Annotated in this window: 53 protein-coding genes and 1 tRNA gene (1 of these 54 running past the window's edge); 23 read left to right on the forward strand and 31 right to left on the reverse strand. The window is 36.1% G+C overall.

Annotation, left to right across the window (positions count from 1 at the left end; genetic code table 11):
• Positions 1-59: 59 nt before the first annotated feature.
• Complete coding sequence (locus ACN4EE_RS05735; protein WP_431705504.1) at positions 60-533, forward strand: TspO/MBR family protein; 474 nt, start codon at positions 60-62, stop codon at positions 531-533.
• Between the two features lie 13 nt (positions 534-546).
• Here ACN4EE_RS05735 and ACN4EE_RS05740 read toward each other — a convergent pair.
• Positions 547-619 (reverse strand) — tRNA-Arg (locus ACN4EE_RS05740).
• 137 nt (positions 620-756) lie between these two features.
• Here ACN4EE_RS05740 and ACN4EE_RS05745 point away from each other — a divergent pair.
• On the forward strand, positions 757-1,161 hold the full coding sequence (locus tag ACN4EE_RS05745; RefSeq protein ID WP_431705451.1) for a DUF1824 family protein: 405 nt from the start codon (positions 757-759) through the stop codon (positions 1,159-1,161).
• Positions 1,162-1,448: 287 nt separating this feature from the next.
• On the opposite strand, the gene ACN4EE_RS05750 is transcribed toward ACN4EE_RS05745, so the two are convergent.
• Entirely contained in the window at positions 1,449-2,096 is a 648-nt protein-coding gene (locus ACN4EE_RS05750) for a Uma2 family endonuclease (protein ID WP_431705452.1), read from the reverse strand.
• Between the two features lie 126 nt (positions 2,097-2,222).
• Positions 2,223-3,128, reverse strand: coding sequence for a S1 RNA-binding domain-containing protein (locus tag ACN4EE_RS05755; protein WP_431705453.1), 906 nt, complete (start codon positions 3,126-3,128; stop codon positions 2,223-2,225).
• Positions 3,129-3,469: 341 nt separating this feature from the next.
• Here ACN4EE_RS05755 and ACN4EE_RS05760 point away from each other — a divergent pair, with 341 nt between their 5' ends.
• Together ACN4EE_RS05760 and ACN4EE_RS05765 are read left to right on the forward strand one after the other, a co-directional pair.
• Complete coding sequence (locus ACN4EE_RS05760) at positions 3,470-5,029, forward strand: CheR family methyltransferase (RefSeq protein WP_431705454.1); 1,560 nt, start codon at positions 3,470-3,472, stop codon at positions 5,027-5,029.
• Between the two features lie 230 nt (positions 5,030-5,259).
• Positions 5,260-7,647, forward strand: coding sequence for a dynamin family protein (locus ACN4EE_RS05765; protein WP_431705456.1), 2,388 nt, complete (start codon positions 5,260-5,262; stop codon positions 7,645-7,647).
• A gap of 293 nt (positions 7,648-7,940) precedes the next feature.
• On the opposite strand, the gene ACN4EE_RS05770 is transcribed toward ACN4EE_RS05765, so the two are convergent.
• From ACN4EE_RS05770 to gltB, 7 genes are all read right to left on the reverse strand, one after another.
• The gene (locus ACN4EE_RS05770) at positions 7,941-8,903 is read right to left on the reverse strand and encodes an AvaI/BsoBI family type II restriction endonuclease (protein WP_431705457.1); all 963 of its coding nucleotides are present in this window, start codon (positions 8,901-8,903) and stop codon (positions 7,941-7,943) included.
• Positions 8,904-8,909: 6 nt separating this feature from the next.
• On the reverse strand, positions 8,910-10,343 hold the full coding sequence (locus ACN4EE_RS05775; protein WP_431705458.1) for a site-specific DNA-methyltransferase: 1,434 nt from the start codon (positions 10,341-10,343) through the stop codon (positions 8,910-8,912).
• A 17-nt stretch (positions 10,344-10,360) separates the two neighbouring features.
• Complete coding sequence (locus tag ACN4EE_RS05780; protein WP_431705459.1) at positions 10,361-10,600, reverse strand: DUF6887 family protein; 240 nt, start codon at positions 10,598-10,600, stop codon at positions 10,361-10,363.
• A 7-nt stretch (positions 10,601-10,607) separates the two neighbouring features.
• Positions 10,608-10,871, reverse strand: a complete 264-nt coding sequence (locus ACN4EE_RS05785) for a type II toxin-antitoxin system RelE family toxin (RefSeq protein WP_431705460.1) — start codon at positions 10,869-10,871, stop codon at positions 10,608-10,610.
• Positions 10,852-11,082, reverse strand: coding sequence for a hypothetical protein (locus tag ACN4EE_RS05790; protein ID WP_431705461.1), 231 nt, complete (start codon positions 11,080-11,082; stop codon positions 10,852-10,854). The genes ACN4EE_RS05785 and ACN4EE_RS05790 overlap by 20 nt, the downstream gene beginning before the upstream one ends.
• A 120-nt stretch (positions 11,083-11,202) precedes the next feature.
• Positions 11,203-12,435, reverse strand: a complete 1,233-nt coding sequence (locus ACN4EE_RS05795) for a hypothetical protein (protein WP_431705462.1) — start codon at positions 12,433-12,435, stop codon at positions 11,203-11,205.
• Between the two features lie 107 nt (positions 12,436-12,542).
• Positions 12,543-17,204, reverse strand: coding sequence for a glutamate synthase large subunit (gene gltB / locus ACN4EE_RS05800; protein WP_431705463.1), 4,662 nt, complete (start codon positions 17,202-17,204; stop codon positions 12,543-12,545).
• 240 nt (positions 17,205-17,444) lie between these two features.
• Here gltB and ACN4EE_RS05805 point away from each other — a divergent pair, with 240 nt between their 5' ends.
• Both ACN4EE_RS05805 and ACN4EE_RS05810 read left to right on the forward strand, forming a co-directional pair.
• Complete coding sequence (locus tag ACN4EE_RS05805) at positions 17,445-17,789, forward strand: hypothetical protein (RefSeq protein ID WP_431705464.1); 345 nt, start codon at positions 17,445-17,447, stop codon at positions 17,787-17,789.
• Positions 17,786-17,986, forward strand: coding sequence for a hypothetical protein (locus ACN4EE_RS05810; RefSeq protein ID WP_431705465.1), 201 nt, complete (start codon positions 17,786-17,788; stop codon positions 17,984-17,986). The genes ACN4EE_RS05805 and ACN4EE_RS05810 overlap by 4 nt, the downstream gene beginning before the upstream one ends.
• An 81-nt stretch (positions 17,987-18,067) precedes the next feature.
• On the opposite strand, the gene ACN4EE_RS05815 is transcribed toward ACN4EE_RS05810, so the two are convergent.
• The 5 genes from ACN4EE_RS05815 to ACN4EE_RS05835 all read right to left on the reverse strand — a co-directional run bounded on the left by ACN4EE_RS05815 (position 18,068) and on the right by ACN4EE_RS05835 (position 23,941).
• Complete coding sequence (locus ACN4EE_RS05815) at positions 18,068-18,481, reverse strand: ribonuclease III domain-containing protein (RefSeq protein ID WP_431705466.1); 414 nt, start codon at positions 18,479-18,481, stop codon at positions 18,068-18,070.
• Positions 18,471-18,698: a hypothetical protein gene (locus ACN4EE_RS05820; protein WP_431705467.1), complete on the reverse strand. Its 228-nt coding sequence runs from the start codon at positions 18,696-18,698 to the stop codon at positions 18,471-18,473. Before ACN4EE_RS05820 ends, ACN4EE_RS05815 begins: the two co-directional genes overlap by 11 nt.
• 133 nt (positions 18,699-18,831) lie before the next feature.
• Positions 18,832-20,406 (reverse strand): serine/threonine protein kinase, encoded by a 1,575-nt coding sequence (locus tag ACN4EE_RS05825; RefSeq protein WP_431705468.1) that lies wholly within the window; start codon positions 20,404-20,406, stop codon positions 18,832-18,834.
• Between the two features lie 59 nt (positions 20,407-20,465).
• Entirely contained in the window at positions 20,466-20,909 is a 444-nt protein-coding gene (locus ACN4EE_RS05830) for a hypothetical protein (protein ID WP_431705469.1), read from the reverse strand.
• 323 nt (positions 20,910-21,232) lie between these two features.
• Complete coding sequence (locus tag ACN4EE_RS05835; RefSeq protein WP_431705470.1) at positions 21,233-23,941, reverse strand: bifunctional acetate--CoA ligase family protein/GNAT family N-acetyltransferase; 2,709 nt, start codon at positions 23,939-23,941, stop codon at positions 21,233-21,235.
• 226 nt (positions 23,942-24,167) lie between these two features.
• Between ACN4EE_RS05835 and ACN4EE_RS05840 the strand changes: the two genes are divergently transcribed.
• A complete protein-coding gene (locus ACN4EE_RS05840; protein ID WP_431705471.1) occupies positions 24,168-24,899 on the forward strand; it encodes a biliverdin-producing heme oxygenase in 732 nt (243 codons plus the stop codon).
• A 176-nt stretch (positions 24,900-25,075) separates the two neighbouring features.
• On the opposite strand, the gene ACN4EE_RS05845 is transcribed toward ACN4EE_RS05840, so the two are convergent.
• Entirely contained in the window at positions 25,076-28,603 is a 3,528-nt protein-coding gene (locus ACN4EE_RS05845) for a hypothetical protein (RefSeq protein ID WP_431705472.1), read from the reverse strand.
• A 359-nt stretch (positions 28,604-28,962) separates the two neighbouring features.
• Here ACN4EE_RS05845 and ACN4EE_RS05850 point away from each other — a divergent pair, with 359 nt between their 5' ends.
• From ACN4EE_RS05850 to ACN4EE_RS05860, 3 genes are all read left to right on the forward strand, one after another.
• On the forward strand, positions 28,963-29,448 hold the full coding sequence (locus ACN4EE_RS05850) for a hypothetical protein (RefSeq protein ID WP_431705473.1): 486 nt from the start codon (positions 28,963-28,965) through the stop codon (positions 29,446-29,448).
• Positions 29,449-29,568: 120 nt separating this feature from the next.
• Positions 29,569-30,555, forward strand: coding sequence for a bluetail domain-containing putative surface protein (locus tag ACN4EE_RS05855; protein ID WP_431705474.1), 987 nt, complete (start codon positions 29,569-29,571; stop codon positions 30,553-30,555).
• A gap of 128 nt (positions 30,556-30,683) precedes the next feature.
• Positions 30,684-31,829, forward strand: a complete 1,146-nt coding sequence (locus ACN4EE_RS05860; RefSeq protein ID WP_431705475.1) for a calcium-binding protein — start codon at positions 30,684-30,686, stop codon at positions 31,827-31,829.
• Between the two features lie 217 nt (positions 31,830-32,046).
• Here ACN4EE_RS05860 and ACN4EE_RS05865 read toward each other — a convergent pair whose 3' ends face one another.
• Together ACN4EE_RS05865 and ACN4EE_RS05870 are read right to left on the reverse strand one after the other, a co-directional pair.
• A complete protein-coding gene (locus tag ACN4EE_RS05865; protein WP_431705476.1) occupies positions 32,047-32,427 on the reverse strand; it encodes a type II toxin-antitoxin system VapC family toxin in 381 nt (126 codons plus the stop codon).
• A complete protein-coding gene (locus ACN4EE_RS05870; protein WP_431705477.1) occupies positions 32,424-32,699 on the reverse strand; it encodes a type II toxin-antitoxin system Phd/YefM family antitoxin in 276 nt (91 codons plus the stop codon). The genes ACN4EE_RS05865 and ACN4EE_RS05870 overlap by 4 nt, the downstream gene beginning before the upstream one ends.
• A 195-nt stretch (positions 32,700-32,894) precedes the next feature.
• Here ACN4EE_RS05870 and ACN4EE_RS05875 point away from each other — a divergent pair, with 195 nt between their 5' ends.
• The 4 genes from ACN4EE_RS05875 (at position 32,895) to ACN4EE_RS05890 (ending at position 34,536) form a co-directional block, all read left to right on the forward strand.
• Complete coding sequence (locus ACN4EE_RS05875; protein ID WP_431705478.1) at positions 32,895-33,290, forward strand: hypothetical protein; 396 nt, start codon at positions 32,895-32,897, stop codon at positions 33,288-33,290.
• 180 nt (positions 33,291-33,470) lie between these two features.
• Positions 33,471-33,632 (forward strand): hypothetical protein, encoded by a 162-nt coding sequence (locus ACN4EE_RS05880; protein WP_431705479.1) that lies wholly within the window; start codon positions 33,471-33,473, stop codon positions 33,630-33,632.
• 212 nt (positions 33,633-33,844) lie between these two features.
• Positions 33,845-34,105 (forward strand): hypothetical protein, encoded by a 261-nt coding sequence (locus ACN4EE_RS05885; RefSeq protein WP_431705480.1) that lies wholly within the window; start codon positions 33,845-33,847, stop codon positions 34,103-34,105.
• 2 nt (positions 34,106-34,107) lie between these two features.
• Positions 34,108-34,536 (forward strand): type II toxin-antitoxin system VapC family toxin, encoded by a 429-nt coding sequence (locus ACN4EE_RS05890; protein WP_431705481.1) that lies wholly within the window; start codon positions 34,108-34,110, stop codon positions 34,534-34,536.
• A gap of 294 nt (positions 34,537-34,830) precedes the next feature.
• Here ACN4EE_RS05890 and ACN4EE_RS05895 read toward each other — a convergent pair whose 3' ends face one another.
• The 3 genes from ACN4EE_RS05895 to ACN4EE_RS05905 form a co-directional block, all read right to left on the reverse strand.
• Positions 34,831-35,121, reverse strand: a complete 291-nt coding sequence (locus ACN4EE_RS05895) for a type II toxin-antitoxin system RelE/ParE family toxin (protein WP_431705482.1) — start codon at positions 35,119-35,121, stop codon at positions 34,831-34,833.
• The gene (locus ACN4EE_RS05900; protein WP_431705483.1) at positions 35,121-35,351 is read right to left on the reverse strand and encodes an addiction module protein; all 231 of its coding nucleotides are present in this window, start codon (positions 35,349-35,351) and stop codon (positions 35,121-35,123) included. The genes ACN4EE_RS05895 and ACN4EE_RS05900 overlap by 1 nt, the downstream gene beginning before the upstream one ends.
• Positions 35,352-35,476: 125 nt before the next feature.
• Positions 35,477-35,620: a hypothetical protein gene (locus ACN4EE_RS05905; RefSeq protein ID WP_431705484.1), complete on the reverse strand. Its 144-nt coding sequence runs from the start codon at positions 35,618-35,620 to the stop codon at positions 35,477-35,479.
• 174 nt (positions 35,621-35,794) lie between these two features.
• On the opposite strand from ACN4EE_RS05905, the gene ACN4EE_RS05910 reads away from it, so the two are divergent.
• A complete protein-coding gene (locus ACN4EE_RS05910) occupies positions 35,795-36,112 on the forward strand; it encodes a hypothetical protein (RefSeq protein ID WP_431705485.1) in 318 nt (105 codons plus the stop codon).
• A 10-nt stretch (positions 36,113-36,122) separates the two neighbouring features.
• Here ACN4EE_RS05910 and ACN4EE_RS05915 read toward each other — a convergent pair whose 3' ends face one another.
• The 4 genes from ACN4EE_RS05915 to ACN4EE_RS05930 are packed head-to-tail and all read right to left on the reverse strand — an operon-like array spanning position 36,123 to position 36,921.
• Positions 36,123-36,281 carry a hypothetical protein gene (locus ACN4EE_RS05915; RefSeq protein ID WP_431705486.1) on the reverse strand — a complete coding sequence of 53 codons (159 nt, stop codon included), beginning with the start codon at positions 36,279-36,281 and terminating at the stop codon, positions 36,123-36,125.
• Between the two features lie 26 nt (positions 36,282-36,307).
• Positions 36,308-36,499, reverse strand: a complete 192-nt coding sequence (locus ACN4EE_RS05920; protein WP_431705487.1) for a hypothetical protein — start codon at positions 36,497-36,499, stop codon at positions 36,308-36,310.
• A complete protein-coding gene (locus ACN4EE_RS05925; protein ID WP_431705488.1) occupies positions 36,496-36,738 on the reverse strand; it encodes a hypothetical protein in 243 nt (80 codons plus the stop codon). The genes ACN4EE_RS05920 and ACN4EE_RS05925 overlap by 4 nt, the downstream gene beginning before the upstream one ends.
• A gap of 54 nt (positions 36,739-36,792) precedes the next feature.
• Positions 36,793-36,921, reverse strand: a complete 129-nt coding sequence (locus ACN4EE_RS05930; protein ID WP_431705489.1) for a hypothetical protein — start codon at positions 36,919-36,921, stop codon at positions 36,793-36,795.
• A gap of 159 nt (positions 36,922-37,080) precedes the next feature.
• Between ACN4EE_RS05930 and ACN4EE_RS05935 the strand changes: the two genes are divergently transcribed.
• The 5 genes from ACN4EE_RS05935 to dnaK all read left to right on the forward strand — a co-directional run bounded on the left by ACN4EE_RS05935 (position 37,081) and on the right by dnaK (position 42,666).
• Positions 37,081-37,464, forward strand: a complete 384-nt coding sequence (locus ACN4EE_RS05935) for a Clp protease/crotonase-like domain-containing protein (protein WP_431705490.1) — start codon at positions 37,081-37,083, stop codon at positions 37,462-37,464.
• A gap of 66 nt (positions 37,465-37,530) precedes the next feature.
• The gene (gene recR, locus ACN4EE_RS05940) at positions 37,531-38,124 is read left to right on the forward strand and encodes a recombination mediator RecR (protein ID WP_431705505.1); all 594 of its coding nucleotides are present in this window, start codon (positions 37,531-37,533) and stop codon (positions 38,122-38,124) included.
• Between the two features lie 138 nt (positions 38,125-38,262).
• Complete coding sequence (locus ACN4EE_RS05945) at positions 38,263-39,036, forward strand: COP23 domain-containing protein (protein WP_431705491.1); 774 nt, start codon at positions 38,263-38,265, stop codon at positions 39,034-39,036.
• Positions 39,037-39,056: 20 nt separating this feature from the next.
• Positions 39,057-39,989, forward strand: coding sequence for a S1 family peptidase (locus ACN4EE_RS05950; protein WP_431705492.1), 933 nt, complete (start codon positions 39,057-39,059; stop codon positions 39,987-39,989).
• 478 nt (positions 39,990-40,467) lie between these two features.
• Positions 40,468-42,666, forward strand: coding sequence for a molecular chaperone DnaK (gene dnaK / locus ACN4EE_RS05955; protein WP_431705493.1), 2,199 nt, complete (start codon positions 40,468-40,470; stop codon positions 42,664-42,666).
• Between the two features lie 193 nt (positions 42,667-42,859).
• Here the strand turns inward: dnaK and ACN4EE_RS05960 are convergent, their stop codons facing one another.
• The 5 genes from ACN4EE_RS05960 to pdxH all read right to left on the reverse strand — a co-directional run bounded on the left by ACN4EE_RS05960 (position 42,860) and on the right by pdxH (position 46,558).
• Positions 42,860-43,522: a Uma2 family endonuclease gene (locus ACN4EE_RS05960; RefSeq protein WP_431705494.1), complete on the reverse strand. Its 663-nt coding sequence runs from the start codon at positions 43,520-43,522 to the stop codon at positions 42,860-42,862.
• Positions 43,523-43,593: 71 nt separating this feature from the next.
• Positions 43,594-44,229 (reverse strand): ribonuclease D, encoded by a 636-nt coding sequence (locus ACN4EE_RS05965; RefSeq protein ID WP_431705495.1) that lies wholly within the window; start codon positions 44,227-44,229, stop codon positions 43,594-43,596.
• 71 nt (positions 44,230-44,300) lie between these two features.
• Positions 44,301-44,603: a DUF6679 family protein gene (locus ACN4EE_RS05970; protein WP_431705496.1), complete on the reverse strand. Its 303-nt coding sequence runs from the start codon at positions 44,601-44,603 to the stop codon at positions 44,301-44,303.
• A gap of 331 nt (positions 44,604-44,934) precedes the next feature.
• Positions 44,935-45,816: an alpha/beta fold hydrolase gene (locus ACN4EE_RS05975; protein ID WP_431705497.1), complete on the reverse strand. Its 882-nt coding sequence runs from the start codon at positions 45,814-45,816 to the stop codon at positions 44,935-44,937.
• 103 nt (positions 45,817-45,919) lie between these two features.
• Positions 45,920-46,558 (reverse strand): pyridoxamine 5'-phosphate oxidase, encoded by a 639-nt coding sequence (gene pdxH, locus ACN4EE_RS05980; protein ID WP_431705498.1) that lies wholly within the window; start codon positions 46,556-46,558, stop codon positions 45,920-45,922.
• A 101-nt stretch (positions 46,559-46,659) separates the two neighbouring features.
• Here pdxH and miaA point away from each other — a divergent pair, with 101 nt between their 5' ends.
• Positions 46,660-47,547 carry a tRNA (adenosine(37)-N6)-dimethylallyltransferase MiaA gene (miaA, locus tag ACN4EE_RS05985; RefSeq protein WP_431705506.1) on the forward strand — a complete coding sequence of 296 codons (888 nt, stop codon included), beginning with the start codon at positions 46,660-46,662 and terminating at the stop codon, positions 47,545-47,547.
• Between the two features lie 826 nt (positions 47,548-48,373).
• A complete protein-coding gene (locus ACN4EE_RS05990; RefSeq protein ID WP_431705499.1) occupies positions 48,374-51,076 on the forward strand; it encodes a VCBS domain-containing protein in 2,703 nt (900 codons plus the stop codon).
• Here ACN4EE_RS05990 and ACN4EE_RS05995 read toward each other — a convergent pair.
• Positions 51,033-51,221 carry a hypothetical protein gene (locus ACN4EE_RS05995; protein ID WP_431705500.1) on the reverse strand — a complete coding sequence of 63 codons (189 nt, stop codon included), beginning with the start codon at positions 51,219-51,221 and terminating at the stop codon, positions 51,033-51,035. The two genes, ACN4EE_RS05990 and ACN4EE_RS05995, sit on opposite strands and share 44 nt — an antisense overlap.
• Between ACN4EE_RS05995 and ACN4EE_RS06000 the strand changes: the two genes are divergently transcribed.
• Positions 51,208-57,671 carry the 5' portion of a beta strand repeat-containing protein gene (locus ACN4EE_RS06000; protein ID WP_431705501.1) on the forward strand. 1,327 nt of this gene lie beyond the right edge of the window, so only the first 6,464 of its 7,791 coding nucleotides appear in the window; its start codon is at positions 51,208-51,210; its stop codon lies off the right edge, out of view. The two genes, ACN4EE_RS05995 and ACN4EE_RS06000, sit on opposite strands and share 14 nt — an antisense overlap.

A 57,671-nucleotide genomic window follows, 5' to 3' on the forward strand; every position in this document is an offset into this window, starting at 1 on the left:
CTCTTCCCCCTCTTCCCCCTCTCCCCCCTCTCTCTTCCACCTGTCTCCTAGTCTCCCACATGATACCCTCTTGGTTAGTAATTGGTTCGATCGCATTTTTAGTAAGTTTCTTGATTAATCGCATTCCTAGCGATGATTTTCGTTGGTTTTTGCGGTTAAAACGTCCGTCATGGTTAACCATTGAATTTGCTATTCCCTTTATTTGGATTTTCATTTTTGTTTGTCTGATTTTATCCGCCAGTATCATTTGGGATACGGATATAAATATGGGCAAAAAAATCCTTTTAATGACTCTTTATCTTGGTTTAGAAGTAGCGATTTTAGCTTATACGAGGGTAATGTGTGCCTTTCGCAGTTTATTAGTGGGGGTATTCATTGGCGGAGGAGGCTTTTTCCTTGGTTTAATCTTGGCAGGATTGGTATTTTTTACCAATAAATCGGCACTATATCTACTCATACCATATCTTTTATGGAGTCCCATCGGAACTTATGTTACTTGGGCTATGATACCTTTAAATCGTGATGCTATTTAATGATTATGTGTGACGAGTACGGGAGGAATCGAACCTCCGACACCCAGAACCGGAATCTGGTGCTCTATCCCCTGAGCTACGCACCCAATATTAACCCATAGTAAATTTAATTTTACCACAGTTATTAACTTTATGATCACTGAAATTATTATATAATTATGTCGATCGAAAAAAATGATACTGCTCGATCGAACTTAACCTATTAAAAATTCTCTCAAAAAATATGACGTTAGAAATAGATCAAGCATTAAAATTATTAAAAGAATTTAGCTGTATTGATGTTAAAATCATCGAATCAGAGGAAGAAAAATTGAGGTTACAGGAGGCATTAAAATTAATTGTAAGTTTATCCGATGATCAAAATTTTGGTATTTGTGCATCTTCCCCTCAAGAAGCGTTAAATAGTTTAAACAGTTATTTATTAGCATTAGGACACGAAGATGATATAACTAAAGATATATCATTAACTCATAAACCAGTATATTTGAAATTTAGTACGGAAAGAAAAGCCTATAATATCAGTGATTATAGCGGAGACTATCGAGGAGTTTTAGTTACTATTTTTGCTGATTTTAACGATAAAATTGTGGGAACTTATGGACATTTTCCTTTAGATTTGTTCCTTTAATTAACAACTTTTGAAAAGTGTATAAAAAATTAATAATCATCAAAACACCAAGCGATAAAAATGATGATTATACCCAATAAAAAAAGCCAAAAATAATTACCTATCGAACTAAATAAATCAAAGAAAGAAACGGTAATTATATTAAAACTAATTTGAGTTAAAGCAAAAACAAATAGAACAAACAAGCATAAAATAACCATACAAAACACCCTAGACAATGCCCTTTATCACAAAATTAATTATACTCAGTCAAGAAATAACAAATAATAGGGTTTGCTGAATATATTTTAATCCTTATGGATTTTTTCTCTTACCCATTGACGAAACATTTTAACTAAATCTAAGTAGTCGATCGAATCTAATTGTGTCATAAAATTATCGATTTCTAATAAAGGTAAATTAGGAAAAATTATGCTATTTTCTGCTTGAATATACTCATTATTTTTGAGTTGTAAAATTTGTAAACCGTCACGGGTATAAACCCAAACTTCTTTTACTCCTAACTCTTGATAAATCTTTAAACGCTCATTAGATGGTGAAATTAAGTCAATTTCTAAAATTAAATCTGGGGGTATTGCTTCATCGGGTTTAAACTTTTTAACGTTTCTAATTAAATCAATATTTTCTATATAAAAACAATCATCAGGTTCAGCTCCACCATATCCCAATAGTTTAAAAGTAGTCGAGCCTAGGGGGGATATATTAATGTCTAATTCTTCCGCTAAAGTTTCTATAAAACGTCCAATAATTCTTTTATAATATTCATGCTCAGGAGAAGGTGACATAATTTCTAAATTACCATGATAATAAGTTAATTTTAGACGGCGACTTTCACTTAAGTCTTGCCAAAGACTCATATAAGTATCCCAGCTAATACCCTCAAGATTAAAGACATCATCGGCGACAATGGATGGAGTTAAAACTGCGGTTGTCATAATTTTTATATTCCTCAATCTATCATTACTTTCAACAGGCTTAATATATCAATAAGGGTTAATCTATAAGGGTTGATAGTATTCAACCCCTACAAGGGAATAAAATACACACTTTGCAAATGAATTTTAACTGGCGGATTTGGCTTTTTTCTCTGCTAATCTGGCTTCGGCGGTTTCCATCACTAACTCTCTTTTCTCCAGAAATTCCCCCGGATAGTTTTCCAATACTTTTGTCGATAAGGAAATACGATTTTTCATCTCGTCAATCTCTAATATAACTACCTTGATTTCATCGCCAATTTTGAATAAGTTACTCAAAGAACTAATTTGTCCTTCACTAATTTGTTTAATATGTAATAATCCCGCTACTCCGCCAAAGTCCACAAATACTCCGTAAGGTTGCATTTTTACTATCTTACCTTGTACTAATTCACCTTCTTGTAAGTTCTGCATAGCACTCGATCGAGCGATATTTCTTTGAGTCAAAACGATTTTATTTTGGGGTCGATCGATTTGTAGTACATTAGCCTTTAAAGATTGATCGATTAACTTCTCAAAATCATCCTTTTCGATTAGGTGCGATCGAGGTATAAACGCTTTCAAACCATCCACTTGTCCAATAACACCCCCTCGGTTAACTCCCGTTACCAACATTTCTACAACTTTACCCTTTTCTTGCACTTCTGCTAAATTATCCCATGCTTGTTCGATAAATAATTGACGACGAGACAACTTCACTTGTCCTTCAGAGTCTTGCTCTTTTATAATCAAAAATTCAAATTCTTGTTGAAGGGGTAAAACATCTGCCACATTAGTCATATTTTGCCATGAGGCTTCACTAAGAGGCACAAAACCCGGAGATTTACCGCCAATGTCCACATAAACACCACTAGAATCATATTGAAACACTTTACCCTTGACAATATCACCCTTATTAAAATGATAATCGTATTGTTCCTGTTCTAAGGCTTTAGCAAAATCATCCATTGAAAAGGGGGTTTTTTGCTCGGAGGGGTTAGAATTAGCGGTCATAATTAATTAAATAAAAAATCACTTCATGAAACGAATCTTTTTTATTATAGTAGTTTCTGTCTTAGGGTGAAAAAAATTATTACAAAACTTTTTTATGGTTTAGCAATTTATAAGACACAAAACCCAAGCCAAGATGCAAAATTCGGTATTATTTGCTATTTAGTGTCTAAAATTTCAAAGTTCTAAGTATAATATTCATTAACCTATTCTGCTTCATATTTCTTAATATAGCTTATCTCAATCCAATATTCTTTGATTTCGCACTATTTTTTATTTTTGAGATTATATTAAGATTGAGAAACAAAATATCTATTCAAATTTCTAAAAATATTTAATTAAATATGACTAATATATCCGAAGAATATAAAGATAAATTTTTGCAGTTAATTAATCAAAAAATGGGTATTAGTATTCGCCCTAAAGACTTAAAAAATTTTTCTCAAAATATTAATCAAAGAATAGAAGTTAATAAACTATATTCAGCATCAGAATACTATGAACTTTTAACAGAAAACACTCGCAGATGTCGAGAAGAATGGCAAAAATTAGCCATAGTATTAACCAATTTAGAAAGCTATTTTTTTAGAGATAAAGGACAAATTCAAATCCTACAAAACTATATTTTACCTAAATTAATTAAGAAAAATAATTCTACTAGAAATATTAATATTGTTAGTGCTGGTTGTTCGACGGGAGAAGAAGTTTATTCCCTCGCAATTTTACTCAAAGAAATTACTGAAAATGTCCATGAATGGAATATTAAAATTTCTGGTTTAGACGTTAATTTAGAGGCTTTAGAGAAGGCACAAAAAGGTGTTTATGGTTCTTGGTCATTGCGTAGTATGCCTCAAGAAAAAAAAGATAGTTATTTTAAGTATCACAATGATCATTATGAAATTCTACCAGAGTATAAAAAAATGGTCAGATTTCAGCATTTTAATTTAGTCAATGATTCATGGGATCAACTTAATCCTCCTCCTGATAATGTGGATTTAATTATCTGTCGTAATGTGTTTATTTATTTTGATGCAGAGTCTATTCAAAAAGTAGTAAATAAATTTAAAAATATCCTTAAAATATCGGGATTTTTAATGACAGGTCATGCTGAAGTTGACAGTTCTAAAATAACACAATTTGAGGCAAAAAGTTTTCCCGAATCGTTAATTTATATTTATGATCCTAGTTTAGTCAATCAAAAATATTCTTCTGTTTCTTTACCAAAAAATAATCAAGAAGAAACAAAAATTTATAACTCGCCAAATAATAATATTTTACCTCTTTCTCCTATTTCTATTCCAGAAATAAAACCGTTACCTTTCAATAATTTTGCAAGTTCGCTCGAACCTAAACAACCTAATATTATCAATAATGCTCCCAAAACATCTTTACAAGTACCTCAAAATATCGAAGAAAACCTATTATTTATTGAAACACAAAAATTAATCAAAGAAAAGTCTTATAAAAGTTCGATCGAAAATACCCAAAAATTAATTGAACAATATCCCAAAAATATTTTACCCTATCAAATGATGGCAGAAATTTATGCCAATACGGGAGATTATTTAGAAGCAGAAAAATATTGTAATTTAGCCTTAAAAATCGATTCCTTTGCGGTATATCCCCATTATATTTTAAGTCACTTAGCCGATGCTAATGGGGATTTAGAAGAAAGTAAGAAACTATTGAAAAAAATTATTTATTTAGATGCTAACTTTATTCCAGCTTATGTTGAATTAGCTAATATTTATCAAATAGAAAATGAAGTTTCTTTAAGCCAAAAAATGTGGAAAAATTTAGGGGAAGTATTGAATAAACTACCTGATACAAAAGTTATTCCTGAATTGGATAACTTAACCGTATCACAATTAAAAGAAGAATTAAAAACTCGTCTTACAATTTAGTATTTTAGCTTCTTTGAACAACTGCTTTCTTCCTTTAATTGCAAAATACAGCAAATTTGTAGGTTGGGTTAGTGATAACGTAACCCGACAAAACATTCATATTTTGTTGTGCAGTGTACTCGATTAAATTAATCTTACACAAAAGGAATTTTTCTTAATGTTTTATTTAGAAATCTATAAGAATAAAAGTTATATGATAGTAATAGACATATTTATCAAACTATCATCTCATGACAAAAATTCATCCCCAATGTGCCAACTTGGCTTCCCAAGTCAATCAAATCCTTGAATTACTCCAGAAAAACCCTGAACTTCGATCGCACCAAAACACCTCGCAACTAGAAACCAGTGTCAGAAAAGCCATTTCACCCCGTTTTGAAATAGTCTTTGCAGGGGCATTTAGTGCAGGAAAATCTATGCTGATCAATGCTATACTTGGACGTGAATTATTATATAGTGCAGAAGGACACGCTACAGGTATTGAATGTTACATTGAATACGCTCCTCCAGAGCAAGAAAAAGTAGTACTAACGTTTCTCAGTGAAAAAGAAATCTTAGAACAAATACTTTATATTTCTAAGCGACTCAACATCAACTTGACAGATATTTACGTTAATCAAGCCCATGTAATCGAACAGTTAAAGAAACAAGCTGAACAAATTATCGCTCAAGAAGGGGGAATTAACAAGTCAGAAACCGCTAAACAAGCCAATGCGTTGAAACTATTGTTAGAAGGTTTTGAAGACAACAAAGACAAAATCAGAGAGGATAGCAACGCTACTTATTCCATGGGGCAGTTTAACTTTAATAATCTCACAGAAGCGGCAACTTACGCTCGTCGAGGCAAAAATTCTGCGGTGTTAAAACGTCTTGATTATTATTGTAATCATCCCCTCCTCGAAGATGGAAACGTGTTAGTTGACTTACCCGGCATCGATGCGCCCATTCAAAAAGATGCCAAGTTAGCCTATGATAAAATCGAAAATCCTGATACTTCCCTCGTGGTATGTGTTTTAAAACCAGCTTCGGCGGGAGATTTAACCCAAGCAGAAACAGATTTATTAGAAAAAATTAAGTCTAATCCTGCTATTAGAGATCGAGTTTTTTATGTCTTTAATCGCATCGATGAAACGTGGTATTCTGGACAATTAAGACAACGATTAGAGCATTTAATTGCTACAGAATTTAACCACACAAATCGAGTTTATAAAACCAGTGGATTATTAGGCTTTTATGGCACACAAATTAAGCAAACTTCCTTTAACGATCGATACGGATTAGATAGTATATTTCAGGATAGCATTAAAGAGTTAGGAGGAGAAGAAGAAACCCCTCAATTCATCAGTGAATTTAATAATTACTGTGCCAATTCTGGTAAATTAACCCGTACTAATTTTAAAGTTTCTGTTCATGGTTACGATACCCCAAATCAAAACTATTTAAGAATATTAGGAGAGTGGGGAGTACCTTTAATTGATCAGTTAATTAATGATAGTGGTATTGAGAATTTTAAATATGAAATTACTCGTTATTTAACAGAAGAAAAACGCCCTCAATTATTCACTAATTTAGCCGATGATTTACAACCTATTTGTATCGCAATTAAGAAGTTTTATCAAAATAAACAAACGGATTTAATTAGTCAACCTCAAGAAATTGAGACGATGAAGCAACAAGAATTAGCTCGTTTAAACACTCAATTACAACAAATTGGCGATGAATTTTATCATTATATCAAAGAACAAACTAACCAAATTGTTAACAAAGAAAATAAGTTATTTAACCAAGATTTTAAGAAAATGAGTTCCCGTTTTGTTAATCATCTTGATCAATTATTACAAACATTTTCCGTTACCGATACCTATAGTTTAGCAGTCAAAACACACCCTAGAAACTCCACAGCACCATTAATTGCGGTTTTAGTGGAGGCATTATATTATCTTTCTAATTCTCTTGAAGATGTGTTAATTGAGGAATTAAAAGACTTAGTAAAAAACCTTATTACTAATTTAATTCTTGATATTCGTCAACAGGATTGTTACCGTCAACTTTATCGTTTATTAGGTAATGATAGTGGCATTGAAAATCAATTCAATCTTTTAGAAAATAATTTATATTATGGATTGAAAACGGTTGCCACTACAGAGTGCGATCGATATGTACGAGAAACATCTCAGTTTTATAGTGAAGGTACATTTTCCATTTATCAATTTCGGGAGACATTAAAACAGACATCTCAAACCTATGATGTATCCTCGATCGTACAAGCTGAACCTGCTATTCGTCAACTCTTAAAACTGGACTTTGAGCCAAAAGTACACAAAACAATTACTACTGATTTTCCACAATCTATTAACAATACCCTCAAGACAAATTTATTGCCCTTAGCGCAGACAATTCAAGAAAATATTTTAGAGCAATATGATTTAGCAAGGGAAAATATGGAGGAAAATTTAGAACAAGAAGTGCAAGAAAAATTAGCCTATAATCAACAATTAATGGAAGAAATTAAAGAGGATTCTCTTACTTATAATGAGATGATTTCTAATATTAATAATTGCTTAGAAGCCATGCAAGTTTATGAACGAAAATTACCCTTAATTGACATTCAGGAATAAAACTTAAAGTAAGTTGGGTAAACAAAATAAAACCCAACTTCAGTAGATCGAAAAGAAGAGAAAACTCATAGACAAATATATTTTTTATTTGCTATTGATCATACTTATTGTCTTGCAATATTTTATTCGTCTAAAGTACAGTCATAAATTCTGTGAATTTTCGAGAATTAATTAAATTATAGTTTAGCGTTAAATAAGTTTACGCTGGAATACAGAAGAAGAGATCGAGCCTCCTCACTTATTATCATAAAACCTTGTTTAAATATTGTTTACATTGATTATGATTTTCAAGTTTAAAGGTTGATTAACCAATTACACAAGGAAACAACATGATTTTCATTCGTTAAATTAGCACAATTATTTAAAGTTTTAGTTTCCAATTGTTGATAAATTTCTTTTGCCATAGCAGATTCGATCGCTGCTCCAATAAAAAATGTATTAGGATAATAATTACACTGAGAAAAACTATTTCTAATTCGATTTAAAGCAGAGTTAGCTGTTTTCCAATGTTCATCAGCACCAGCAGGATCAATTCCTCCTTTTAATTCCCCTAATCCAATGAATTTTTCAGCGTTATAATGAGCAGATTGTGCTTTACTTTTTGTTAAAACTATTTCATCAGGAGAAGCATTTAGTAAAGATAAATCAACATTTTTATTAACGATAGGAATGTTTAAATTATATAGTAAAATTCGGTGATTATTATTACTATTCCAATATAAGCCTTTAACTTTTTTCTCCAAATCTAACTCATTATTAGCAACGAACCATGTTTTAGTGTTGGCATCTAAATATTGAAAATCAATTCCCAAAATAAATAGAGTAGATAATAATATTCTGGTAAATTTCCATTCTCCTATTTTGCCCCCTAAGTTTCTCATAATTCCACCTAAAGAATCACCTTTACTAAGTAAGAATCGATAGACTAATTCATCAACAAATGATAATCCAGCAGGTTCTAAAAAATTATCAATTAAACTTTTTATTGCTTCTTTTTTATCTTCATTATCTAAATATTTACTCGCTTTTTCTGAAATTCCCGAAGCAGTAATTAAAGAATTATATATTTGAGTAAAATTCAATAAATCTTTCGGATTTTTGGCTTCTTGTGCGATCGACTTTAAAACTTTTGCTTCTTCAATTAAAGGTGTTGCTTGTCTATTTTTTTCTAAAGCTAAAGCAATAAAACCTGAGCGAGTTTCTTCATAAGAGGTAATCAAAGATTCAAAGGATTCTAAATGATTTTTGTAAGTCATTAATTGTTATTTTCTCCAAATATAAATACATTTTCTTAGTTCATCTTTTCCATAAGTATCCATCTGTTGTGAACTATTACCTTTTTTGTTAGGTAAAACTAATATTTTTGCAATTTTAAAACCCAAATTTTCAGCAATATTAGATAGAATTAAATCAAGCGAAATTGATATTCCTGCATATCTAACATTATCATTAACCATAAACATTAAACTATCTTCTTTTAAGATTCTATAACATTCTTGGATAACGCAACACATTTCATAAAAATATCCTCTTATCATTCTGACAATACCATTATTATTTAATTCTCCCTTATTTTTTTTATCTTCTAAATAGTTTAATATTTCTCTTAATAATGGCATCTTATCACAAACCTCGATCGCCCTTTTCCACTCACCATTAAAAGATAATAACTCTTTATTTTTATTTTCTACAGTACAACTTAACATTTGTTGTCTTAATTGGCTTAATTCATCTTGTTTAACTCCTAAAATTGCCAACTCTAAAGCATAAGTTCTAGTATAATCATAGCGATTGCAATAAGGAGGAGAAGTAATAATTCCCGTATAACTATTAGATTTAATCGTCGGTAAAATATCTAAACAAGAACCTTTTAGTAAATTAATTTTACCTGAATTTTTATTAGGATATAGCAAAGATAATAAATCATTATTTTGATTACTATTCATTATATCTTCTCTAATTTCTTTTAACTTTTCTGTAATAGCCATATCAAAGGATAAAATAATACCTTTATCAAATATTTTACTTCCTTTTGTGCGGTTCGATCGATAATCCCAGCGTAAATATTGACCATCTTTTCTCGTATAACTAATAGACTCTAAAATGGATAATAAAGCCAATATTAAAATATCTCTAACTTCCTCTTTTTCTTTGTCTAATTCATACAAATAACGTTTAATTTTATGCTCATTTTCTATGCTGTAGGCGTTCTCAGTTATCGGGAAAATTTCAAAAGTTTTTATTCCTCCTTCTTGATTCCATTTTTTATCATTAAGCCATTTATTTAAAGTATTAATTAAATAGTTTTTACTTGCCTTTCTAGCAATAATATTAGCTTCGATAATTTTTTGTCCAATAGGTAATAATTCTATACCATCAGCGATAATTCCTAAGTCAGAACAAGCAAATAATGCTGTTCCACTACCAGCAAAAGGATCGAGAAATTTATCAGCATTTATATTATATTGATTAAAAAGATATTCGACTAAGGAAGCGGAAAAAGCCTCTTTATATTTATACCAACGATAATATTTTAAATCTTTATTTCCTTGAAAACTAACCAGTTTACGACTAAGATTTCGATCGATAAAAATTTGTTTTTGATAGTGTTTAAACAATGATAAATCTAGTTCTCTTATTTTTTCTATTTGAGTATTTAATTGCTGGGATGATATACTGACATTAGATATAAGCATTTAATTTATAACTTGGTTTAATTAGTATGAATTTGATGATTTTGAACATAGTTAGTAATAACTTTTTCTATCTCGTTGACAGAAAGAGAATGAGAATATATTTGCTCATTAGAATTACTTTTTAGTCGATCGACATATTGATAAAACGCCTCTTTATCCCCTTGATTTTGGATCACATATTGACGTAATTCTTCTTTATTCATAGTAGTAAAATCAGGTTTAATCATATAAATTGCCAGTCTCCATTTCGATCGCATCGTTATTTCACTTTTTATAAACACTTTGACGATTACCAACTTTGATAATATAGATGATAAGTACTGAAGATTTTATTTCATAAATTATGCGATAATCTCCCACTCTAATTCGATAATTATTGTCAGAATTAACAAGTTTTTTAACTCCTTGAGGATAAGGATTTTGTGCTAATTCTTCAACCGCACTAATTAAACGAGGAATAATATTTTTATCTAACTTTTTAAGTTCTTTTTTAGCACTATTAGTCCACTTAATTTGGTAATAATCCATCACTTTTCAATTCTTCAATAAAGTCTTTATGATCTGTCAACTCTTCATTTTTTCTTTCATAAATATCTTTTAAATCTTCTATATCCATCAGTAATTCTTCAAATTCTTCAATAGGCAAAATAACCGCAATTTTTTCCCCTTCCTGATTGGTAATATATTGCAAGGAAAGTTTTTTTTCTTGATTTATTGTTAAGGTATTTGTCGATCGCATTTTAATTTCTAATTTTTAGTACCATCTAAATTATAGTTAATCTTTTAAGGGGTTCGATCGTGAAGTGGCTCTGCTTGATCGAACCTCCTCAACTGATTAGCTTAAAACTTTGCTTAAATATTATGACTGTTTATGACTTTCTGTCCATTCGTACAAGAGTTCTACCCAGTCCATATATGCTAGAGTTTCTAATAATAAATAAGTAAATTCTTCTATAAATGATTTTTTTTCCTTTGTTAATTTGTTGTTGTATAGTTTATAAAAAAAATCTTTTGGCTTTTCTGTCTTAATATCAAAGATAGGATTATCATAATTATGATGAATCAGAAAAAAATATTTATTTTCTAAAATACGAAATTCCTCCGTCAATGTAATTAATTTTAATAACTTGATAATTACTTCTGGTTTTAAACGTGGTAGCAATATAGAAATATCTCTAAAAACTTGATAATGTTTTTCTTTCATAATTTTTATAATTATATCTTTTTTATTAATGTCTCTTATTAAATCATTCTTAACATTATATTTTTCGCAAAAATTATCAGGTATATTAAAAGGTATAAATAATATCTCCTTCAAAGATATATGATTATTATTTTTAATTACGGAACGGTATTCTACTAAAAATTGTTTAAATTCTACAATAGAATGAAATTTTAAAAATTCATCTTTTTCTTTTAATTTATCAATAATTAATGTTGCTGTTTGCAGTAATAAATGCTGTGATTGTGGATATAAATAAATATTAAAAAAATCAAATTGTATGGTTTTAAATTTCTTCTTATATTGATCATCAAAATTTTTTATTTGTCTTTCTCTTTGTCTCGTTTTAGCAATTTTTTCAGGAGTTATTTCTAATGATTCGTAATTAAATTGAGAATTATAATAATTATAAAGTAGCTCTATATCTTTATCTTCTTTTACAGAGTATTCTTCTTTATGATTCTTTATATATGAAAAGAATTGATCTTTAGTCCCACATTTTATTAAGTATTCTTCTTTACTAATAATTTTGACTCTAATATCTTCAGCATTATGACGAATAAAAGATTTTACAGCATTTATTAAATATTTGTTTAAGTACTTAATATTTTGTCCTTTTGAATCAAAACTTAAATTAATATTAACAGGGTTTAATTCACCCCAATTTTCTCGTAATGAACAATTATTATCAGCATCTTTAGGATGAACAAAACTAGGAGAAATTATCTTTCCATTTGATGTTTCATAACCTTTTCTTAGGGTAACAATAGACTTACAAGAAGGACATTGAAAAACACCATAGTATTGATTATATTGAGCATCTTCGGCATTTATTAATTTTCCTGAAGATATATGATAGGCTTTTTTCATTTTTTTATTGTGTAATAAGATAATTTTGTTAGTAAAAATAGACAACAAATTATATTTTTATCATATTTAATCATAATAAAAAAGGTGGGCAATGCCCACCCTACTATTTAACTTCCGCCGACACGGGCTACATCTTGAGAGTTAGCTTCAAAGGCTGCGTTTAAGGCTTCATCCCCTGTTAAACCAGAGTCGATCGCACTTTTTAGCGCCTGTAAAACTCGTTTATAATCTCTTGGCATTACTTTCACAAATTTACCGATATTTTCCTCCCAATTATCGAGGACTTTTTGAGCTTTTTTACTATTAGTAAATTGTTGATGTTTGACAATTAATTGTTTGATTTCCGCTATCTCTGAGGCATCAGAAAGGGTTTCTAAACCAACCATCTCCGTATTGCAATGAGTCGCAAAATTTCCTGTTTCATCAAAGATATAGGCAACACCGCCACTCATTCCTGCGGCAAAGTTACGCCCAGTTTTACCGATGATAACCACTTTACCCCCTGTCATGTATTCGCAACCATGATCGCCCACGCCTTCCACAACGGCGGTTACACCAGAGTTACGCACACAGAAACGCTCTCCTGCAACCCCTGAAATATAAGCCTCACCACTGGTTGCACCATACAAGGCTACGTTACCGACGATGATATTCTCATCCGCTTCAAAGGTGGCTTTTTTGTCGGGATAAACGATGATTTTACCCCCGCTTAAGCCTTTCCCGATATAGTCATTAGCGTCTCCTTCTAACTCAAGGGTGACTCCTTTTGGTACAAATGCCCCTAAACTTTGTCCTGCACTACCGACGAAATGCAAATGCACGGTATCTTCGGGTAAGCCTTCCCAGTATTTCTTGGTAATCTCGTTACCTAAGATTGTGCCTACCACACGGTTAATGTTTTTGATAGGTAAGGTGGCTTTAACTTTTTCTCCATGCTCGATCGAACCCTTACACAAATCTAATAGAGTAGTAATATCGAGGGATTGATCTAAACCGTGATCCTGTTTGATGGTACAATGACGAGGAGTGTTAGGATCAACATTAGGTTGATAAAGGATGGGCGAAATATCGATACCTTTAGCTTTCCAATGCTCGATCGCACCTTTGGGTTCTAATACATCAGTACGTCCTACCATCTCATCCACCGTGCGGAAGCCCAATTCAGCCATAATTTCCCGCATTTCTTGAGCGATAAATTTCATGAAATTGACAGTATAAGCAGGATCACCTGTAAATTTAGCACGAAGTTCGGGATTTTGGGTAGCAACTCCCACAGGGCAAGTATTCAAATGACAAACACGCATCATGATACATCCCAAAGTAACTAAGGGGGCGGTAGAAAAGCCGTATTCTTCAGCACCTAAGAGAGTTGCGATCGCAATATCTCGCCCTGTTTTCATTTGCCCATCGGTTTCGACAACAATACGACTACGGAGGTTATTTAATAACAGAGTTTGATGAGTTTCTGCTAATCCTAATTCCCAAGGCAATCCTGCGTGTTTAATAGATGTGCGAGGAGAAGCCCCCGTGCCTCCGTCATAGCCTGAGATTAAGACTACATCCGCTTTTGCCTTAGCTACTCCCGATGCGATCGTACCTACTCCCACTTCTGACACTAATTTAACGTTAATACGAGCGTTGCGATTAGCGTTTTTCAAGTCGTGGATTAACTCCGCTAAGTCTTCAATGGAGTAAATATCATGGTGAGGAGGAGGAGAAATTAAACCGACGCCGGGGGTAGAGTAACGCACCTTTGCAATCCAAGGATAGACTTTTTTACCCGGTAATTGTCCACCTTCACCCGGTTTCGCACCTTGCGCCATTTTAATTTGAATCTCTTTAGCTTGGGATAAGTAAAGACTGGTGACACCAAAACGCCCACTAGCTACCTGTTTGATAGCACTATTTTTCGAGTCTCCTTGCTCATTAGTCCAAGTATAGCGCTCTGGGTCTTCTCCTCCTTCCCCTGTGTTAGATTTACCGCCAATACGATTCATGGCGATCGCCAAAGACTCATGGGCTTCTTTAGAAATCGAACCGTAACTCATTGCACCTGTTTTAAAGCGCTTCATGATGTTTTCGATCGACTCTACTTCTTCGATAGGAATAGACTCCCGTTGTTTAAACTCCAATAAGTCACGCAAACGGAAATATTGTTTACCATCATCATTAATCATCTGGGAATACTTCTTAAATAGTTGATAATCTCCCAGTTGCACTGCCTGTTGTAAGGTGTGAATAGTTTGAGGGTTAAACAGATGTGATTCGCCGTCTTTACGCCATTGATATTCTCCTCCCACTTCTAATGTGTGACCATTGACTTGTCTGTCGGGGAAAGCGTGGCTATGACGCATAATCGTTTCTTTGGCGATGACTTCTAAATCAACTCCTTGTAAACGGGAAGCAGTGCGATTAAAGTATTTATCAATGATGCTTTTATTTAAGCCCACAGCTTCAAAAATTTGAGCGCCTCGATAGCTTTGGATGGTAGAAATACCAATCTTGGCGGCAATTTTGATTACCCCTTTGGTTACGGATTTGATGTAGTTATAAACCGCAGTATCATAATCAACTCCTGTTAACAAATTCTCGTCAATCATCTGATTAAGGGTTTCATAGGCAAGGTAGGGATTGATTGCACCGCAACCATAGCCTAACAACACAGCGAAATGATGTACCTCTCTAGGCTCTGCTGATTCTAAAATTAAACCTACAAGGGTTCGTGTGCCGTTACGGATGAGATGATGATGTAACCCCGCTACTGCTAGTAATGCAGGTATGGGGGCATTGTTAAAGTCCACTCCTCGATCGCTCAAAATTAGGTGGGTGCATCCCTCTTTGATTGCTTGATCTGCTTCGGCAAAAATCGCTTCTAGGGCATCTTCTAAGCCTTTTACCTCATCTTTGGGGTTAAACAAAATTGAGATAGTATGAGCTTTGAATTGGTGGGTTTGATCCCCCCCAGCCCCCCTTACTAAGGGGGGAGTCGAAGACGGGGGGATGCTGTCTAAGGGGGAGGTAAGTGCTTTCAGTTTTGCTAATTCTTCATTTGTGAGAATGGGAGTTTTGAGGGCGATGAGGTGACAACTTTCGGGTTGAGGATTGAGCAAGTTTCCTTCTCTACCGATAGTGGTTTCGGCGGAGGTGATAATAGCTTCTCTGATAGAGTCGATCGGTGGGTTGGTTACTTGGGCAAAAAGTTGTTTAAAATAGTCGTATAGGAGTTTGGGTTTGTCGCTTAATACCGCTAAAGGTGTATCAATACCCATTGCACCCACTGACTCTACTCCCGTTTGTGCCATTGGTAATAGCAACATCCGCAAGTCTTCAAAGGTGTAACCAAAGGCTTGTTGTAAGGGAATTAGATTATCATTATACAGGCTAGAAGCCTGTTCTACGGAAGAGGTTGGTAATTTCTCTAGGGTGTATAAATGTTCGTCTAACCATTGTTGATAAGGTTTTTGGGTGATGATAGGTTGCTTGACTTCTTCATCGGCAACGATGCGCCCTGCTTCCATATCCACTAGAAACATTTGCCCCGGTTGCAGTCTTCCTTTCGATTCTACTCTTTCTGGCTCAATGGGCAATACTCCTGCTTCTGATGCCATGATGACTAATCCATCTTTAGTTACAGTGTAGCGTGATGGACGTAAACCGTTTCGATCGAGTATAGCACCAATTTGCTTTCCGTCGGTGAATGCGATCGAAGCTGGTCCATCCCAAGGCTCGATTAAACAGGAATGATACTGATAAAATGCTCGTTTTTCAGCACTCATGGATTCATGTCCACTCCAAGGCTCAGGAATCATCATCATTACCGCATGGGGTAAACTGCGCCCACTTAATACCAACATTTCTAAGGCATTATCGAAGATGAGGGAATCGCTACCATCCATGTTGATAATAGGCTGAATTTTTGTCATGTCGTCACCAAATAACTCCGATTGAAATAAGGCTTGACGCGCGTGCATCCAGTTAGTATTACCCCGTAGAGTGTTGATTTCGCCGTTATGGGTGATGTAGCGATAAGGGTGCGCTCTTTCCCAACTAGGGAATGTATTTGTACTAAAACGAGAATGCACTAAGGCGAGGGCGCTTTCTAATTCAGGGTTACTCAAATCAAGGTAATATTTGCCCACTTGCTCAGGGCGCAACATTCCTTTATATACGATCGTACGACTAGAAATAGTGGCAGGATACCAATATTCGTCAATTTTAGGCGCTTTGATAACAGCGTGTGATCGTTTTCTGATGACAAATAATTTACGCTCAAAGGTAAGATTATCAGTAATTTCGGGATTTTTAGCGATGAAAACTTGTTGCACAAAAGGCTCACATTTTAAGGCACTTTTACCCAAATCTGAGTTATCCGTAGGTACATCACGCCATCCTAAGACTTTTTGCCCTTCTTCAGCGACTACTTGCTCAAATAAAGCTCTAGCTTTCAATCTAGCGGTTTCATCAGGGGTAGTGAAAATCATCCCTACGGCATAGCTACCAACTTCGGGTAAGGTAATCCCCAATTTTTGGGCTTCTTTACCCATAAATTCATGGGGTAACTGCATTAAAATTCCTGCACCATCGCCAGTGTTAGGCTCTGCACCACAACCGCCTCTATGATCTAAATTGATTAAAATGGTTAAGGCTTGTTGTACGATTTCATGGGATTTTTTCCCGTATTTATTCACCACAAAGCCCACACCACAGGCATCGTGTTCATTTTGAGGATCGTATAATCCTTGTTTTTCTGGTATTAAACTATATGTCATAATTGCTTCCTAAATTGTTGGTGTCGATCGTGCAAATGTAAAGAAATGATTAAGTCTAACTTGGTTTCTCTTTACTTGTTTATTTCACATTATAGGAAGATTTAAGGAATTAACTCGTTTTTTTGTCAGAAAGTTAATATAAGATTAAGTTTTTTTAAGTTTATGGGGTTCGATCGAACTTAAAAGTAAAGTAGAATTAACGTTAAGAAAATAATTATTCAGAGTTTAATTTTTAGCTAAATGGCTAATTTATCCCCAGAAACAATCACAAAAATATTTGAATTACAAATCAGTATTTGGAATATTATTAATGAAACTACAAGCACAGAATATTGTCTTTTAAAACAACACGGTGAAACAGAAGCAACGATTTCTGATTTAGATATGTTGCAAAATACTAAAGAAAAAACTACTACTTATTATTCTCGTCTTTACACTTTATCATTAAGAATAGCGGAAACTCAACCGATAGCTTCTTTGGCTATGATAGGCTTATTAGAGAAAACTTTAAACGAAGCCGAAGGGATAATTTATGCTTCCCTTGCAACTGTTCAAGAAATAAAAAAGGATTGGAACTTATTATGAGTAATATAGAAAAAACACCAAATTTAGAGAAAATCCAAGAAAGAGCAAAAAAAATGCAAAAAAATTGTCATCGTTGGGATGCATTAATTTCTGTAACTGAGGATTTAATTACTCAATTAGAGGAGGAAATTCGTCAACAACCTAATTATATATATCGTTTGGAAAAAGCTAAAAATTCTCTTAACTTCACTCAATAAAAAATTAAATTTTCCTTATTTTTGATCTCGATCGAAGCGTTTTTTTGTCAGAAAATTAACATAAGATTAAGTTTTTTATTATCACAAATAATAAATATTTCCTGAGTTAGTTTCTATGGCATCTGCGTATATGTAGTCAAAGTCACTTTCGTAACCAGAATAATCTTCATCTTCAATATAGGGACGAAAAAAATTTTCAATTAACCATTGAGATAACTGTATAAAATTTCTTTGACGATCAATAAAAATTACACCGACAATTGCTTCAAACATTTCTGCCCATAATCGAGGTTGTTTTTCTGGAGAGAGTCTGTTTTTATTATTCCAAGAGGAGCTAAATTTAGGTAATCCTAAATCAATAGCAAATTTAGTTAAAGAATCTTTTGAAAGTATTTTTTGACGAAAATTGTCAAGCTCTTTTTTATTAAAATTGTTGTTAAGATTGAATATATAATCTGCTAATTTAGTATCAATAACAATAAATTTATGATTCATCGACGAGTAATTCTTCTAAAATTTCCTCTGTTAATCCTTTCCCTTGAGCATTTTTACCGATTCGATCGAAAACACTAAGTAAATCTTCTTCTTGATTTTGAGAAAGATTTTTGTCTAATTCTTCTCTCAATTTATTTTGTTCTTGTTTTGGTAATTGTTTAACAAGGGTTAATATTTTGTCAAAACTTAAGGATAGTTGATCAACTTGTTGTATCATAAAATTTAAAATTAAACTATCTTTTTTTTTAACTAATTAATACTTGAATTGTTCCATATTTGCATAATTATAGCAAAATATCATGGCATTTTATAAAACATTAAAAACCAGCCCTTGTGAGTTTTCCCCCTCACTATTTATAGCTTTCAGCTAACTTTTGTAAAATACGGGGTTTGAGTCGCTCAAATTCATCTCTTAATCTTTTACGGCTCAAATTAGCGTCTCCTTTATCATTAAAATTAATACTATTTTTCACCCAATCGCGCATAATGGCACACTGATTAGATGCGATCGTAGAGATCATACTATGTTGACACTTTTCAGGCTCTTCTAAGGCAAAAAAGAGGATTTTATAACTACCCAATTCTGCTAAAGAAGCGACAACTTGACGAGAGCTTTCACTTTTTAAGTCTAAATAACAGGGTAGCCATCGAGGACCATAAGTAGGATTATAAATTACGGTAATCCATAAAATCATCGGATGGGGTGAACTTAAGAACAAAAACTGATTATAACGAATACTCACTACACGATTTAAAATATCCTGTTTATCTAACATTACCCACAAACTAGGATAGGTTTCTGTTTGAGTGTTAACGATGCGAGGAAAAACAATTTTTTGAATGGGTTTATTTTTAGGCCATGTTAATTTTGTGTCTTTGGCTACTTTGGGTTGAGATTTTTTCCCTGACGGGGCGACTACGGTGGGGGAAAATTCTGTTTTTTCTTCGTTTTGACGACTGGCTTGAGCTTTTCTCTGTTCTTGACCTTGATCCGCTACAATGGTTTCCTGACCAGAATAACTGGTTCTTTTGCTAGTGTCATTACGATTATTTTCTTTTTCAATTCTTTCAATAACTCTCAAAATTTCGGCTACGGTTTGGGGTCGATCGTCCCTCGATTTTGCCATACACTTCAAGATAATATTTTTTAAATCAGAAGGTATTTTTAAATGGGCTTCAAAAGGGCGGGGTTGAAAATCATGGTGAGCTTTATACCACGCTCCAAAAGAGGATGTTTCGGGTAAAATGGGCATCTCTAGGGTTAACATTTCATACATCATCACCCCTAAACTGTAAATGTCCGATCGATTGTCTAACTCTTTACCCTCCATTTGTTCAGGGGAACAATAAGCCAAAGTTCCCATAAATGAATGAGTTTGAGTCGCATTTGCCTGTACTAATTTAGCAATCCCAAAATCGAGAATTTTCACTAACTCCCCTAATGTGGGGTCTTGCATGACAGATACATTACTAGGTTTTATGTCTCGATGCACCACTTGACACAATTCTTTGTGCAACATTATCCCACTATGGGCGGCATCCATGCCCACACAAATTTGACGAGTAATATAAAGAAATCTTTTGAGTTCTAAGGGTTGAAATTTAATAATATCACTTAAACTTTGTCCTTCTAAAAATTCCATCACATAGTAGGGGACTTCATTTTCATCCACGCCATAATCTCTAACTCGAATGATATGGATACTTTTTTCTCCTAAAAGAGCGCTGATAGTGGCTTCTCTTTCAAAGCGATGACGCATTTTTTCGTTAAGTAGAGTTTGGGAGAGAAATTTGACAGCTACGGTTACTCCACCTAATACTTGATCTTCTGCTCTATAAACTTGTCCCATAGCACCAGAACCAATTAATTCAATTAATTGATAACGATCTCTTAATATACGATTATCTTTTTGCCCTAAACTCATGATTTAACTTAATATATCAAATCTTAATCTATTCCTATTGTGACTCATGTTTACACATTTTACCCGTGACGTTCTAAAATTCCTTCTAAAGTATTGTAAAGATGATTCCCCGCCATCATACCACTGGTTAGATGATAAGTGCCTTCATCTAAGCGAAAAAAGGTCTCAAAACCATTGAAACGGCGATTATCTCCTAATACCCAATATCTTTGAATAATAGAGTCACTACTTAACCATCCTTCTCCTTCTATTTTTTCAAAATCACTTCTTTTTAAAACATAAGTATATTGAGTTCGATTAGCGGGTAAAAATCCTTTATACTCATAGCTTATATCTTGTCGATCGCTTTTTGGAAAAACTATTTTTGTTTTAATGATAAACCAATTAGACTGATCCCATGTGATAATAGTCGCACCCTGAAAAGGAATAGCAATTTGAGTTTTGTCAAGCCATGTACCCTTTATAATCCAACTACTAGGTTCTAAAAGAAAAGAATGAGTCATCGAAATATCATTTAAACAGGATTGGTGATGTTTTAGGATAATTGTGAGTCAAAAAATTTTATTCACTCCTAAATATAAATATATAATATACGAAAAAAGCGACTTACTCACGAAAAATTTATGACAACGGATCAATTCTTAATGTTAATTGTGTTATTAGTACCCGGATTGTTACTTTCTTTTTTAGTAATGATTTCCTTTGCTAAAGGCGGATAAAAAGAATTAAGAATGAAGAATTAAGAATGAAAAACTATTACCTATTACCTATTACCTATTACCTATTACCTATTACCTATCTTCGTCAAAAGACTATGAGACAAACCCTAAAGTAGATAAATCGCTGTGACTAAATCGGCTGTTTTGTCTAATTTAAAGCCTAATTTTTGACATAAATTCTGCATTCCGATATTGTCAGGTAATATTTCGGCAATGATTTCTTTAATGCCCTCCTGTTGTGCTATTTTAATGAGATTTTGCCCTAATAACGTGCCTAATCCTTGTTTTTGATAGCTGTCTTTTACTAATAACCCTAATTCGGCTTTTTCCATATCACCATGGACTCGACTTAAACGTGCGATCGCCAAGATTTCTCTGGTATCGGTGTCAGGATGACGATAACTGGCAACTAAGGCTATTTCTTGATCATAATCGGTAAAGCAAATACGAGCTAGTCTTTCATGGGAGATTAAAGATTGGTAGCTGATAGAGTGAAAAAAGCGCAAATAAACACTCTCTTGGGATAATGCCTTACAAAAGGATACCACTTGAGGCTCATCTTCGGGACGAATAGGACGAATTTTGATTAGTTTTCCATCCTGAAGAGTAGTTTTCGAGATGTATTGGGAAGGATAAGGACGAATGGCTGGGGGTATAATGTCTTTTTTATCGGTATTTGGTTCGTATAATAACACCCTTGCGTCTAAGGCGATGAGGTTATCTTCTCCTGCTAGTAAGGGATTAATGTCAATTTCTTTGATTAAGGGTTGCTCGATGACTAATTGACTAAATAATACCAAAATTTGCTCTAGTTGAGCTAAATCAACGGCTTTTCTTCCTCTGACTCCCTGTAAAGCGGTGTAGATTTTTGTTTGCTCCATCAAACGCCTTGCTAGGGTACTATTTAAGGGTGGTAATCCTAATGCTTGATCTTTATATACTTCTACTAATTGCCCCCCTGTACCAAATAATAACACGGGTCCGAATTGCGGATCGATCGAACTTCCTAAGATTAATTCATAACCGTCTAGTTTAATCATCGGTTGAATAGTTACCCCTAAGAAGTCACTTTCACTTACTCCTTTTTGAATGGCAAGGAAGGCTTCTTTAATGTCGTTTTCGTCTTGGAGATTTAACCTAACCCCCCCGACATCGGTTTTATGGGTAATGGTTTCGGAATGGAGTTTCATCACTACCGGATAGCCTATTTTTTCGGCGGTTTCTAAGGCACTTTCTACGGTTTTAGCGATGATAGTGGTGACGGTGGGAATCCCATAAGCCTCTAATAACTGCTTAGATTCGTATTCTGTTAAGAGAGTGCGGTTAGTGTTATGGGCATGGGCGATAATTTTACTAGCAAAATCCTTCTGAATTGTACCTTCAGAATTGGCAAAACTAGGAATTTCGTACAATCCCCGCAGGTTATAACTATAATGCCACATGAGATTAAATAAACGAGACGCATCATCAGGATAGGCTTGGGTATAAATATTACCTCGATTCAGAATTTCGATACCTGTGGCAACACTACTTCCTCCCATCCAACAAGCTAATACTGGTTTATCGGTAATTTTATCGGTAATTTTCGTTAATTCCTCCGCCGTTTTAGTCGGATCAGTCATATCTTGGGGAGTTAAAATAACTAATAATCCATCACTATTGCTATCTTTAGACGTAATTTCTAAGGCTTGAGCATACCTTTGAGGGGTGGCATCTCCTAAAATATCAACGGGGTTGCCGTGACTCCAATGGGTTGGTAATATCTTGTTTAACTGTTCGATCGTACTGTCACTAAGAGAAGCTAGTTTACCCTTACCCCATGTTAGCGCATCAGTGGCTAATACCCCTGGCCCTCCAGCGTTGGTTAAAATCGTTAAACGTCTTCCTTTGGGGCGTGGTTGTTTTGCCAATAACTCCGCCATGTTAAACACTTCTTTAACGGTATCGACTTGTAAAACTCCACAACGGCGAAAAGCGGCGGCTAACACTTTATCACTGCTACTAAGCGCCCCTGTATGGGATGAGGCGGCTTTGGCGGCTTCTTCGGTGCGCCCTCCCTTAATCACAATAATCGGTTTCGATAAGGCTACTTCCCTCGCCGCCGAGATGAACGATCGAGCGTCACCGATGGATTCCATATAAATTACGATACTTTTAGTTAAAGGATCATCTCCAAAATAATAGATCAAATCACCCCAATTAACATCTAACATCGAGCCAACGGAGATAAAACCACTAAAACCGAGATTTTCCTTGAGACTCCAATCGAGAATAGAAGTACAAAAAGCCCCACTTTGACTGATAAAAGCCACGTTACCACTTCTAGCGCTGGTACTTGCAAAACTAGCATTTAAACCAGTGGGAGGACACATTAAACCCAAGCAATTTGGTCCTATAATGCGTAAATTGCCTTTACGAGCTTCTGTTAACACTTCTTGCTCTAATTTAATCCCTTCTGGTCCAATTTCCTTGAATCCTGCGGAAATAATAATCGCTCCCTTAACTCCAGTCTCCACGCATTCCCTAATCACATTAGGCACACCAACGGCAGGTATGGCAATTACCACCAGATCGATCGACTCTGGTATTTCCCTAATGCTACTATAAGCCCTAATACCTAAAACATTTTTACGCTTAGGATTAATAGGATATACCGTGCCACCGAAGGGATGACTAATTAAATTCCAAAGCAAAGTGCGCCCGACACTACCTTCTTTTTCCGATGCACCCACCAAAGCAACGGATTTCGGGGCAAACATAAAATCCAGAGGATTATAGTTATACCGCATAATATCATGTACTTTATCTGTAGCCATAATTTTTCTCTTTTTCCGATTAATTGTTTAATAACTTCATTCTAAAAGAGATAAGAGGAATGGAGAATTAAGAATTAAGAATTAAGAATTGAGAATTATACACTGTGTAATGTAATAAATCTTAATAAAAAGTGGTATTGATTCAGTTTATTGTGGGAAATTAGCAATAAAACTGTTTTTGTAAATTTTTATAACCAGAATTTAAGACAATAATAAGGATAAAAAAATGAGTGTTAATCTAGCTACCATGTTAAAAGAAGGTACTAAAAAATCCCATTCTATGGCTGAAAATATGGGCTTTATTAAGTGCTTCCTGAAAGGAGTTGTTGAGAAAAATTCCTATCGTAAATTAGCGGCAAATCTTTATTTTGTCTATGGCGCTATGGAAGCAGAAATGGAGCGTTTAAAAGATCATCCTCTTGTTAGTAAAATCTACTTTCCTGAATTAAATCGTGAGTCTAGTTTAGCAAAAGACCTTCAATTCTATTATGGTGCTAACTGGAAAAATGAAATTTCGATTACTCCTCATGGACAAGCATACGTCGATCGAATCCATGAAATCGCTAATACTGCTCCTGAATTATTCGCCGCTCACTCCTATACTCGTTATTTAGGAGACTTGTCGGGGGGGCAAATCTTAAAAAATATCGCTGAAAAAGCCATGAATTTAGATGGTGAGGGTACTGCTTTTTATGAGTTTGAAACCATCAGCGATGAAAAAGCCTTCAAAAATATGTACCGTCAAGCCTTAAATGATTTACCTGTAGATCAAGAAACTGCTGAACGTATTGTACAGGAAGCCAATGACGCTTTTGGTATGAATATGAAAATGTTTCAAGAATTAGAGGGTAACTTGATCATGTCGATCGGTAAAATGTTATTTAATACCTTAACTTCTCGCCGTCGTCGTGGTAGTACCGAATCTGATAATACGGGAGAACTAGCTACCGCTGAATAATTAGGGTTGCTCAAAAATTCTTTTAATGAAGTTCAGTAATAGGTAATGAGTAATAGAGCGACTCGTTCGCTAGAAACTAGATAAAATAATCTAATGAAAGTTCACTGTTGGATAATTTCCCATTGAAGCCTACACTTTAGGAATATAAGTGTATAGAGCGTCACCAACTCAAAAAATTAAAAACGAAGATCACCTTTCATACTACCTATCGTCTCGCCACTTTCCGTAACACCTATTTCTAAACGCATAGAAGCCCTACTATCAGACATTTGATAGTTAAGAATACCACCATAACTCAATTCTTTCTCTCGACTGTTAAAGCCTTGATTTAAATCAATATAGTTACGAATATAAGGACCGATCGAAATATTATTGAAAATCTTTTGTGTTACTTCCACGTTAAAATAAGTGGTATTTCCTAATTCTAAATTTCCCAATAAAATCGGTCCATTATTAAAACTAAATCTACCATTGAGAAAACCTACTACACCACCATTACCGTATTGAGGAATGATACCTAAAGCCCCCGTTAACGAAGTACCATAACTTCGAGCTTGTCGAGCATAACTATAAGCTAAAGTAATTTGCCAAGGATTATTACCACTATTAGCACTATTCCAACTGAAACGAACTAAAGGGCTATGGGTATTTATCGCTTTTAAAATATTGTTCTCATCAAATTCTGGACTGGTAAAGTTAGCTGTAGTCAGCATATTGACATAAACCCCTACCGACGGTTCAGGAATACCAAAATCATTGCGAGTTATATCGGCTACTGCACCATTCTCCACATTAAACCATAACCCTGTATTCACCGTATAAGCCCAATCTCCAGAAGTTCCTGCATAAAGTGCTTCCACTGTGGGTAAATTAATATAACCATTAAAATATTTGATATTTATATCTCTGACAAAATCTCGTCGCAACACAAATCGATCGTACGCTATATCAAAAGTCCTAATCGGTACAGGATAAGCCGTTAAATAGCGCGAATTAAACTCCTGTACAAACTTTTGTCCTTCAGGGCTAATTAATACTACCTGAGAGCCAAAATTCTCGTTAATGGGTTGCCCCCGATTTTCCAACTCCGTCGGTGGTAAAGGGATAGTATTACCTAAGAAAGTTAAAGGACCAAAATCTTGATTAGAAAGTCTAGCGGACTCCACAAAGGTAGAGCCTTCTCTCCAATCTCCTATATCCTGTTGAATAAACTGCACCGCCCTTTTGATATTTCCTGTTCTAATTTGAAAAATATCCGAGTTATTAGGAGTAACATAGGTAGGAAAAGTAATAAAACCAGATAACTGATTGAGACTACTCGCAGAGTTTGCATAGCCAAGGGTACTATTGAGGCGAAGATTAATACTTCGTCTTTCCTCTGAAGTTGCTTTAGTGGTAATGGGTTTAAAAATTTCGTTATTATCTCGTCTTTCACGGGCTTTGTCGATACTTTCATCGAGAATATGAAGATCTAAAGTATGAAATACCGCCCCTAAAATCATCCCCAAACTAGAATTAATAGTTTGAATTTCGTCAAAATTTTTATTCTCATTTACCGCCATCGTCACAGACAGTCCGGGGTTAGTATATAAATTATAAAAAACCGCCCCTATCTCTTCCTTGTCATATTGCAGTAAAAAACGATTATGGGAAATACTAAAGTAAAAACGATACCAGTCTTTTTCACTCTTAGCTATTTCAAAAGTGTTAATTTCTGGTGGCTGAATCCCCATGCCAAGCCAAAAAAGAGAGTTCCAATAATGATAATCTTTTTGACTTTGGGTTAAAAAAGGATTAACTAAAACATTCAGCAAGTCTTGATTATCAAATTTACCATCTTGAGCAACTTTTATACCCGGTACAGAAGTAACTTCTGGATTAAAAATCCGTGCAGATTCTCCTGTAATGGGATTTGTCCAAGAAATTCCCGCTTCTGCCAAGACTTCTTTAGGGATTATTTCTCCCCGTCGGAAGTCCACTTGAGCTAAAGCCCTTAAATCATTGGTAGGAAAACCTTGCAAAATTTGAGGCGTATTTTCTATATCTAAATTACGAAATAATGAGCCTCCTCCTTTGGGGTTAAAAGTGGAAGCCACCCCAATTTGACTATCATTAACCGCTTGGGGCGAAGGTAAAATAATGGTTTCTCCTCCAGAAACTCCTAAACTACCAGTATTGAATTGAACATCCCCTGCGGGTACTCCTTCAGGGTTGATGATTTCTCCTGCTAAACTTATTACCTGAAAATCTGATAAATCCTGTATTTTAAACAGTCTTTGTAAATCATTGGGAATTACCCACACCGCTTGATAACCACTGAAACTCTGTCTTTGAGTTAATATTTGTCTTTGGGTAATATTAGTTTGTTTTCCTTCATAAATAGCCCCTCCTAAGATTCCTCCCACACTACCCACGATCGTATTGTCTTCTAATACCCAGTACAGTTGATCTTTATGGGGATAGTAACCATAACCAACTTTATTCCAAAAAGGATTTTTTTCAGAATGTCTTAAATCTAAGTTAAGGTACATATCATCAATACGAGGCTTAAAGATAAAAGGGGAGAATGTTAGGTTATCTGTGCCTCCTACAATCCAAGGGTATCTTGTGGCAGTACCACTCAAAGCATTATTAATAAACTCCGCTACCACCTCTGGAGGTACAGTTACAGTGTCTGGAGGCTCTTGTTCTATGGGTTCGGGAGGTTTTTCAGGTAAGGGATCAACTTGAGGAATGGGAGGCTCAAGCAGTCGATCTAACGGGCTTAATTCTATGTCTTGTGCTTGTAAGTCACTTTGAGCAAATAATTGTATTTCAGCAAGGGAATATTGATTAATATTTTCCCAAGAGGGTTCATTTTGATTTTCACCTATATTAAGGGCGATCGATGGAAGCACAAAAGAATTATTGAGAGCGATGGCTTGGGAGGGTGTCGGAATAAATAACTGAGCTAAATCAAATTCTTCTATATTTTGAGCAATGAGATTGTTATTAAAAGGAGTTAAATTGACTTCCTGAGCAAAGGTATTGAGTGCGATCGAACCTTGAGGGATAAATAATTGAGCTAAATTATATTCTTCTATATTTTGAGCAATGAGATTGTTATTGAAGGGAGTTAAACTGACTTCTTGAGCAAAGGTATTGAGTGCGATCGAACGGTTGGTGAGGGTAGTCGAAACATTCTCAGTGTTATCTTTAAGTAAATCTTCAGTATTTTGAACTACGGAATTATTCTTAACCCCAAGAAATTCCTGAGATAACAAAGATTTTTTTTCATCAACAATATTATAATTAACGGAATCGTAATTCGAGGGGGTTAAAAATTGCTCTTGCTCACTGGAAACTACCATATTGACTGTAATCGCCGTGTCAGCTACCATTATTGGCATCATATCTTTATTACCTTCGCTAATATCATCGTATTGCTCTTGTTCATCCTCCTTTGTATCTTGGTTTTCCATACCTAATGTAACGAATTTTCCAGAAGAAGGAGAATCTCTCTTATTTTGCTCTAGGGTTGACTCAATTGGTTTTTCCTCGTCTTGCTCCACAACTTGGGTTGTCTCCGTAAAAACACTACCATAGCTCTTGGTTGTAAATTGCAAAAAACTAGCTAATAACACAAAAAAAAATAAAATCTTTTTGCCCCAACCTTTGCTTTTAGATATATATAATAAAACTTTATGCTTACTGTTTTTTGTCATACAAAACTTTTTTTGCAAATATTATATGATTCACCAATAGCGTGTAATATTTATTAGTACTATTGTTTAATCTCAGATAATTCCTTTACCATCATAGTATAAAGGAATGGAATCTTCAATGAAAAAAAGTATAATATCATCTAAAAAAACATTACTTAAAATTTACAAAAAAAAATCAAATAATAAAAATTAACAAAAAAATAAAAAAATATTTTCTTTTGAGAATTTATGTTCTATGATTAAATTAAGCTAAAAAATAAGTTAACTCACTCCATAATCTCGATCGTGGATTAAAATTGGTTAACAGTTTAGCTCATCATTCATTCACGAGAACAAATATTTACTTAAGTACAAATTCCATGAAAAAAATATTATTAGCCCTAGGGGTAGTCGGTTTAGGTTCTGTGATGGCATCTCCTGTTATGGCTCAGACCTATGCCTCTGGTTCTTCTACGATCGTCTTAATGAACGGTGCAAGTCAATCCGTAGGTGCGGAGATTGCTATCCCTAGTGGTACTTTTTTCTCGGGGGGAGTTTCTAACTTCGATCCCATTAACACACAGGTCGATGGTGGAGTAGTAGTTACTCCCACTTTACAAACACCTGGTGATCCCGCATTAGCTCCTGGCGGTTCTGGTTTAGCAGTAAATGAACAAAACTTTGCGGAATTAGTTGTAGACCCAGGTTTACCTGACTCTGTAACTTCCGCCTTTCCCGGTTCTTCTACTACTTTCACTGCAGCGGCAGCGGCTAAATTGGATAGCTTAGATGCGACTGTGGCGGCAGAACTGGCATCTATTGTTTCTATCATTCGTGCTGGTGCTGGAGTTGATGGTTTAGAGTAAAATTTCCCACTCTATACTTAACCCATCGGGGAGAATGCTTAAAACTAAACATTTTCCCCTTCCAGATTTTTTTTCATTTTTTTGAGTAGAGTATATAAACATATAACGAGGTCTAAAATTATGGCTACATATACAGTAACAGGAGCAACGACAATAACAATTACTGCAAGTACAGCAAATCTAGCAAACCTTGCCGTAACTTCTAACAATCCTCCAACCACTACTTTATTAAACGGAGATGTTTTGATCGGAGACTCAGATTTCGCTAATGTATCCAGTACGATCGATGGTTCTGGTGTTACGGCGGCTAGTAACGGTAGTTTGTTAATCAATTTAAACAGTGCAAAAAATAATGTACGGGTATATGATAATACTCTGCAAGATTTTATTGATGCTACTAACCCCGCCCTTATTACCCCTCAATTTAGTATCAGCACCAGATTTTTTACAAACGCCATTGGCGGAGCAGGTAATGATACTCTGTTAGGAAACAGTGCCAACAACGTCTTAAGCGGTGGTCTTGGAGACGACTACATAGATGGTGGAGCAGGTGATGATAACCTTATGGGTGGAGGTGGCAATGATACCCTTATCGGTGGTGTTGGTAATGATATACTCGATGGTGGTAATGGTAATGACTCCCTCGATGGTGGGTCTGGTAATGATGTCCTTATAGGTGGAGGTGGCAATGATACCCTTATCGGTGGAGGTGGTAATGATATACTCGATGGTGGTAATGCGGCTGACACCTTAATCGGTGGTTTAGGTGCTGACACCCTAACTGGTGGGGGTGGTGCTGATACTTTTACCTATAACAGTTTGAGAGAGTCTAGTTTAAGATATGGTATTGATGTGATTACTGATTTTGGAACGGGGAACGACAGTATAGTGACTCCTAACCTAACTATTACAAGTATTGCACCAAGCGTTGGAACAATTACCTCATTCGATGCCATTACCATCTCTAATTTATTCAGAAGTCAAGGGGTAGGAGCAAATCAATCCATTGTCTTCACCTTTGAGGGAAATGATTATCTTGGTATTAATGATGGTAATGCGTCTTTCTCCATTAGCAATGATGCGATCATCCAAATTACTGATAACTAACCTGAGCTAAATTACCAGAAGATAGTAATCCTTAGCTTGATCTTACATTCCTCTCAGATCCTCTCTAGCCTTCTCCTTTATAAGAGGGAAAGAGGGGATATTTTCTATTTCTCATTATGGAGGTGAAAATGGCTACATACAACTACATAAGCCCTACGATAATAACAATCACCGCAACTACCACAAATTTGGGAGAACTCGTCGTTTCTGATGGAACAAATAATTTAAACAACGGTGATGTTGCGATCGCAAATTCGGATTTCGAGAATATAATTAGTACGATCGATGGTTCTGGTGTTACGGGACGTAGTGATGGTAGTTTGTTAATCAATCTAAATAGTACAAAAAACAACGTACGGATACATGACAATACTGCGGTGAGTTTTAATCCTCCCTTTAGTACTCCTGAGTTTAGCATTAGTACCACATACTTTACAAAGGCTATAGGTGGTGAAAATAATGATACCCTCTTAGGAAACAGTGCAAACAACACCTTAATCGGTGGTGCGGGGGATGATTACCTTCATGGTGACAGAGGGGATGATTTTCTCGATGGTGGCAGTGGGAATGATTCCCTCGATGGTGGCATAGGTGATGATTCTCTGATAGGGGGTTTTGGCAATGACACCCTTAATGGTGGAAGAGGTTTTGACACTGCCATTTATGATGGTGAATTTGCTGATTTTTCTATAAAGGTGGAAGATGATTTTATCACCGTTGAGAGAAAGGTTGATATGAACGTTGATACTTTGATCAGCATAGAACAATTGCAGTTTACAGATCGAACTGTGTTAGTGGAAAATCTCCCTACAGATCCAACAGATCCTATTGAAACATTATTCAATGATCCTTTATTCCGTTTCCAAAATAGCAGTAATCCTGGGGCATATCTATATGCTGGGGAAGCGGAAAGTCAAAGTGTTCGTGCTAATTACCCTAATTTTGTGGAAGAGGGATTTGCGTTTAATGTCAGTAACCAAGCAGACGATCGATTGATCAGGTTAAACCGTTTCCAAAATATGGCGGTGTCGGGTGCGTACTTATACGCAGGAGAAACGGAAAGTCAAAGTATCCGTCAAAATTTTCCACAATTTAAGGAAGAAGGTATTGCATTCTACGCTCTTTCCGCAGATGCAAATCTCGGAGTTGACATTTACCGTTTTCAAACTAAAGAAGGAGCTTATATATTTGTAGGTGAAGAAGAGAAAAACAATATCCTTGCCAATTTCCCTCAATTCACTTTAGAAGGAGTTGCTTTTGAAGTTTTACTCTAGCTTTAACGACAAATACAACTAATTTCTCATTTTGTTGTGTTTCATTACTTCAACCCAAACTACAATATTTTTAAGGTTCGATCGTGTTTAAGAGATTGCTTCGTGTCTCGCAATGACAAGAAGGTTCGATCGAGGTGAGTGATGGTAAGGTTCGATCGTCTGTTTTGGGTTTCATTTCGACTCCGCTCAATGAACAAACTTGGGGGTTCGATCGAGATTAAGGTATGATTAGTAAAGATATATTATAAAGAGGAAACTTCGTATCAAGAGTAATAATCGTTAAGTCTTCAATTATACTTTGAACAATTAACATTCTGTCAAAAGGGTCTTTATGGTACAATGGTAAATCCTTTATCTTTAATCCATGTTCTGCTGTAATATGTAAGATTGTAAAATTATTGTCTTTGAGCTTTTCCAATAGATTATTTGGTACAGACAACTTACCTAAAGACTGTTTGATAGACATTTCCCATATTGTAGCTGTACTAACAAAAATTACATTTTCAGGATTACTAATAATTGTCCTTATTTGGGGTGACAATTTTTGCTCATCTCCTAACCACCATAAGAGAATATGAGTATCTAATAAATACTTCATTCATTTTCTCCATAAAATAGAGCATTAATTTCGGCGCACTCGTCATCAAAATCATCAGCCATCCAAATTTGTCCTTCCCACCCTCCAGCAATGCGTGGCTTTAGCATCTTTTCATCTTTAATTACTTTTTTTTCAGTGGACGAAAAAGGTAAAACCTTCGCTAGAGGTACACCATCAAGAGTTAAAGTAACTTCTACCTGATTTTGAATAGCTGATAGTAATTCCGATAAGCTATCTTCCCATAAATTAACATCAAGGGTTTTTTTTAACATGGTCAAAATTTTATTCTTGCTATAAGTTTATTATAGAGTTTGTTCGATCGAGCGTGCGCCACTTTTAGTGATCGAGTTTAATCGAGTTTAAGGGATTGCTTCGTGCCTCGCAATGACAGAGAAGGTTCGATCGAGGTAGTGGGTTCGATCGTAATAAGTTAAGATATATCTAATCAAAAATCAAAAAAGTGTATTATGAGTCAAGTCGTAGAAGTTAGTATTGCTGATATTTTGTCTCGCTTAGAAACTAAAATGGATAGTTTAGACAGAAAGTTGGAAACTAAAATTAATAAGTTAGAAGACAAAATCGATGATTTAGAGAAAAAGTTTGATGACAAATTCGATCGTTTATCCAATGACGTTAATCTTCTTAGGGTGGACTTAGTTAAAGTTGATGAGAAAGTTAATCGCTTAGAAACTAGCTTAGAAGAAAAAGTTAATGGATTAGACACAAGTTTAAAGGATAAATTTTTGGGATTAGATAAGCGATTGGGAAATATAGAATTTGTGGCTCGATCAATCGCAGGAGGTATTATCATTACGTTGATATTAGCGGCGGCTCGTTACTTTTTCCCTAATATTGTCTTGTAATAGTAGAGTTCGATCGAGTTTGGGAGATTGCTTCGTGCCTCGCAATGACAAGGAGGTTCGATCGAGTTTAAGGGATTGCTTCGTACCCTCGCAATGACAGGGAAGTTCGATCGAGTTTAAGGGATTGCTTCGTACCCTCGCAATGACAGGGAAGTTCGATCGAGTTTAAGGGATTGCTTCGTGCCTCACAATGACAAGGAAGTTCGATCGAGTTTGGGAGATTGCTTCGTGCTTCGCAATGACAAGGAAAGTTCGATCGAGTTTAAGAGATTGCTTCGTACCCTCGCAATGACAGAGGAGGTTCGATCGAGTTTAAGGGATTGCTTCGTACCCTCGCAATGACAAGGAGGTTCGATCGCTACTGAAGTGCAAGTTTATTTCAATCAAAGATTACTTAAAATCTAGTCAGTGGAAAATGGGTGAAAATTAGAGAATCTGTCGCTATTTGACAAGATGGTAAAACGGTGATTTTATTTCCTCAAGAGATAGAAAAAAATTATCAAAATCTATTATCTAACTAATTTATAATTCATAACTTTAAAGGAGAATTAATTATGTTAACAGTTAATCTAGATCATGAATCAGAAAAATATTTAATTGAAATTTTGTCAGAAGAAAAAATAACTAGCCAAGAATTGGTTAAAAAACTTTTGCGTAACCATTGGATTCGTTTAAAAAAACCCCCAACAGTTTTAGAAAAAATGGGTGGTTATCCTGAACATTTATTAGACGGAAAAGAAAACTTATCTGACAGGGATATTCGTAAGCAAAAAATTGCTAAATATTTGCACCAAAAACATGAACAACATCAATAATTATGACTGAATATTACCCTTTTATTCTCATTGACACAGGAATTATAGTCGCATTTTATAATAAGGGCGATCGTTATCATCAACAAGTTGTTAATTTTTTTGCTAGTTGTAACAGTCAATTAATTACTACTGTTGGTTGTGTAACTGAAGCTATGTGGTTACTTGCCCCAGATGTAAAAGTTCAAACAGAGTTTTTATCTACTTTAGAAAAAGGAGTATTTATTGCCGAACATTTACTATCAGAAGATTATCAAAAAATCAAACAATTAAATCAGATTTACCAAGACTTACCTGCTGATTTTACAGATTTATCGTTAATAGCGATTTCTGAAAGATTAAATATACCTGCTATTGCTACTTTAGATAAAGATTTTGATATTTATCGCCGTTATCGTAATCAATTTTTTATTAGAGTTTTTTATCCTCAGTAGTCATATTTTATGAAAAAGAATTGACTTTTTTAAGTTCGATCGATTTTAAGAGATTGCTTCGTGCCTCGCAATGACAGGGAAAGTTCGATCGATTTTAAGAGATTGCTTCGTGCCTCGCAATGACAGGGAAAGTTCGATCGATTTTAAGAGATTGCTTCGTGCCTCGCAATGACAGGGAAAGTTCGATCGATTTTAAGGGATTGCTTCGTGCCTCACAATGACGGGGAAAGTTCGATCGAGTTTAAGGGATTGCTTCGTGCCTCGCAATGACAGGAAGGTTCGATCGATGTTAGGTTAAATTCTATCTCGCCATGATTGAGGATTTCGATGAGAGTGCATAACCGCCAAAATCAAAATATCATTATCTTCGATCGTATATAAAATTGCATAGGGACATTTACGAGTTAAACAACGACGAATATTTTTATCAACAATGGCATAACTATAGGGAGATTCGCTTAATCTAAAGATAGCATTTTCAACTTGATTAATGAAATCTTGAGCTAACTTTATTCCTTGTTGAGCATAATATTCTACAGTTTCAGAATATTCCTGTAAAGCTAGAGGATGGAAAACATATTTCATTATCCGTTAAATCTACTTTTAATTTTTGCTAGTGCTTCTTTCCCGTCAATGGGCTTAACAATACCCTCTTTTATTTCTTGTCTGCGTTTTTGTGCTTCATCTATCCACATTGTTTCTACATTTTCATCCATGTCAAATTCCAAACTTTCTGCTAGTTTTTTGATGAGCAAAACTTTGGAAGGATTCGGTAAAGCTAAAGCCTCTGTGATTAGTTGTTCTACGGATGCCATTATTAACTTCCCTAAAAATTAAATTCTTTTTCAATCATATCATTTCTAATTATTCGCAGAACATAATTTTTACAAATGATATTAGTTAAGTCATGATAGCAGGGTTCGATCGCGCAGCGCCGCTCTTAGCGATCGAGTTTAAGGGATTGCTTCGTACCTCGCAATGACAAAAGAGGTTCGATCGAGTTTAAGAGATTGCTTCGTACCCTCGCAATGACAGAGGAGGTTCGATCGAGTTTAAGAGATTGCTTCGTACCTCGCAATGACAAAAGAGGTTCGATCGAGTTTAAGAGATTGCTTCATGCCTCGCAATGACAGAGGAGGTTCGATCGAGTTTAAGAGATTGCTTCGTGCCTCGCAATGACAAAAGAGGTTCGATCGAGGTAGTGGGTTCGATCGTAATAAGTTAAGATATATCTAATCAAAAATCAAAAAAGTGTATTATGAGTCAAGTCGTAGAAGTTAGTATTGCTGATATTTTGTCTCGCTTAGAAACTAAAATGGATAGTTTAGAGAAAAAATTTGATAACAAACTCGATAAGCTAGAAGACAAAATCGATAAGTTGGAAAACAAAATCGAGGGTTTATCCAATGAAGTTAACGCCGTTAAGGTAAATGTAGCTAAACTGGATGAGAAAATCGTAGGAGTGGATAAAAGGTTAGGTAATTTAGAGTTTATTTTTCGCTCGATCGCAGGAGGTATTATTATTACTTTGATATTAGCGGCTGCACGTTATTTTTTTCCTAATCTTGTCTTGTAAGTTTGCTCTTTTAGAAGATTGCTTCGTTACCTCGCAATGACAGAGGAGGTTCGATCGAGTTTAAGGGATTGCTTCGTGCCTCGCAATGACAGAGGAGGTTCGATCGAGTTTGGGAGATTGGTTCGTGCCTCGCAATGACAGAGGAGGTTCGATTAATGTAAGATAACAAATACACTTATTAGAGATATGTAATCTCTACTTCGATCGAAACACCAATTCTAGTAATCTTTCGGGAGTGACAGCATGACCTGCTATATAACCTTCTACTTTAAATATTGCCACTGTATTGAGCGCTAAGGAAGAATTAGCAACAAAAGGCTGACGATTTACCATTACATCAATAATTACATCAATAATTACATCACTATCAAATAATACTTTTTTCAACGATATTTTTCCTCTAAATAATTTACATAAGATTCTGGGAATAAATTATCTTGTTCTTGGATGATACCTATTAGACTTTGAGTCCAAGGATGCAATGTTTGGACTTGTGTATCTTTTTGATAAGGAACAGAAACAAAGTGAGTTTCTTCTTCTATGGATTTTAGTAATGATTGAACTAAATGCCATTTTTCTGACAGAGGTAATTTTAGTGCTTGATTTTGCAGTTCTGTTAAAGTCATAAAATCAATTATTTTTTGAGGAAAAATTGAACCAGTGCTTCTTTTCGATATTTATTATAATTTGATAGTGCCACCATTGGGATAAAAGAAAGTTCGATCGAGTTTAAGAGATTGCTTCGTGCCTCGCAATGACAGGATAGGAAAAGTTCGATCGAGTTTAAGGGATTGCTTCGTGCCTCGCAATGACAGGATAGGAAAAGTTCGATCGAGTTGTCAAAATAGGGTTAGATAGGGTTTGATCGCGCAGCGCTGCTTTTAGCGATCGAGGTAATGGAGTTCGATTTGATCGGGGTAGTTTGATCGTTATTACGTTAAAATAGGAATAAAAGAAGAAGGTGTATTATGAATCAGGTCATCGAAGTAAATATTGCCGATATTTTGTCTCGCTTAGAAATTAAAATCGATAGTTTAGACAGAAAATTTGAAACTAAAATTGACAAGTTAGAAGACAAAATCGATGGCTTAGAGAAAAAGTTTGATGACAAAATCAATAAGTTAGAGAACAAAATCGATAGCTTAGAAAGAAAGTTTGATGACAAATTCTATCATTTGTCCAATGAAGTTAATGCAGTTAAGGTAAATGTAGCTAAACTGGATGAGAAAATTACAGGAGTGGATAAGAGGTTGGGTAATTTAGAGTTTATTTTTCGCTCGATCGCAGGGGGTATTATTATAACATTGATATTAGCGACTGCTCGTTACTTTTTCCCTAATATTGTTTTGTAAGTTCGATACATAAAAGCAAGATAAAATACTAGAAAGGTAGTAAACGATCGAAGGAGATAAAAAACCATTTTTACACCACCATTAGCAAGATTAATTGAACAATTACAAAAGTTACCCGGTATAGGGGCAAAAAGTGCGCAAAGATTAGCTTTTCACATCCTCAAGCGTAGTGAAAAAGACGCAGAAACTTTAGCCCAAGCTATTATTGACGCAAAAAGACAAATCGGTTTTTGTCAACGTTGTTATCATCTTTCAGCAGAGCCTATTTGTGAAATTTGCAGTAATCCCAATCGAGAACAGGATGTTATTTGCGTGGTGGAAGACTCTAAAGACGTGATAGCCTTAGAAAAAACAAGGGAATATCACGGTTTATATCATGTTTTAGGGGGTGTCATTTCTCCTATGGATGGCATTACTCCCGAACAACTTAATATTCAAACTTTAATACAAAGAGTTGGAGAGGGCAATATAAAGGAAGTAATCATGGCAATTAGCCCGAATATCGAGGGGGAAACCACCACTCTTTATGTGGGAAAGTTATTGAAACCTTTTACCAAAGTTACCCGTATTGCCTTTGGTTTGCCTATGGGGGGTGATTTGGAATACGCCGATGAGGTAACTTTAGCAAGGGCATTAGAAGGTAGAAGAGAAGTAAGTTAATCTGAGTAAACGATAAAATGATGAAGATAAGAAGGGGAACAATTTAAAATTATTTGCATCTATACATTTAACTGAATCTATAGACAATATTGAGTTTAATAGATTCTTCAGTAGTTTAAATATTTAGGTATAAAAATTATGAAACTTAATAAAAACATTTCGATCGCACTAATGACAAGCACAGTAATCGGTGGAATCATGGGATTTGTTTCCCCTAGTCAAGCTCAATCTGTTCAATTTCAGTGCGGTGCTGATATTAACAATATTCCTACCACTTATGTAGAAACTCCCGGAGGAGTTGTGGAAATTTTCAAATGGAGAAGTACCTATTTTCAAGGACCTTATACTCCCGTACAAAGATGTTTAGAAGTTACTCAAAGAATGAATCGATTCCAACCTACCTATTTAGTAACTGGAAGAGTTAATAATTATAATGTCATTTGCTCTGGTACAAGTTGCGATCGAGGTGGTAGCAATGTATTATTAACCTTACGTCCTGATCAAGACCCAGCACAAGTATTACGAGAGATTGACAATACCAGAGATGGTGCCGGAGGTCCCTCCATGCAGTTTAATAGTAATACTAATATTTTAAATAATTTCCGAAGAAGTAACATAACCAGAACAAGAGAAGGTGCTACTGCACTCAATTTAACAGGGCATATTCAGACAGCGCCTAGAGTGCAAAATAATTTCTCCCAAAATTTTGATACCAACACCCCTGCCCCTACAAATAACACGACAACTCCAACCACACAACCAGCAAACATGGGACCTCAACCGGCTACTCCTAGTAACGTTGAAACGACACCACAACCAAATACAACTCCTTCTAACACCAATTCACCTCTTAACCCTATCCTACCACCTTTTAATCTTCCTACTAATCCCGTTCCTGTTAGAATCTGGTAAATTATTTCGGGCAACCAACGATGAAAAAATTTATCACTACAGGCTTATTTGGTTTAATTTGTTTTGCTAGTGGGGTTTTAACCCAATATCTTCTTCCCGTCAAAAGTTTTGATATTGCCTTAGTGACACAAAAAAACAATGATGAAGACAAGACAGGTGAACAGGTGGACAGGTGGACAGGTAGAAAAATTCCTGATATTTTAATATCTAATTCAGAGAGTTTTGAATCTTGGGAAATACCTGTCGTCAGTTTCGATCGAAATAACCCAGAAACCCTCAATTTACAAGCCTCTACGGAGGTTAAAGAGGAAGAAATTGAAGCCTATGCTCGACAAATTACTGTTAAAGTATTGTCAGGGAAAAATTCAGGCTCAGGTATCATAATTTCTGGAAAAAACGGTACTTATCAGGTATTAACCAATGATCATGTTTTGCTATTTGGGAGGCAAAATAATGCCTATAAAATCAGGACAAATGACGGGATAATTCACACAGCAAGAATAGCTAATAATTATAATTTTCGAGACTATGATTTAGGTATTTTAGAGTTTACCAGTAGAAATAATTATACTGTTGCCGTCTTGAGTAATCAACCTTTTCCTGCTATCGATGAGGTGGTTTATGGAGTAGGTTTTCCCTATACTTCCAGTGACAATTTAAACAAAGATAATTTTACATTTACGAGGGGAAAAGTTAATTTAATCAGTGATTTATCCTTTCGTGGCGGTTATCAAATTGGCTATAGTAACGACATCGTAAAAGGTATGAGTGGTGGTGCATTACTCAATGCTAAGGGGCAAATTATTGGTATTAACGGAAGGCATAAATACCCCGCTTGGGGCAACCCTTATGTATTTGAGGATGGTTCGATCGCACCTCCCGATAAAAAAGCACAGATGATTCATTCGAGTTGGGCGATTCCCATTAACACTTTCGTGAACTACCAACACTAACCTAGTGGTATAGTGTAGGCTTCATCTTTCACAGGCTCATGGCTCAAGTGGGAAAATGTCCTAATCGGACTCTATTATGTTTATCAAAATGGGAGCAAGAATACCTTATCCTTCTTTAAGGTAGGGATGAATTGCGACCCAAGCAATAAATATTGCGGTAGCAATTCCTTTCTGCTAAAATAAAAGCTGTGGAGTTAACGTCCACCTAGCGAGAGTCCCTCGCAAAGTCAAGGCTAACCATGAATTGGCATGGTATCTAGTAAATAGATGGATGTATGATTCAGTAAGGTAAATACCAGTCAGCCTAGCAAACCTCAATTAGAGAGTAGGGAATTGCAAGTGATTGTAGTTCAGAATTCCTATCCTTCTATAAGGTAGAGTTCTTCAAATAGAACTGATATAACTATAGTAAACTAGAAAAACCTCGATCGATCGAGGAAGGATAGATAACGAGAAAAACTGGAGCAAAAAAGTAACAATGGGTAGAGTCGTTGGAATAGATTTAGGCACAACAAACTCAGTGGTAGCAGTGATGGAAGGGGGGAAACCCCTTGTTATTCCTAATTCCGAAGGCAGTCGTACTACCCCCTCAGTGGTAGGTTTTAACAAAGATAACGAGTTAGTCATTGGGCAAATGGCAAGACGACAAGGAGTCTTAAATCCCCAAAATACCTACTATGGTATTAAACGTTTCATGGGGCGAAAATATGGCGAATTGAATGAAGAATCAAAGCGTGTACCCTATACCATTCGCCGTGATGACATAGATAATATTAAAATTCGTTGCCCTCGTCTCAAAAAAGAATTTGCCCCCGAAGAAGTGTCGGCAATGATATTACGCAAATTAGCCGAAGAAGCAGAAAGATATTTAGGGGAAGAAGTCACAGGCGCTGTAATTACTGTACCTGCTTACTTTAATGATGCTCAACGTCAAGCCACCAAAGACGCTGGAAAAATTGCTGGACTAGAAGTATTAAGAATTGTTAACGAACCGACAGCAGCCTCCTTAGCCTATGGTTTAGAGAAAAAACGCAACGAGAAAATTTTAGTGTTTGACTTAGGAGGAGGCACTTTTGATGTTTCTATCCTTGAAGTGGGAGACGGTATTTTAGAAGTGAGGGCGACTAGCGGTGATACTCAGTTAGGAGGCAATGACTTTGATAGGCGCATTGTGGACTTTCTAGCAGAGGATTTTCTGGAAAAAGAAGGGGTGGATTTAAGACGAGATAGACAATCGTTGCAACGGTTAACGGAAGCCGCCGAAAAGGCTAAAATTGAACTGTCTGGGGTGAGTAACACGGAAATTAACTTACCTTTTATCACTGCTACAGAAGATGGTCCAAAACATATCGAAACAACCCTTAGTCGTGCTAAATTTGAACAGTTATGTGGTGATTTAGTCTCTCGTTTACGTCGCCCTATTCAACGAGCTTTGAAAGACGCAGGTTTAAGCCCTGTACAAATCGATGAAGTGGTGTTAGTCGGTGGCTCAACTCGTATTCCTATGGTACAAGAACTTGTGCGTAGTTTTATCGATATTGAGCCTAATCAAAATGTTAACCCTGATGAGGTTGTAGCCGTTGGTGCTGCGGTTCAAGCGGGAATTTTGGGTGGAGAAGTCAAAGATATTTTACTCCTTGATGTGACTCCTTTATCTATCGGTGTGGAAACCATTGGGGGTGTAACTAAAAAGCTCTTACCTCGCAATACTACAATCCCCGTCAGACGCTCAGACATTTTTTCTACTTCAGAGAATAATCAAACTTCTGTGGAAATCCATGTCGTGCAAGGAGAGCGAGAAATGGCTGAGGATAACAAGTCTTTAGGGCGTTTCAAGTTAACAGGTATTCCTCCAGCTCCTCGTGGTGTACCACAAATTCAAGTGTCTTTTGATATTGATGCTAATGGTATTTTACAGGTAATTGCAAGAGATAAAACTACAGGGAGAGAACAACGAATTATTGTGCAGAATGCTTCGACTTTATCACAGTCGGAGGTCGATCGAATGATGGAGGAGGCGCAGGAGTTTGCAAGGGAGGATAGAGAAAGAAGGGATAGGGTAGAAAAACGCAATAGTGCTAAGGCTTTGACGGATCAAGCACAACGCCGATTACGGGAAGTTACCCTCGATTTTGGCAGTCAATTCACTAACCCCTATCGCCGAGATATAGAAAATCTTTGTAGTGAAATTCTCGACAGTTTAGAGAAGGATGACGATCGACGCTTAGACAGAACCTTAGCAGATTTGCAGGATGTTCTCTATGAGTTAAACAGAGAAGTAAGACTACAATATGATGATCAAGAAGAAGGGTTTTTCGAGTCCATTAAAAAGACTTTCATCGGCGATGATGACGATGATTTTGATTATCGAGAGAGAGATAGAGTTTATCGTAATCCCGATACTCCCTTATACGGTGCAAAACCTTCAAGGTTCGATCGAACAACATCATCCCGCGATCGAGACTATGATAATCCTAACAACTATGGCTATGGTAGCGGAGGCTTATCCAATCCCAGAAATACAAAAGGTTCGCAACCAAATTCAAATCGTCCTCAACCTCGTCGTTATGACGACTATCCTCCCGAAAACGATCGAGGTGAAAGAGGGTACAATGTAGGCAAGAAAAGAAATATACCCTACGAAAGTGGTTGGGAAGACGACGACGATTGGTTTTGATGATTAAATATAATTTCTCTATTCTAATCTAGCTCAACTTAAATGTAGAGTATTTACTGAGGACAGACCTTCCCCCGAAGGGGAAAGTCTTGGAAGACAAGAAGATAGGAAAGACAGTCTTTATTATATCACATTTTTTATAAAAGTGGGGGGGGTTTCAAAAATTTTATTTAGAGGTTGCTGAGAATGCCTGTTATATTTCTAATACCCTATTCTGAGTGTTGGAATTTGCCCATTTTCTAATTTCTTGACGAATTTTTCTTCTTCCTTCTAAACGATATTGATTAATAACTTCTGGTATTTCTTGTACGGGTAAATCTGGAAATACTAAACTAAAAGGTGACTCTTGATAGGTTTCATCAGCTTGTAACAAATAAATTTTTAATTTTCCTTCGTCATAACACCACAATTCAGGAATCCCTAAACGGCCATAAATAGGAAATCGATCGATCAATTTACTGGTAATATCAATTTCTAGGGCTAAATCTGGTGGTGGATCATAGTTTAAATCATAGTCTAATTTACCTCTGATTTTTGACTCGTTTTGAAAATAAAAACAGTTATCAGGTTCAAGTCCAGCCATTTTCGCCTGTTTACGCCAAGTAGTTGAACCTAAACTCTCATAATCTCTTTCTAATACTTCCGCAATGTCTTGAATTGCAGTACCAATATTCTCTTTATAATATTCGTGTTCGGATAAAGGACTCATAATTTCTAATGCTCCATTATCATAAGCAATTCTAGCAGAACGAGTTTGTCCTAAATCCATGAGGATATTTTCAAATTGTTGCCAATCTATATTGTATAGCACAACTCGATCGGCTCTCTGTTCAGTCAGCATCATTGTTAAAACCATAAAAGATTTATTAATATCATAGCTAGATTTTTCAGGACTTACGCAATACGATGTTGAACTGATGTTTAAAATTAGGCTTGATGCTCAAAGACATTGCTATAATACATTAAATCTAAATCCACAAATAGAGAAATAGCAGAAAAACATCTTTCCGTTAATTCCCAACGACCTTCTCTTTGTAACATAGAAATTAATTTTTCCCGTACGGGAATAAGATAGCGTACATCATTAGCCGCATAACTTAACTGTTCTGATGATAAACTGTTAACATTACCCCAATCAGAGCTTTGGGCTTTTTTATCTAACTCTACCCCTTCTAATTCTTGTACAAGGCTTTTTAAACCGTGACTTTGGGTGTAGGTACGAGCAATTTTACTGGCAATTTTAGTACAAAAAATGGGGGCGGTTTCCACTCCGAAGGTATGCTTAAATTGAGCTACATCAAAACGAGCATAATGGAAAATTTTAGTAATTTTTTCTGACTCTAATAATTTAGTGAGAAGGGGGGCTGTAGTTTGTCCTTTTCCGATACGAATAGCAGTTACATAGCCCTCTCGATCGCATATTTGTACTAGGCAAAGTCGATCGCGCTGAGGAATTAAGCCCATAGTTTCGGTATCTAAGGCTAAACAATCGGCTTTTTGATACTGATTAAACATATCGAGGGATAAATCTCCCTCACAAACTTGAAACTTATTTAATGACATCAAGAATTAAGAATTAAGAATTAAGAATTAAGAATTACCTATTACCTATTACCTATTCACTATTCACTACTCTAGTCTCCCTCGTGACGGGGATAAATTTGTTCTGCTTCGGGGCAATCATCGGAGACGGGAATTTCTCCGTAACCCTTGGGTACAGAAGCTAATTTGCGACTGACTGCACCAATACTTTCAAGGCGCACAAACTCTTCCCAAGAACTGTTTTCGTAATCTTCTTCCATTTCATAGCGAATCACAACAATATCGCCTTCAATACCAATAATTTGTGCGTCTTCAATCCAACGTTGCTGATCTCGCAGGAATACAGATACATCACAACCTTCTTTATACATTTGATAAATTTTACGGTCTAACATAGACTTCTCCTTACACTGCTAAAGATCAATATAATTTTTAGGATAATTGTAATAGTAAAACTTCCCAAGGTTAATTTTTTTTCCATCAGGAGTAAATAATTTCAGAATCTCGATTTTAACTAATTTTGATGATTGGACGTGATACCATAAGCATATACATCAATAGTGGAAATAGAGATAAAAGAAGATTGAGCATAGTTTAAAAGGAAAATTATCCAAATATAATGAACTTACGATCGAGACTTAATAAAACATCGGATTTGATCAGTTAAGGTTGTGTTGCCACAATGTCGATCGAACTGACGATTATTTTATTTTTAATTCTCATTAACTATCGTAACATTTTATCCTCACAGATATTAGTGTTATATTGTTGAATAATTTTTAAAGTATAATCAGAAACTAGATCAGTTTGTTCTAACATGGCAAAATGTCCACATTCTTCTATCTCATAAACATTATCTTGATGATGTTGAAATAGATGATGAAAACTAGCTAAATGCTTAACATACTGAGGTTCCATAATTTGATCCTGTTTTCCAGCGATAAAATATACTGGTTGAGATAAACGAGCAACTATTTGGGGTAAATAATGGACTTCGTTTTCAGTGGTGGACTCCAATAATGAACCGATGGCGGCTTGTTCATTAGCATTGATAAAGTCTTGTAATCTTGCCTTTCCCCATTGCAGACTCAGGGGGCGTTTTACCATCATACGAGAAAAAATGACATCAAATAGGGGAAGATATGAAAACCAAGGGGGGCGAAATTTAACGAGATTTTCTCCTGCTTTACGAAACCGCTCAAATTCCTCCTTGAGATAAATGCCTCCTCCTGCATTCACACAAATAACGCCTTCTATTATTTCGGAACAAATATCCGCACCCCAAATAGCAATACTTCCCCCCAAAGAATGACCTACTAACCAAGCCTTTTTGATGTTTAATTGAGTTAATAGTTCTTGTAAATCTTCAGCGTAACTGCGTAAATCAAAATTCAAATTTAAAGAATCTTCGGGTAGTTGAGAAGCTCCAAATCCTTTTAAATCATAGCTTAAACAAGAATATTGATCTTTGATTCGATCGATCAATGGTTGCCAATATTGATGACTGAGCAACCACCCGTGAATAAATACTAATACGGGATTAGATGAGTCGGGAGTTTCCGTAAACTGGTAAAAGTGATCTACTCCACGAATATTAATCTTGTTCATTTGTATCTTAAATGATATGGCGTTCTGTCTCCTGATTTTATCATATTCCTGAAATTTTCCTTTTGAAAAATTTGAAAAAGAAGAAAAGATCAAAGAAGATACTTTAAGGGGCTAATCGGTGAATATCCCAATTCATGGCATCCTGTTTTTTATACAAGAAACGATCGTGAAGTCGATTTTCTCTACCTTGCCAAAATTCAAAGCTATCTGGTGTTACCCTATACCCCCCCCAACTAGGAGGCAAAGGAATTTCTTGATTCTGAAACTTGGCTTTCAATTGTTCAAATTGTAATTCTAAAATTTTGCGAGAGGAAATAATACTACTTTGTGCCGAACACCACGCCCCTATTTGACTCCCCCTAGGGCGAGTCGTAAAATACTTTAGGGATTCCGCCGTACTAATTTTTTCAGCTTTACCACAAATTTGTACCTGACGTTGTAAACCAACCCAAAAAAATAATAAAGATACTTGATTATTCTCGGCAATTTGAGAGGCTTTTCGGCTTCCATAGTTGGTAAAAAAAACAAATCCTTGTCGATCGAAATATTTTAAGAGTACAATTCTTTGGTGTGGTTGTCCATCAGGAGAAACCGTTGCTAAATTTACCGCATTAGGTTCTGGTAAATTGGCATTACAGGCTTGTTGAAACCATGATTCAAATTGTTGAAAAGGGTCTTCTTTTAATTGTTCTCGTCTTAAACCATCAAGGGTGTATTCATTTCTCAAATTAGCCAAATCCATACTTTGTTCAATAAACCTCTGCAAAAATTTATAATTCTTATATAATATATAGTCACCTTGCTAAGTATAATAAAAAATGCAAGTTAAAACCGAAAAACATGATGAAATGGGGATTAATTGTTATTTGTGGTGCAACTGCCAGTGGTAAATCATCTTTAGGGTTAAAATTAGCCCAAAGATTGAATACTATTATCATCAGTGCCGATTCTCGACAGGTTTATCAAGAATTTGATATTGGTACTGCTAAACCTACCTTAACAGAACAAAAATTAATCCCTCATTATCTTATCGATATTTGTCATCCTAGGGAAACTCTCACTTTAGCCGATTATCAAGAAAAAGCTCAACATATCATTAATTCTAGTGTTTCTATTCCCTTATTAGTGGGAGGTACAGGATTATATATTAACTCCATTACCAAAGGCTTAAAAATACCTAGAGTTGCTCCTCAACCGACACTTCGATCGCAATTAGAGTCTTATAGTCAACAGGAAAGGTATCGTTTTTTACAGCAAGTCGATGGTAAATCCTGCGAAAAAATCCATTGTAACGATGAAATTAGGACAATTAGAGCCTTAGAAGTTTATTATGTCACGGGAAAGCCCATTTCTGAACAACAGGGAGAAAATCCCCCAACCTATCCTATTTTAACCATTGGTTTACATCTCGATCAAATCGCCATTGAAAAAAGAATTAAACAACGTACTCGCATTATGTTAGAAGAAGGATTAGTTAAAGAAACAGAGAATTTAATCCAAAAATACGGCGTAGATTTACCCCTCTTAAATACCTTAGGATATGCAGAAATTAAACAATATTTAACAGGAGAAATTAGCCTTAATCAAGCAGAAGAATTAATAGTGATTCATACTCGTCAATTTGCCAAAAGACAACGCACTTGGTTTAATGCGAATCAGGATATTCAATGGTTTGATGCAGATTCTCCCCAGTTATTAGAAGAAGTTTGGCAAACAATCAATCAAAATTAACCTCAGTTCGAGATAAAATTTAGACTAAATCGATCGAATAATAAATATAGCAATCCTAAATTATCCGTGAGAAATTGAAAATAAGTTTCCCCTTTGTTTAACAGGGTTTTTTCAAAGTAAGTTGCTAAAAAATGTTGGGGTGTTAGGGTATTAGGGTATTAGGGGATTAGGGAGTTTTTTTGCTTCCAGATTTCAGGTAATAATAATAAATCTTGAATAAATTATCAAAACTCATTACTTATTACTCTTTACTCATTACTTTCTCTTAAACAAAAATTTGAAAATGAAACAGCCCTGCTGGTGGTTAGGGGGGATCGTATTCTCATGATTCATTTACAATTGCTATATATCGATCGAAAAGTAAGTTCTCATGCCAAATTAATTGTATAGAGGCAATATAGGCAAGGGTTTAGACACAATACATTAACAAAAAAGTGCGTAGTCGAAGCATAACCGAGTCGAAGCGTCTGCTAAAGCGACCTTTAAAATTCTTTAGGGTGACTCTAAGTAAGGTTACTTATCATTAATTACTTAACACCTAGTTAAAATAATTAGTTAAAATAATTTAAGCAATTTATGGAGTTCTATAATAGAATAAAATTAAGTGTTCTAAAACTTTAAATTTTAACAAAAAATACTTTAATCAGATCGAGTCTCAAAACGTTGATTATGATTCTAACCCATACTAATTAAGTGTTTCATCCTATTAATAACCCTATTTTTACCTAAACTTTACACAAACTTTATATTAACTTTATATTAACGTTACAAAACTGTCAAATTCCCGTAAAAACACTTAAAACTAATTTTTCTCAATCATAATACTATGACTAACCACATCGAACAGCCCATCACTTCTAACCTTTTCCAATTAGACCCTATTTACTCCGACTATGTAGAATTACTAGGCTCGATCGAACCTACCCTACAGGAACAACTACTTACATGGTTTAGCCAGAGTGACTACTTAACCCAAGCGGAAATTCCCTTCAGTGCCAATGTCGGTACACAGTCATGGACAGACAACGCCCTTTCTTTACAACAATCTATCCTCAGTGGTAACTACTCTATCCGTGTCGAAATTCGCAGTAACGATGAATTACAAGGAGCAAAAGGGGCTTATAGTGCCACTGGAACTACCAATCAACCCACCATCTACTTAAACGCTGATTGGCTACAAAACGCTACCCAAGCACAAATTGTTGCTGTATTATTAGAAGAATTAGGTCATGATTTTGACCATATCATTAACGATGGTGCAGATTCTCAGGGAGACGAAGGAGAAATATTTGCCATTTTAGTACAACAGGGCAGTATTGATGAGCCTACCCTCGATCGACTCCGCCAACAACAGGATACGAATACTATTATTATTGATGGTCAACAAATTACCGTAGAACAAGCTATTAATTATGCTCCCATACAACTAGACCCTTCCAATACTAACTGGGAAAACGTTGCTCGTACGGGTGATCCCAACAAACTCGATCCAGATAAATCAAAGGATGGAGGGTGGACTGCCAACTCCGCCGACTTAGTGGGAAATGATGAGACTCCTTATTTACAAGTTCAACAAGACGGTACGAGTATTGCTTTTAAGGTATTAGCTGAACCTCAATCGGGAAACTTTAAAGCCCTCATGGGGATTTTTGTCGATATAGACAATGATGGTAGCCCCGACTTCATGATTCAGTTGAACGTGGACAACGTTACTGGTAGTTATAAAGTTAATGAATATGATTTAGTTCCTATTTTTACAGGCAGTCTCACCGCAGACTCCAACACTCGTCCGAACAATACCGTCATTCCTAAATTGAGTGATAGGGTTTACTTCAACCTCAAAACCGATATTAATGGTAATCCTTTACCTACCACTGCTACGGGAGCAACACAAGTTGATAACGTTAAGGTTTATTCTAACCAAGCAACAAGATCGGGATCGGATGGAAATATTGGCGTTGTGGATGTGGACGGAGATGGAAATATTGAAAATTACTATGTAGTTAGTTTTACCCTTGCTCAACTAGAGGCATTTCGTCAATTTATCGCTTCCTTTGGCAACACTTACAAAGTATGGCATCCTAGTAATAATAACAATACGATACGATATGCGGCGGCGTTAACTGCGTCTAATAGTCTCAATGCCATTAACGGTGACATCGGTGGTGGAGCATATAGTACTAGCAGTAGTTGGAAAGATATTTTTGGTTTTGTCGATCCCCTTCCCCCCCTTGCCGTTAATGATGTCCTTCTCATTAATGAAAATACTGACAATCCTACCAGTCCTAATGTTAGCGGTAATCTTTTAAGCAATGATAGTGATCCTAATGGGGATGTTCTTACTGTAACTCAGTTTTCGATCGCAGGTTATAACAATGGCAGTCCTTACACCATTACGGCTGGTGGTTCAACAACCGTTGATTTGTTACATAACGGGGTTAAGTATGGTGAATTAACAATTAGTAGTAATGGAGATTATACTTTTACCCGTACTAACCTTGACTATGCTGGATCAGTACCTTTAGTTACTTATACCGTATCCGATGGTGACATCAGAACAGCAGACTCCACGGCTACTTTGTTCATAGGTATTACTCCTGTTAATGATGCCCCTGTTACTAACAATGGTGCAGTCACGATCGATGAGGACAATAGCTATACTTTCTCCGCTAGTAATTTCACCTTTAGTGATCCTGTTGACGGCAATCCTAATAATGGTACTTCTGCGAATACCTTACAAGCGGTTATTATTACCAGTCTGCCAACTAATGGCACTCTCAAATTCAATGGAGTTGATATTGTTCTTGATGGTAATGGAGAATTTATCGTTTCTGCATCTCAAATCAGTCAATTAACTTTTGTACCTAATGCCAATTTTAACGGCTCGACTAACTTTAATTTCTTAGTTCAAGACAATGGCGGTATGTTAAATGGTGGGATCGATCGATCGAACCCCGCTACCTTTACGATTAATATCACTGCCGTTGACGATGCACCTATTGCTAATAATTCCAATGCCATAGCCATCGAATCAGGATCAGCCCCTGATATTAATGGGGGAAACAATAATAGTGGAACTAATCCCACTGGAAATGTGTTGAGTAATGACACAGATCCTGATCTGATTAGTAGCGGTAATCCCACTGGTGCTGTCACCCCCGGTGTCACCCATACCCTCACTCAAATTTCCTTTAACAATACTCCGTCTTCTATTACCGCAGGTAGCACTTCTAGCTCTAATTTTACTACCATTACTGGTTTGTACGGTGAATTGCGCATTGGGGCTGACGGTAGCTATGAATATATTGTCAATAACAACAACCCCACCGTCGATGCTCTGCGCACTGCTGGGGATACATTAACAGAAACTTTTGTTTATACAGTCAAGGATGAAACAGATTTAACTTCTTCAGCTAATCTCATTGTCACCATTCAAGGTAGTAATGATAGTCCAGTTGCTAATCCTGATTTTAATGCGGTTAGTTTTAAACAAGGTGATACCCCCCTAGTGTCTCTGGTAATGTCCTAATTAATGATACTGATGTTGATACTGGAGATGGCAAGTCGATCGGGCTTACCACCGCTTCTGGTACTGGAACTACTACTACTTTGACTTCTGCTATTTCGATCGGATCTGTTGCACCCACAGGCATCCCCTCAGTGACGATCGGCACAATTACGCCTAATACCTTAAGTTCTATTGTTGTTGGGACAAGAACCCAAGTTAGTTCAAGTACCGCTATTCGAGTAAATGACTATGTATTTAAACGCACTGGTGGCACTGATGCAAGTCCAGTATATACTCAACTTCTTGACTCTAGCAATCAGCCGATTCGGGTTGCTACGGTAGCTCTTGGTGCTACGGTAAATGACCCCAGCACGATTACTTTTAATGGAACTCTTGGAACTCCTATATCCATTAGTGATATTTTACTTTTTTCTAATAATAATAGCTCAACATCAGGTCAACGAGCTACAGCACCATTAACAATAATTAATACAGCTCCATCTAATGATAGTATTCAAATAAATGATTATGTATTTATTGACAATAATGGAACATTGACTCTTCTGGTCGATGTCAATAGCAACCCTGTAAGAGTACAATCCCTGAGTGGTAATACAGTAACTTTTAGCAACCCAACGGTTACAAGTATCAGTAGTAATACTGTTTTGCGATTTACGACAGATATTGACGGTAACAACAGTCTTAATAATGCTACTATCAACACTACTGGAACTCCTGTTGTTGTTAATGATGGTATTCAAAACCTCGATTTTGTATTTATCGATAATAGTGGAGTCTTAACCCCCCTTCTGGATGCTAATGGGCAACAAATTCGAGCATCAGTGAGCGGTGGTAATATCACTTTTGTCAATGGCTCCAATGAACCGACAGCCACTGTCACCCCTTTATCGGATGGTCAAACGTTACGTTTTTCGACAAATTCTAATGGTACTGGTAGCATCAACACTACGACTATTAATACCAGAACCACCTCATCCACAAGTAATGTTATCAATGTGACTAACCTTGATGGTGGTATTGTTACGGGTATGGAGGTAAGTGGTGTTGGCATACCTTCAGGAACTACCGTCACAGGTATTAACTTGAATAACGGCACGATTACCCTTAGCAATGCCGTTACCCTCTCTAATACTACTTTAACCTTTACCAAAGCTCTGAGTGGTTCTGTCACTCTACAAGGTGAGTATGGTACTTTAGTTTTAAATACCGCCACTGGAGGATATACTTACACTCCTTATGCTGGTTTGACAACAGGTGGTGTGGAGACCTTTAACTACACCATGAACGATACAGCAGGAGCTACTAGCTCGTCTGTTCTGACTATTAATGTCAGTGTACAAACTGATCCTCCCACAGCCCGACCTGATACTGCTACTATTACCGAAGGAACTGCAAGTATTGGTGATATTAATAGTAATTCTTATAACGTTATCTTAGGTAACGTTAATGGTACTTCAGACCCCAACAGGGCAGACTCCGATCGAGATTCTAGTGATGGAGCAAATAATACGATTACCGTTACTGGAATTTCCTTCAATGGCACGGATGGAACTTTATCAGGAGGGAATTATAGTGTTACTGGTACTTATGGTACATTAACCATCAATGCTAACGGTAACTATACCTATGTGTTAAAAACAGACCAAGCTACCCAAGACTTGATCAATGCCCTCAATGGTAGTCAAAGTTTAACGGAAACTTTTCTTTACACCATCACCGATAGCACCAATGGTCAAACTGCCCAAACAAGCCTAACTATTAACATTCAAGGGGTTAATGATCCTCCTGTCGCAAGAAATGATTTTGGCATTGCCGTAGAAGCAGGGGGAGTTAATAACGGTACTCTGGGATCAAATGCGATCGGCAACGTTTTAGACAATGATACTGATGTAGATCATCCCGAAAGTAGCTTAACCGTATCCCAAATCACTTTTAACTCAACAACAGATAATATCCTTGATAGTAATGGTGAATACTCCGTAGATGGATTATATGGAACTCTCTATGTCAAGCCCGATGGTACTTACAGATATGAGGTTAATAATAGTAATACTACTGTTAATGCTCTTCCAGTGGGAGCCACTCTCCCAGATATTTTCAGCTATACGGTTCAGGATCCTCAAGGTGGTACAGGTACTGCAACCTTAACCATCACTATTCAAGGGGCAAACGATGCTCCCGTGAATAACTGGAATAATCAACCTATTGATACTAATAACATTCCGAGCTTGAGCGTTAATGAGGCAGGAAGTTTAAATATCACTGGTTTATCCGTTAATGATCCTGATGATGATGGTACTAATGCTATTGTGCCTAGTGAGTTAAGCACGGTAACGTTAACTGTTAGTAACGGTATTTTGAATATCGGTAATCTTAATGGTGCAAGTTTTGCTAATAGTACAAGTAATGATTCTAATACCATAACCTTATCAGGCACGGAGCAACAAATTAACGATGCTCTTGCTACCCTTTCTTATACTCCTAATCTATTGTTTAGCGGTAGTGATAGCTTAATTATCAGTTCTAGCGATGGTTTAGGTTTAAATGATACTGACGTTATTGCCATTAATGTTACCCCCCCTAACCCCACTGTAAATAGTTTTGAAGTTAACGAGGGTTCTCCTTGGGCAGTTTTTCAAGTTACCAATTTAGCCATTAATCAAAGTGTTAGCCTCGATTTTGATGGTACTGCCACTGTTAATGAAGACTATTTATCTAACTATGAATATTGGAATGGTACGGCATGGGTTCCTTATAATGGTGGTTCGATCGTTGTACCTAATACTTTGCCTGATGGTAGTAACAATGGTAATGGTAGCACTAACGCTATTTTATTCATTCGTGTTCCCCTGCAAAATGATCCACAATTCGACAATAATGAAACTATTACTCTCACTGTCAGCAACAGCAGTAATGTATCGGGAGGTATTGGCACAGCTACCATCAAAGATGATGGCACTGGTAGTATTTTCGAGAGCGACACTGGATTAGCAAAAACAGGTGTTCAGGGATTTGAACTAGACGACGATCGACCCTTAACCATTGAGCCTATTACTGTTACAGAAAGAGTTGATACCTATGCAGTTTTTGAGGTTAAAGGTGCTAACGATCAATGGGTTAAATTAGCATTACAAGATGGTACTGCTATTACTGGAGGCAACCAAAATCTAGGATTAAATGATTACAGTGGTTTAGAATACTCGATCGACGGAACAAACTGGACAAATTACGATCCCAATAGTGCTAATGGTGGTTATGTACAACTAAATAACACTGGTAGCTTATTTGTCAGAACAACGATTATTGATGACAACGTTTATGAAGGTAGTGAAACCTTTAATTTATTAGCTACTAACACTGGTAATAGCACTTTTACAGGTACAGCCACCATCATTGATGATGAAATATTCGTCAGTAACGTTGAGGTGAACGAAGGTTCACAATGGGCAGTGTTTACCGTCTTTGGTGCTGAGGGAACAAATGTTGCTCTTTCTATCCCCTCTCAAGATGGTTCGACTGTAGGACAAGCAAATACGACTTCAGGCTTTGCGATCGAATATTTTGTTCCTAATCCCGACGGCACTGGTACATGGACACCCTATAATAGTGCAGTTTCGATCGACGATAGTGGACAACTCCTAGTAAGGGTTAATATATCTAGTGAACAAGACACCAATTTTGAAGGTGCAGAAACCTTTATCCTCACAGCTACTAATACAGTATCCAACAGTTCTGCTAATGGCACTGGTACTATTTTTGATGACGGTACAGGCTTAAAATTTCTTTTCCCCCACGAAGACATTACTGGTTATGATCCTAATACTGATCCTAATTATCCTAACGTAGTACAAGGTGATTTTGTTGTTATTACCGATCTCAGTCAATACGACGACGATCGACCGTTAAGTGTCACTCCAACACAAACATCATTTACCGAAGGTACAGATACCCATGCTATCTTTGAAGTCAAGGCAACATCAACGGGGGCTGATTGGGATAACAACCCCACCCAATATGTCAAATTAGAACTCGGTGTAACTGGAGATACCGCTACTTCTGGAGACGACTATAGTGGACTCCAATATTGGAACGGTACAGCATGGGTTGATTATACGGCGGATAGTTTTGTGCAAATTCCAGCCGGTGGTACTTCTACCCCTAATCCAGATGGGACAAACACTGTCAATCCTGATAATAGTACTCTTGATGGTAAAACTTTATTAGTCAGAACGGCGATCGTTAATGATACAATTCCTGAACCTACCGAGACTTTTACCCTAACTGCTTTTAATACAGGAAATCGTGATTTTAGCGGTGTGGGTACGATCGTTGATAACGATGGTGGAGTTAACAACCCTCCTGTAGTGGACTTAGATACTAACAATGGGGGATTAAATAACAGTGCAGACTATGACGGTAGCGGTGCAGTAAACTTTACTCAAGGTGACACCAATCTGAGTGATGCTGATAGTGATGATTTAGTCAACCTCAAAGTAAGTATTGATGTTGGTGAAATTCAAGCAGGAGATGTATTGGTAGTCGGTGGTACATCGATCGATCTTACCAGTACGGGAACGGGAAGTGTCACAGTAAATGGTGTTACCTTCGATTATGATGTGAGTGATGTCGGTGGAGAGCGTATCATTACCTTTACTCCCCAAACAGGAAATAGTGCAACCTTGTTAGAGTACGAGGCATTAATTGATGCTTTGCAATATAACAGTACAGGTACAGCGACAGGTAGTCGAGATTTCTCTGTCACCGTAGAGGATGAAAACAACGCTGTCAGTACCCCTGCAATCTTTACTGTCAATATTAATACTTCGCCCAGCTTGGATTTAAGTCCTAACAATAATACTACCGTTGACAATCAGGACACTTTCACTGAAAAAGACTCCAATTCAGCCTTATTTACTAATACTGGTAATTCGATCGATCTTAGTGGTAGTTCTACAGTAACCTCTATTACCGTAAGCATCCCAGAATCCGACATTCTTGATGGTGTAAATGAACGCTTTACCATTAACCTACCCAATGGAAATGTTCGTAATATTCCCCTAAACTTTACCGATGGACAAGTCATTAACCAAGTCAATTTTAGCGGTGTTATTTACACTATTACTGCAACAGTGACAGGAGGAACAAAAACCCTGACTTTCACCCCTGCTAATCCTGTTAATCAAACTCAAGCCGAAAATTTCCTAGATGCTTTCGGTTATCGTAATAACTCCCTTGTACCTTCCCCAGACGATCGAAACTTTACCGTTCAATACTTCACGGAAAATAATGGACAAAGTAATCTAGCTATTTTCACCGTTGAAGTACAACCCGTCAATGATGCTCCCTCTTTTCGTGACTTAGATACCCTTAGTGCTAATAATTTCCTAGTGGGGGGTTCACCTATTGTCATTGATAATGATGTGATTGTATTCGATCCCGAATTAAGGAATGCCAATAATTGGGATGGAGCAATCTTTACCATCGAACGATCGAGCGGTGCAAATCCAGATGATGTATTTGGATTTAGTGGAAATGTTAACATTAATGGTAATGACTTAAGAATCGGTACTCTTGTGGTTGGTACAATTGTACAAAATAGTAGCGGTACATTGAACATACAGTTTAATGATCAAGTCACTAATGGCAGAATTAATACTATTGTTCGCCAACTTACCTATGAAAATGTGGGAACAAATCCCCCTAATACTGTTGATTTAGTCTATCGTCTTAATGATGGTAATACTGGAAATCAAGGCATTGGTGGGGCTTTAAACAGTGATGATAGTTTACATACTATTACCGTTAACATCATTTCTCCTGCACCTACAGCAAATCCAGATACGAATAGTGTTGCCGAGGATTCTGTTTTAACGATTACAGCCAATAACGGATTACTTGCCAATGATACAGGCAGTGGTTTACGAGTCAATCAATTTAGTCTCGATGTTGATGGTAATGGTTCGATCGATCCTAACACCGAAACCTTTACCGTTGATCCAAATAGTGACAATGCAGTTAGTAACATCAAGAAAATAGTTAATGGTGTAGAAGTTACAGTGGGTGCATTAAGAATTGCTTCCGATGGTAGTTATACCTTTACTCCTGCACCTGATTTTAACGGTACAGTACCCACTATCAACTACACTATTATTGATGGACAAGGAAGAGAAGCTACGGCGACTTTAAACTTAACCGTCACCCCCGTGAACGATCGACCCATAGCTAAAGACATTATCCTAGCCGATCCGAGATACACTGGTTTTGGTACTCCTAAATACTATGGTTTAGGAGGTCTATTTAGCACCACGAATGGCAACTTCGATGACAGCAAAGATCAAGTAACAGGAGGAAGTACCGCCAATGGTTTATTAGGAGTTGCGATCGTGGGCAATGCTTCTAATAGTAGTCAAGGGCAATGGCAATATTTAGCGGGGCGCACTTGGACAAATATTCCCACGACTCTAAATGACGGTAGTGCATTATTACTAGCTCCTGCTACCAACATTCGCTTTTTACCTAACTCTGGATTCACAGGTACACCCGGAGAGTTGACGGTACGAGTCATTGATAATAATACCGTTAATGGTTCGGCATT

Source organism: Geminocystis sp. CENA526 (genome assembly GCF_050753365.1).
Classification (GTDB): domain Bacteria; phylum Cyanobacteriota; class Cyanobacteriia; order Cyanobacteriales; family Cyanobacteriaceae; genus Geminocystis.

Coding starts and splice junctions, on each gene's coding strand:
- ACN4EE_RS05910 (WP_431705485.1), top strand. CDS start 35,795: ATGAGTCAAGTCGTAGAAGTTAGTATTGCTGATATTTTGTCTCGCTTA.
- ACN4EE_RS05835 (WP_431705470.1), bottom strand. CDS start 23,941: ATGGCTACAGATAAAGTACATGATATTATGCGGTATAACTATAATCCT.
- ACN4EE_RS05795 (WP_431705462.1), bottom strand. CDS start 12,435: ATGAAAAAAGCCTATCATATATCTTCAGGAAAATTAATAAATGCCGAA.
- ACN4EE_RS05865 (WP_431705476.1), bottom strand. CDS start 32,427: ATGAAGTATTTATTAGATACTCATATTCTCTTATGGTGGTTAGGAGAT.
- ACN4EE_RS05815 (WP_431705466.1), bottom strand. CDS start 18,481: ATGAATCATAAATTTATTGTTATTGATACTAAATTAGCAGATTATATA.
- ACN4EE_RS05860 (WP_431705475.1), top strand. CDS start 30,684: ATGGCTACATACAACTACATAAGCCCTACGATAATAACAATCACCGCA.
- miaA (WP_431705506.1), top strand. CDS start 46,660: ATGAAATGGGGATTAATTGTTATTTGTGGTGCAACTGCCAGTGGTAAA.
- ACN4EE_RS05970 (WP_431705496.1), bottom strand. CDS start 44,603: ATGTTAGACCGTAAAATTTATCAAATGTATAAAGAAGGTTGTGATGTA.
- pdxH (WP_431705498.1), bottom strand. CDS start 46,558: ATGGATTTGGCTAATTTGAGAAATGAATACACCCTTGATGGTTTAAGA.
- ACN4EE_RS05785 (WP_431705460.1), bottom strand. CDS start 10,871: ATGGATTATTACCAAATTAAGTGGACTAATAGTGCTAAAAAAGAACTT.
- ACN4EE_RS05770 (WP_431705457.1), bottom strand. CDS start 8,903: ATGACTTACAAAAATCATTTAGAATCCTTTGAATCTTTGATTACCTCT.
- ACN4EE_RS05750 (WP_431705452.1), bottom strand. CDS start 2,096: ATGACAACCGCAGTTTTAACTCCATCCATTGTCGCCGATGATGTCTTT.
- ACN4EE_RS05830 (WP_431705469.1), bottom strand. CDS start 20,909: ATGACTCATTCTTTTCTTTTAGAACCTAGTAGTTGGATTATAAAGGGT.
- ACN4EE_RS05820 (WP_431705467.1), bottom strand. CDS start 18,698: ATGATACAACAAGTTGATCAACTATCCTTAAGTTTTGACAAAATATTA.
- dnaK (WP_431705493.1), top strand. CDS start 40,468: ATGGGTAGAGTCGTTGGAATAGATTTAGGCACAACAAACTCAGTGGTA.
- ACN4EE_RS05895 (WP_431705482.1), bottom strand. CDS start 35,121: ATGAAATATGTTTTCCATCCTCTAGCTTTACAGGAATATTCTGAAACT.
- gltB (WP_431705463.1), bottom strand. CDS start 17,204: ATGACATATAGTTTAATACCAGAAAAACAAGGATTATACGATCCTCAA.
- ACN4EE_RS05965 (WP_431705495.1), bottom strand. CDS start 44,229: ATGTCATTAAATAAGTTTCAAGTTTGTGAGGGAGATTTATCCCTCGAT.
- ACN4EE_RS05945 (WP_431705491.1), top strand. CDS start 38,263: ATGAAACTTAATAAAAACATTTCGATCGCACTAATGACAAGCACAGTA.
- ACN4EE_RS05845 (WP_431705472.1), bottom strand. CDS start 28,603: ATGACAAAAAACAGTAAGCATAAAGTTTTATTATATATATCTAAAAGC.
- ACN4EE_RS05745 (WP_431705451.1), top strand. CDS start 757: ATGACGTTAGAAATAGATCAAGCATTAAAATTATTAAAAGAATTTAGC.
- ACN4EE_RS05825 (WP_431705468.1), bottom strand. CDS start 20,406: ATGAGTTTAGGGCAAAAAGATAATCGTATATTAAGAGATCGTTATCAA.
- ACN4EE_RS05960 (WP_431705494.1), bottom strand. CDS start 43,522: ATGGTTTTAACAATGATGCTGACTGAACAGAGAGCCGATCGAGTTGTG.
- ACN4EE_RS05780 (WP_431705459.1), bottom strand. CDS start 10,600: ATGCGATCGAAATGGAGACTGGCAATTTATATGATTAAACCTGATTTT.
- ACN4EE_RS05805 (WP_431705464.1), top strand. CDS start 17,445: ATGGCTAATTTATCCCCAGAAACAATCACAAAAATATTTGAATTACAA.
- ACN4EE_RS05855 (WP_431705474.1), top strand. CDS start 29,569: ATGGCTACATATACAGTAACAGGAGCAACGACAATAACAATTACTGCA.
- ACN4EE_RS05840 (WP_431705471.1), top strand. CDS start 24,168: ATGAGTGTTAATCTAGCTACCATGTTAAAAGAAGGTACTAAAAAATCC.
- ACN4EE_RS05775 (WP_431705458.1), bottom strand. CDS start 10,343: ATGCTTATATCTAATGTCAGTATATCATCCCAGCAATTAAATACTCAA.
- ACN4EE_RS05850 (WP_431705473.1), top strand. CDS start 28,963: ATGAAAAAAATATTATTAGCCCTAGGGGTAGTCGGTTTAGGTTCTGTG.
- ACN4EE_RS05900 (WP_431705483.1), bottom strand. CDS start 35,351: ATGGCATCCGTAGAACAACTAATCACAGAGGCTTTAGCTTTACCGAAT.
- ACN4EE_RS05885 (WP_431705480.1), top strand. CDS start 33,845: ATGTTAACAGTTAATCTAGATCATGAATCAGAAAAATATTTAATTGAA.
- ACN4EE_RS05755 (WP_431705453.1), bottom strand. CDS start 3,128: ATGACCGCTAATTCTAACCCCTCCGAGCAAAAAACCCCCTTTTCAATG.
- ACN4EE_RS05950 (WP_431705492.1), top strand. CDS start 39,057: ATGAAAAAATTTATCACTACAGGCTTATTTGGTTTAATTTGTTTTGCT.
- ACN4EE_RS05890 (WP_431705481.1), top strand. CDS start 34,108: ATGACTGAATATTACCCTTTTATTCTCATTGACACAGGAATTATAGTC.
- ACN4EE_RS05935 (WP_431705490.1), top strand. CDS start 37,081: ATGAATCAGGTCATCGAAGTAAATATTGCCGATATTTTGTCTCGCTTA.
- ACN4EE_RS05870 (WP_431705477.1), bottom strand. CDS start 32,699: ATGTTAAAAAAAACCCTTGATGTTAATTTATGGGAAGATAGCTTATCG.
- ACN4EE_RS05975 (WP_431705497.1), bottom strand. CDS start 45,816: ATGAACAAGATTAATATTCGTGGAGTAGATCACTTTTACCAGTTTACG.
- ACN4EE_RS05735 (WP_431705504.1), top strand. CDS start 60: ATGATACCCTCTTGGTTAGTAATTGGTTCGATCGCATTTTTAGTAAGT.
- ACN4EE_RS05765 (WP_431705456.1), top strand. CDS start 5,260: ATGACAAAAATTCATCCCCAATGTGCCAACTTGGCTTCCCAAGTCAAT.
- ACN4EE_RS05790 (WP_431705461.1), bottom strand. CDS start 11,082: ATGCGATCGACAAATACCTTAACAATAAATCAAGAAAAAAAACTTTCC.
- ACN4EE_RS05990 (WP_431705499.1), top strand. CDS start 48,374: ATGACTAACCACATCGAACAGCCCATCACTTCTAACCTTTTCCAATTA.
- ACN4EE_RS05925 (WP_431705488.1), bottom strand. CDS start 36,738: ATGACTTTAACAGAACTGCAAAATCAAGCACTAAAATTACCTCTGTCA.
- ACN4EE_RS05760 (WP_431705454.1), top strand. CDS start 3,470: ATGACTAATATATCCGAAGAATATAAAGATAAATTTTTGCAGTTAATT.
- ACN4EE_RS05810 (WP_431705465.1), top strand. CDS start 17,786: ATGAGTAATATAGAAAAAACACCAAATTTAGAGAAAATCCAAGAAAGA.
- ACN4EE_RS05875 (WP_431705478.1), top strand. CDS start 32,895: ATGAGTCAAGTCGTAGAAGTTAGTATTGCTGATATTTTGTCTCGCTTA.